Annotated in this window: 49 protein-coding genes; 25 read left to right on the forward strand and 24 right to left on the reverse strand. The window is 68.1% G+C overall.

The window, feature by feature from the left end:
• Positions 1-143: 143 nt before the first annotated feature.
• Entirely contained in the window at positions 144-908 is a 765-nt protein-coding gene (locus ACFWUR_RS07325) for an SDR family oxidoreductase (RefSeq protein ID WP_378903309.1), read from the reverse strand.
• A 122-nt stretch (positions 909-1,030) separates the two neighbouring features.
• On the opposite strand from ACFWUR_RS07325, the gene ACFWUR_RS07330 reads away from it, so the two are divergent.
• Together ACFWUR_RS07330 and ACFWUR_RS07335 are read left to right on the forward strand one after the other, a co-directional pair.
• Positions 1,031-2,662, forward strand: a complete 1,632-nt coding sequence (locus tag ACFWUR_RS07330; RefSeq protein WP_378903312.1) for an ABC-F family ATP-binding cassette domain-containing protein — start codon at positions 1,031-1,033, stop codon at positions 2,660-2,662.
• Positions 2,663-2,851: 189 nt separating this feature from the next.
• Positions 2,852-3,124: a helix-turn-helix domain-containing protein gene (locus tag ACFWUR_RS07335; protein ID WP_378903315.1), complete on the forward strand. Its 273-nt coding sequence runs from the start codon at positions 2,852-2,854 to the stop codon at positions 3,122-3,124.
• A gap of 18 nt (positions 3,125-3,142) precedes the next feature.
• On the opposite strand, the gene ACFWUR_RS07340 is transcribed toward ACFWUR_RS07335, so the two are convergent.
• The 4 genes from ACFWUR_RS07340 to ACFWUR_RS07355 all read right to left on the reverse strand — a co-directional run bounded on the left by ACFWUR_RS07340 (position 3,143) and on the right by ACFWUR_RS07355 (position 5,854).
• Positions 3,143-4,102, reverse strand: coding sequence for a hypothetical protein (locus ACFWUR_RS07340; protein ID WP_378903318.1), 960 nt, complete (start codon positions 4,100-4,102; stop codon positions 3,143-3,145).
• Between the two features lie 15 nt (positions 4,103-4,117).
• The gene (locus ACFWUR_RS07345; RefSeq protein WP_378903320.1) at positions 4,118-4,537 is read right to left on the reverse strand and encodes a hypothetical protein; all 420 of its coding nucleotides are present in this window, start codon (positions 4,535-4,537) and stop codon (positions 4,118-4,120) included.
• Positions 4,538-4,823: 286 nt separating this feature from the next.
• Positions 4,824-5,243, reverse strand: a complete 420-nt coding sequence (locus tag ACFWUR_RS07350; RefSeq protein ID WP_378903323.1) for an acyl-CoA thioesterase — start codon at positions 5,241-5,243, stop codon at positions 4,824-4,826.
• Positions 5,244-5,329: 86 nt separating this feature from the next.
• The gene (locus tag ACFWUR_RS07355) at positions 5,330-5,854 is read right to left on the reverse strand and encodes a cupin domain-containing protein (protein WP_378903326.1); all 525 of its coding nucleotides are present in this window, start codon (positions 5,852-5,854) and stop codon (positions 5,330-5,332) included.
• A 32-nt stretch (positions 5,855-5,886) separates the two neighbouring features.
• On the opposite strand from ACFWUR_RS07355, the gene ACFWUR_RS07360 reads away from it, so the two are divergent.
• A complete protein-coding gene (locus tag ACFWUR_RS07360; RefSeq protein ID WP_378903329.1) occupies positions 5,887-6,387 on the forward strand; it encodes a MarR family winged helix-turn-helix transcriptional regulator in 501 nt (166 codons plus the stop codon).
• 163 nt (positions 6,388-6,550) lie between these two features.
• On the opposite strand, the gene ACFWUR_RS07365 is transcribed toward ACFWUR_RS07360, so the two are convergent.
• Entirely contained in the window at positions 6,551-7,120 is a 570-nt protein-coding gene (locus ACFWUR_RS07365) for a TetR/AcrR family transcriptional regulator (RefSeq protein WP_266290299.1), read from the reverse strand.
• A gap of 131 nt (positions 7,121-7,251) precedes the next feature.
• Positions 7,252-10,050 carry an aconitate hydratase AcnA gene (gene acnA / locus ACFWUR_RS07370; protein ID WP_378903333.1) on the reverse strand — a complete coding sequence of 933 codons (2,799 nt, stop codon included), beginning with the start codon at positions 10,048-10,050 and terminating at the stop codon, positions 7,252-7,254.
• A gap of 298 nt (positions 10,051-10,348) precedes the next feature.
• Between acnA and ACFWUR_RS07375 the strand changes: the two genes are divergently transcribed.
• Positions 10,349-10,900, forward strand: a complete 552-nt coding sequence (locus ACFWUR_RS07375) for a DUF6676 family protein (RefSeq protein ID WP_378903336.1) — start codon at positions 10,349-10,351, stop codon at positions 10,898-10,900.
• A gap of 322 nt (positions 10,901-11,222) precedes the next feature.
• On the forward strand, positions 11,223-12,590 hold the full coding sequence (locus tag ACFWUR_RS07380; protein ID WP_378903472.1) for an NlpC/P60 family protein: 1,368 nt from the start codon (positions 11,223-11,225) through the stop codon (positions 12,588-12,590).
• A 63-nt stretch (positions 12,591-12,653) separates the two neighbouring features.
• Here the strand turns inward: ACFWUR_RS07380 and ACFWUR_RS07385 are convergent, their stop codons facing one another.
• Both ACFWUR_RS07385 and ACFWUR_RS07390 read right to left on the reverse strand, forming a co-directional pair.
• A complete protein-coding gene (locus ACFWUR_RS07385) occupies positions 12,654-13,322 on the reverse strand; it encodes a class F sortase (protein WP_378903339.1) in 669 nt (222 codons plus the stop codon).
• Positions 13,319-14,632, reverse strand: coding sequence for a hypothetical protein (locus ACFWUR_RS07390; protein WP_378903341.1), 1,314 nt, complete (start codon positions 14,630-14,632; stop codon positions 13,319-13,321). Before ACFWUR_RS07390 ends, ACFWUR_RS07385 begins: the two co-directional genes overlap by 4 nt.
• Positions 14,633-15,111: 479 nt before the next feature.
• Here ACFWUR_RS07390 and ACFWUR_RS07395 point away from each other — a divergent pair, with 479 nt between their 5' ends.
• From ACFWUR_RS07395 to ACFWUR_RS07425, 7 genes are all read left to right on the forward strand, one after another.
• Positions 15,112-16,278, forward strand: coding sequence for an AAA family ATPase (locus tag ACFWUR_RS07395; RefSeq protein WP_378903344.1), 1,167 nt, complete (start codon positions 15,112-15,114; stop codon positions 16,276-16,278).
• A gap of 23 nt (positions 16,279-16,301) precedes the next feature.
• Positions 16,302-17,261 carry a DUF58 domain-containing protein gene (locus ACFWUR_RS07400; RefSeq protein WP_378903347.1) on the forward strand — a complete coding sequence of 320 codons (960 nt, stop codon included), beginning with the start codon at positions 16,302-16,304 and terminating at the stop codon, positions 17,259-17,261.
• Positions 17,258-18,262 carry a VWA domain-containing protein gene (locus ACFWUR_RS07405; RefSeq protein WP_378903350.1) on the forward strand — a complete coding sequence of 335 codons (1,005 nt, stop codon included), beginning with the start codon at positions 17,258-17,260 and terminating at the stop codon, positions 18,260-18,262. Before ACFWUR_RS07400 ends, ACFWUR_RS07405 begins: the two co-directional genes overlap by 4 nt.
• Positions 18,263-18,347: 85 nt before the next feature.
• Positions 18,348-19,064 carry a 3-oxoacyl-ACP reductase FabG1 gene (gene fabG1 / locus ACFWUR_RS07410; RefSeq protein ID WP_378903353.1) on the forward strand — a complete coding sequence of 239 codons (717 nt, stop codon included), beginning with the start codon at positions 18,348-18,350 and terminating at the stop codon, positions 19,062-19,064.
• A 129-nt stretch (positions 19,065-19,193) separates the two neighbouring features.
• Positions 19,194-20,030 (forward strand): NADH-dependent enoyl-ACP reductase InhA, encoded by an 837-nt coding sequence (gene inhA / locus ACFWUR_RS07415; RefSeq protein WP_063006367.1) that lies wholly within the window; start codon positions 19,194-19,196, stop codon positions 20,028-20,030.
• On the forward strand, positions 20,030-21,079 hold the full coding sequence (locus ACFWUR_RS07420) for a ferrochelatase (protein WP_378903355.1): 1,050 nt from the start codon (positions 20,030-20,032) through the stop codon (positions 21,077-21,079). Before inhA ends, ACFWUR_RS07420 begins: the two co-directional genes overlap by 1 nt.
• 86 nt (positions 21,080-21,165) lie before the next feature.
• Positions 21,166-21,561 carry a hypothetical protein gene (locus ACFWUR_RS07425; protein WP_378903357.1) on the forward strand — a complete coding sequence of 132 codons (396 nt, stop codon included), beginning with the start codon at positions 21,166-21,168 and terminating at the stop codon, positions 21,559-21,561.
• 112 nt (positions 21,562-21,673) lie between these two features.
• On the opposite strand, the gene ACFWUR_RS07430 is transcribed toward ACFWUR_RS07425, so the two are convergent.
• Positions 21,674-22,486: a hypothetical protein gene (locus ACFWUR_RS07430; RefSeq protein ID WP_378903359.1), complete on the reverse strand. Its 813-nt coding sequence runs from the start codon at positions 22,484-22,486 to the stop codon at positions 21,674-21,676.
• A gap of 81 nt (positions 22,487-22,567) precedes the next feature.
• Complete coding sequence (locus tag ACFWUR_RS07435) at positions 22,568-23,392, reverse strand: DUF3097 domain-containing protein (RefSeq protein ID WP_378903362.1); 825 nt, start codon at positions 23,390-23,392, stop codon at positions 22,568-22,570.
• Between the two features lie 96 nt (positions 23,393-23,488).
• Between ACFWUR_RS07435 and ACFWUR_RS07440 the strand changes: the two genes are divergently transcribed.
• Both ACFWUR_RS07440 and ACFWUR_RS07445 read left to right on the forward strand, forming a co-directional pair.
• Positions 23,489-23,920 carry an NfeD family protein gene (locus ACFWUR_RS07440; protein WP_378903365.1) on the forward strand — a complete coding sequence of 144 codons (432 nt, stop codon included), beginning with the start codon at positions 23,489-23,491 and terminating at the stop codon, positions 23,918-23,920.
• A gap of 3 nt (positions 23,921-23,923) precedes the next feature.
• Entirely contained in the window at positions 23,924-25,162 is a 1,239-nt protein-coding gene (locus tag ACFWUR_RS07445) for an SPFH domain-containing protein (protein WP_378903368.1), read from the forward strand.
• 69 nt (positions 25,163-25,231) lie between these two features.
• On the opposite strand, the gene ACFWUR_RS07450 is transcribed toward ACFWUR_RS07445, so the two are convergent.
• The 3 genes from ACFWUR_RS07450 to ACFWUR_RS07460 all read right to left on the reverse strand — a co-directional run bounded on the left by ACFWUR_RS07450 (position 25,232) and on the right by ACFWUR_RS07460 (position 29,284).
• Positions 25,232-26,440 (reverse strand): molybdopterin-binding protein, encoded by a 1,209-nt coding sequence (locus tag ACFWUR_RS07450; protein ID WP_378903371.1) that lies wholly within the window; start codon positions 26,438-26,440, stop codon positions 25,232-25,234.
• 267 nt (positions 26,441-26,707) lie between these two features.
• Positions 26,708-27,781 (reverse strand): tartrate dehydrogenase, encoded by a 1,074-nt coding sequence (locus tag ACFWUR_RS07455; protein WP_378903374.1) that lies wholly within the window; start codon positions 27,779-27,781, stop codon positions 26,708-26,710.
• A 9-nt stretch (positions 27,782-27,790) separates the two neighbouring features.
• Positions 27,791-29,284, reverse strand: a complete 1,494-nt coding sequence (locus ACFWUR_RS07460) for an NAD-dependent succinate-semialdehyde dehydrogenase (RefSeq protein ID WP_378903377.1) — start codon at positions 29,282-29,284, stop codon at positions 27,791-27,793.
• Positions 29,285-29,390: 106 nt separating this feature from the next.
• On the opposite strand from ACFWUR_RS07460, the gene ACFWUR_RS07465 reads away from it, so the two are divergent.
• Together ACFWUR_RS07465 and ACFWUR_RS07470 are read left to right on the forward strand one after the other, a co-directional pair.
• Entirely contained in the window at positions 29,391-30,632 is a 1,242-nt protein-coding gene (locus ACFWUR_RS07465; protein ID WP_378903380.1) for an aspartate aminotransferase family protein, read from the forward strand.
• Between the two features lie 152 nt (positions 30,633-30,784).
• Positions 30,785-31,279 (forward strand): DUF3830 family protein, encoded by a 495-nt coding sequence (locus ACFWUR_RS07470; protein WP_378903383.1) that lies wholly within the window; start codon positions 30,785-30,787, stop codon positions 31,277-31,279.
• A gap of 94 nt (positions 31,280-31,373) precedes the next feature.
• Here ACFWUR_RS07470 and ACFWUR_RS07475 read toward each other — a convergent pair whose 3' ends face one another.
• Both ACFWUR_RS07475 and ACFWUR_RS07480 read right to left on the reverse strand, forming a co-directional pair.
• Positions 31,374-32,768, reverse strand: coding sequence for an amidase (locus ACFWUR_RS07475; RefSeq protein ID WP_378903386.1), 1,395 nt, complete (start codon positions 32,766-32,768; stop codon positions 31,374-31,376).
• Positions 32,769-32,780: 12 nt separating this feature from the next.
• Entirely contained in the window at positions 32,781-33,746 is a 966-nt protein-coding gene (locus ACFWUR_RS07480) for a D-2-hydroxyacid dehydrogenase (protein ID WP_378903389.1), read from the reverse strand.
• An 85-nt stretch (positions 33,747-33,831) separates the two neighbouring features.
• On the opposite strand from ACFWUR_RS07480, the gene ACFWUR_RS07485 reads away from it, so the two are divergent.
• The 4 genes from ACFWUR_RS07485 to ACFWUR_RS07500 all read left to right on the forward strand — a co-directional run bounded on the left by ACFWUR_RS07485 (position 33,832) and on the right by ACFWUR_RS07500 (position 36,995).
• Entirely contained in the window at positions 33,832-34,572 is a 741-nt protein-coding gene (locus ACFWUR_RS07485; protein ID WP_378903392.1) for an Asp/Glu/hydantoin racemase, read from the forward strand.
• Positions 34,573-34,582: 10 nt separating this feature from the next.
• Entirely contained in the window at positions 34,583-35,314 is a 732-nt protein-coding gene (locus tag ACFWUR_RS07490) for a maleate cis-trans isomerase (RefSeq protein ID WP_378903475.1), read from the forward strand.
• Positions 35,301-35,957 carry a GntR family transcriptional regulator gene (locus ACFWUR_RS07495; RefSeq protein ID WP_378903395.1) on the forward strand — a complete coding sequence of 219 codons (657 nt, stop codon included), beginning with the start codon at positions 35,301-35,303 and terminating at the stop codon, positions 35,955-35,957. The genes ACFWUR_RS07490 and ACFWUR_RS07495 overlap by 14 nt, the downstream gene beginning before the upstream one ends.
• Before the next feature lie 168 nt (positions 35,958-36,125).
• Positions 36,126-36,995 carry an isocitrate lyase/phosphoenolpyruvate mutase family protein gene (locus ACFWUR_RS07500; RefSeq protein WP_378903398.1) on the forward strand — a complete coding sequence of 290 codons (870 nt, stop codon included), beginning with the start codon at positions 36,126-36,128 and terminating at the stop codon, positions 36,993-36,995.
• A gap of 11 nt (positions 36,996-37,006) precedes the next feature.
• On the opposite strand, the gene ACFWUR_RS07505 is transcribed toward ACFWUR_RS07500, so the two are convergent.
• Positions 37,007-37,642 carry a DUF305 domain-containing protein gene (locus ACFWUR_RS07505; protein WP_378903401.1) on the reverse strand — a complete coding sequence of 212 codons (636 nt, stop codon included), beginning with the start codon at positions 37,640-37,642 and terminating at the stop codon, positions 37,007-37,009.
• A complete protein-coding gene (locus ACFWUR_RS07510; RefSeq protein WP_378903404.1) occupies positions 37,639-39,222 on the reverse strand; it encodes an LVIVD repeat-containing protein in 1,584 nt (527 codons plus the stop codon). Before ACFWUR_RS07510 ends, ACFWUR_RS07505 begins: the two co-directional genes overlap by 4 nt.
• Positions 39,223-39,451: 229 nt before the next feature.
• Between ACFWUR_RS07510 and ACFWUR_RS07515 the strand changes: the two genes are divergently transcribed.
• Complete coding sequence (locus ACFWUR_RS07515; RefSeq protein WP_378903407.1) at positions 39,452-41,197, forward strand: BCCT family transporter; 1,746 nt, start codon at positions 39,452-39,454, stop codon at positions 41,195-41,197.
• On the opposite strand, the gene ACFWUR_RS07520 is transcribed toward ACFWUR_RS07515, so the two are convergent.
• On the reverse strand, positions 41,194-42,102 hold the full coding sequence (locus ACFWUR_RS07520; protein ID WP_378903410.1) for a 3-methyladenine DNA glycosylase: 909 nt from the start codon (positions 42,100-42,102) through the stop codon (positions 41,194-41,196). The two genes, ACFWUR_RS07515 and ACFWUR_RS07520, sit on opposite strands and share 4 nt — an antisense overlap.
• Positions 42,103-42,198: 96 nt before the next feature.
• Here ACFWUR_RS07520 and ACFWUR_RS07525 point away from each other — a divergent pair, with 96 nt between their 5' ends.
• Positions 42,199-43,824 (forward strand): FAD-binding protein, encoded by a 1,626-nt coding sequence (locus ACFWUR_RS07525; protein WP_378903413.1) that lies wholly within the window; start codon positions 42,199-42,201, stop codon positions 43,822-43,824.
• Positions 43,825-43,870: 46 nt separating this feature from the next.
• Here ACFWUR_RS07525 and ACFWUR_RS07530 read toward each other — a convergent pair whose 3' ends face one another.
• A complete protein-coding gene (locus tag ACFWUR_RS07530) occupies positions 43,871-44,845 on the reverse strand; it encodes an alpha/beta hydrolase (protein WP_378903416.1) in 975 nt (324 codons plus the stop codon).
• Between the two features lie 122 nt (positions 44,846-44,967).
• Here ACFWUR_RS07530 and ACFWUR_RS07535 point away from each other — a divergent pair, with 122 nt between their 5' ends.
• The 3 genes from ACFWUR_RS07535 (at position 44,968) to ACFWUR_RS07545 (ending at position 47,672) form a co-directional block, all read left to right on the forward strand.
• Positions 44,968-45,828, forward strand: coding sequence for an SDR family oxidoreductase (locus ACFWUR_RS07535; protein WP_378903419.1), 861 nt, complete (start codon positions 44,968-44,970; stop codon positions 45,826-45,828).
• Positions 45,825-46,934, forward strand: coding sequence for a hypothetical protein (locus tag ACFWUR_RS07540; RefSeq protein ID WP_378903422.1), 1,110 nt, complete (start codon positions 45,825-45,827; stop codon positions 46,932-46,934). Before ACFWUR_RS07535 ends, ACFWUR_RS07540 begins: the two co-directional genes overlap by 4 nt.
• A gap of 87 nt (positions 46,935-47,021) precedes the next feature.
• Positions 47,022-47,672, forward strand: a complete 651-nt coding sequence (locus ACFWUR_RS07545) for a TetR/AcrR family transcriptional regulator (protein ID WP_378903425.1) — start codon at positions 47,022-47,024, stop codon at positions 47,670-47,672.
• Positions 47,673-47,731: 59 nt separating this feature from the next.
• On the opposite strand, the gene ACFWUR_RS07550 is transcribed toward ACFWUR_RS07545, so the two are convergent.
• The 4 genes from ACFWUR_RS07550 to ACFWUR_RS07565 all read right to left on the reverse strand — a co-directional run bounded on the left by ACFWUR_RS07550 (position 47,732) and on the right by ACFWUR_RS07565 (position 51,181).
• Positions 47,732-48,256 carry an SRPBCC family protein gene (locus tag ACFWUR_RS07550; protein WP_378903428.1) on the reverse strand — a complete coding sequence of 175 codons (525 nt, stop codon included), beginning with the start codon at positions 48,254-48,256 and terminating at the stop codon, positions 47,732-47,734.
• The gene (locus ACFWUR_RS07555) at positions 48,253-48,618 is read right to left on the reverse strand and encodes an ArsR/SmtB family transcription factor (RefSeq protein ID WP_378903431.1); all 366 of its coding nucleotides are present in this window, start codon (positions 48,616-48,618) and stop codon (positions 48,253-48,255) included. The genes ACFWUR_RS07550 and ACFWUR_RS07555 overlap by 4 nt, the downstream gene beginning before the upstream one ends.
• Positions 48,619-48,768: 150 nt before the next feature.
• A complete protein-coding gene (locus ACFWUR_RS07560) occupies positions 48,769-49,833 on the reverse strand; it encodes a hemolysin family protein (RefSeq protein WP_378903434.1) in 1,065 nt (354 codons plus the stop codon).
• A complete protein-coding gene (locus ACFWUR_RS07565; RefSeq protein WP_378903437.1) occupies positions 49,826-51,181 on the reverse strand; it encodes a hemolysin family protein in 1,356 nt (451 codons plus the stop codon). Before ACFWUR_RS07565 ends, ACFWUR_RS07560 begins: the two co-directional genes overlap by 8 nt.
• Positions 51,182-51,445: the final 264 nt, after the last annotated feature.

Below are 51,445 nucleotides of genomic sequence, written 5' to 3' on the forward strand. Positions count from 1 at the left end.
TGTCGGGCTGCCCGGCCGGTACGCCGCGTCCCCTGGCACAGAGGGGTCGTAGCGGGGGGGGTTACCCGGGTTTGTGTACTTAAAATCCCTGGGGCGAATTGGTTTCGGGAGCCGTTGTCCCCCTTCGTCGTCGGTGTAGGACCTCAGATGCCGCCGGTGGAGAGCAGCCCGCCGTCGACCCGCACGCAGTCACCGGTGATCCACGCGGCCTCGTCGGAGACCAGGAACGCGATCAACCGGGCCACGTCCTCGGGCACGCCGAGCCGCTTCATCGGGTAGACGCTCGCGGCGCGCTCCTCGTCGTCGGAGTACAGCGCGTCGGCGAACTTCGTCTTCACCACGCCCGGCGCCACCGCGTTGACGCGGATCTTGGGCCCCAGCTGCCATGCCAGCTCCTCGGTGAGCCGGATCAGGGCCGCTTTCGACGCGCCATAGGCCGAGATCACTCCGGAGGACCGAATGCCCGCGACGCTGGCCACGTTCACCACCGCACCGCCGTGCTCGGCCATCCACGCGCGGTAGGCCTGCTGCACGTAGCCCAGCGACGCCACCACGTTCACATCGAAGATCTTGCTCACCCCGCCCAGATCGGCATCCATGAGCGGGCCGTAGACCGGGTTGATGCCGGTGTTGTTGATCAGAATATCCAGCGAGCCGTACTCGGTGACGGCCCTGGCGACGGCCTCGGCGCGCGCGTCGGCATCGCCGGCATTGCCGGCGAAAGTGCTCACCTGGCCCTTGTGACCGAGGGCGCGCAGCTCGCCGGCGGCTTCTTCCAGTGGTTCGGGTTTACGGGCGGTGATCAGCACGTTCGCGCCCCGGCTCATCAGTTCGGCCGCGGTGGCCAGACCGATGCCGCGACTGGCTCCGGTGACGAGGGCGGTACGGCCAAGTAGATCGGTAGTCATGGCAAGAGAGTAACCACGCTCACATCGGCGGCGCCGGGTTCGGCTTCCGAAGCGGTCGACGGTAAAATAAGTGGTTCTTGCCGATATACCTTTCCCGTTTGTCTTACTCTGAGGAGAACTCTGTGATCACGGCGACCGACCTGGAGGTCCGGGCCGGAGTCCGCACCCTGCTCTCGGCCCCCGGGCCGGCGCTGCGGGTGCAGTCCGGCGACCGGATCGGACTGGTCGGTCGCAACGGTGCGGGCAAGACCACCACCCTGCGCATCCTCGCGGGCGAGGGTGAGCCGTACGCGGGAAAGATCACGCGCTCCACCGACATCGGCTATCTGCCGCAGGACCCGAAGGAAGGCGATCTCGATGTGATCGCCAAGGACCGGGTGCTGTCGGCGCGCGGGCTCGACGTGCTGCTGCGCGACATGGAGAAGGCCCAGGTCGAGATGGCCGAGGTCGCCGACGATGCCGCCCGCGACAAGGCGATTCGCCGATACGGGCGTCTCGAAGACCAATTCTCCTCGCTCGGCGGATACGTCGCCGAGAGTGAGGCGGCGCGCATCTGCAACAGCCTCGGCCTGCCCGATCGCGTCCTCGACCAGCAGTTGCGCACCCTCTCCGGCGGTCAGCGTCGCCGAATCGAGCTCGCCCGCATCCTGTTCTCCGCCTCCGACGGCTCGGGTGGGCGCTCCGACCGCATCCTGCTGCTCGACGAGCCGACCAACCACCTCGACGCCGACTCCATCACCTGGCTGCGCGGCTTCCTGCAGAGCCACGACGGCGGTCTGATCGTGATCAGCCACGATGTGGAACTGCTCGGCGACGTGGTCAACAAGGTGTGGTTCCTCGACGCCGTGCGCGGTGAGCCCGACGTCTACAACATGGGCTGGAAGAAGTACCTCGACGCCCGCGCCACCGACGAGCAGCGCCGCGTCCGCGAGCGCGCCAACGCCGAGAAGAAGGCGGGCGCACTGCGCCAGCAGGCCGCCAAGCTCGGCGCGAAGGCCACCAAAGCCGCCGCGGCACACCAGATGGTGCGCCGCGCCGAGCGGTTGATCAACGAACTCGACGACGTGCGCGTGAACGACAAGGTCGCCCGCATCCGGTTCCCGGAGCCCGCCGCCTGCAGCAAGACCCCGCTGATGGTGAAAGACCTGACCAAGCTCTACGGCTCCCTGGAAATCTTCACCGGCGTGAACTTCGCTGTCGACAAGGGCAGCCGTGTGGTGGTGCTCGGCCTCAACGGTGCCGGTAAGACGACCATGCTGAAACTGCTCGCCGGTGTTGAGACGCCCACCGCGGGCGGGGTCGAGCAGGGGCGCGGGCTCAAGGTCGGATACTTCGCCCAGGAGCACGACACCCTCGACGATCAGGCCTCGGTGTGGGAGAACATCCGCCATGCCTCGCCGGACGCGGGGGAGCAGGAGCTGCGCAGCCTGCTCGGGGCGTTCATGTTCACCGGCCCGCAGCTCGAGCAGCCCGCGGGCACGCTGTCGGGCGGTGAGAAGACACGTCTGGCGCTGGCCGGGCTGGTGTCCTCGGCGGCGAACGTGCTGCTGCTCGACGAACCGACCAACAACCTCGACCCGGTCTCGCGCGAGCAGGTTCTCGAGGCGCTGCGTACCTACGCCGGTGCGGTGGTCCTGGTGACGCACGATCCGGGCGCGGCCGAGGCGCTCAACCCCGAGCGGGTCATCCTGCTTCCCGACGGCACCGAGGACCACTGGTCCGCGGAGTACGCGGAGTTGATCGACCTCGCCTGATCCCTCGGGTACGCGGCGGGCCGCGGAATCGGGCGCTGGTCGAACACCGCCCGGACCGTGGTCGCGGGGGTGAAACGCGGTGTCGGGACGGGACTCGCCGGGATCGCGTGACTTCGATCACTGTTTTCGTTGATCACCGAGTGCGGAGTGTCTAGCCTGGAAGCAGTGCTCGGCGACTCGGAGGAAGCCATGAGCGACAGTGCCAGACAGGCCGCTAGGTCGGCCAAGAGTAAATCGACGATCGGCAAGGCCGCGCTGGGCAAGGGCACCCGGGTCACCGGCAAGTCCCGCGACCGGTTGCAGTCCCAGCTGAAGAAGCAGTACGAGGCGGGAGCGTCGATCCGCTCCCTGGCCAGGTCTACGGGCCGCTCGTACGGGTTCATCCACAATGTGCTCGTCGAGTCACATGTCGAACTGCGTGGGCGCGGCGGCGCCAATCGGCGCAAGAATCCGGCCGACTGAGCCGGGCGATCGCAGCCGCTACCAGCCTGCCACGGCTCCATCGCCGCGGACCAAGAGATTCGCCAGGCTGGCGAACAGCGGCAGTCCTGTCTTGATCTCGAGATACGCGAACTGCCCCTGCGGGTTCACCTCGAGGAAGTAGTACTCGCCGTCGACGCCGAGGCGCAGATCCACCACGCCGAAGCTGAGCCCTAGCGCGCCCATCAGCGTAGCGAGGGACTTGCTGACCGAGGCCGGGAGCCGATCCGGCGCGAAAGTGACCGAAGTGTCTAGGCGGGAGTCGATCCGGCCGACTCCTGCCTGGGAGTCGATGCGCACACTCCACTCGACACCGTCGACCCAGACCACTCGCAGATCGCAGTCGGCCTCCACATAGTCCTGGAACGTGGTGGGCGTGGAGCGAATCGACTCGAGTCTGCCCAGTTCGGGCCTGGTGATGATCCTGGTCTCCGAGAACTCGCCACGCCCGGTGCCGGTGCGCTTGTAGACCACGGGGCCGCACCGGGATTCGACGAAGCTGCGCGCTTCGTCGGGGTCGTTGGTGATCAGCGTTTCGGGGATCGTGAAACCCGCCCGCTGCGCGGTCTCGAGTTGCACGATCTTGCGCGTCGCGGTGCGTTCGGCCGCCGGGTCGTTGATCCAGTACGCCGGGATCGACCACAGCATGCCCTGCAGGAATCCGTCGCACTCGGCCTGCCGGAATTCGTCGTCGGCGGCGCGCACGCCGTGGGGCACCTTGCACGGATGCGGCCTGCGCCACCACACCGCGCGCACGCCGTCGAGACCGTGGACATGGGAGAGCGCGCGGTTGGTGCCCGCCTTGTCGAGCCGGAAACTCCCTGTCTCGGAAGGGAAATCACGCAGGTCGAGCCGAATCGGGTCGAGTCCGTGGTGTTCTCGCAAGGTCGATGCCAGCGCATCGGCGTGCAGGTCGTCGGTTTCGGAGACGATGAGCACGGCGTCGGTAGCGCCTTCCATGACCGCTGTGCCGCTTCAGTCGAGGCTGTCGCAGTTGATGCCGTCGCGGAAGGTGAACGTCGAGCCGGTGACACCACCTCGTTCGGCGATGCGCAACTTCGTCGCCCAGCTGCGGGTGGCGCGGGCCAGCTGCTCGTCGCCGAGCGCCTCCGACGGTTCCGGCGCGAGGGTGATCGGCCGGTCGACGAGCTCCACGCGCATGCGCCGGGTGAAATCGGCGGTGGCGCCGGGACGGATGTCGACCCGCACCGGACGTTCCCCCGTGCCCGCGCGGTCTTCGGTGAGTCGCACCACGTCGTTGCGATCGAAAGTCCAGGTACCACCGTCGACGCGCACCGAGATGTCGTGATCGGTCTCGGCCACCAGCACTCCGCGCAAGGCGGGGCCCCGATCCCGGGACGACGCGGTCGCGGGGAGGTGGATGGCGTCGGTCATGGGCACTCACTCCGATCTTCTCGTCTGCTCGCGATTTGCCAGAACCCCAAAAGGTGCTTCGGATCATAGCGCGACCGGGTGGTCCGCCGAGCGGGTTCGCGAGATTTGCGGAGTGCCGGGCAATCCGCCGAGCGGCGCGTGATCGCCTTGCGGGGAAAGAATTTCGGACAACTCGGATACCGGAACTGTGTTCACGCGGGCAATCCGGCAGCAAACGGAGACGACAACGGCGCAGCGGGCATCTCCGGGCCTGTGTCCGCAGATGCGCGCCGCGCCGTGTGCGTCTCTAGAGGCCGAGCAGTTCGGGATTCTCGGCGAGACCGCGGAAGTGTTCGGCGGGGTTGGGCACCAGTCGGCGGGTGGTCAGGTCCATCGCGCCCGCCACGACGGTGATCTCCGCGGAGACGGTGCCGTCGAGCTTGATGATCTGCTGATGGAAGCGAAAGATCTTCTCGCCTTCCTTCCAGTCGAAGGCGCAGGTGACCGTGACCTCGTCGCCGCCGCGCAGTTCACGCTTGTATTTGATGGTCGACTCGAGTACTACCGCGCCGATGCCACTGGCGATGAACTTGTCCTGCGAGATCCCCGCGGCGCGCATCAGCTCCCATCGCGCGTGCTCGCCGTACTGGTGGTAGACGGCGTGATTGAGATGGCCCTGGGTGTCGAGCTCGTAGCCGCGGACGAGGACCGGTACGGAGAACGTCATACGGCGTATAACCGGCGGCTTCGGTCCTGTTGTTCCCGAACGGCGTGCAATCTCGGCCACAGTGTGTCGGTGGCGCGTATGACCGATCAGCCGCGCTGGGCGTTGCGCTCGGCCCACCAGGCGGGCGCGTCGATGAAGTAGTTGTCGAATTCCTCTTGGGCGGCGATGAATTCGTCATGGGTGGCATCGCCGTGGATGAGGCGGTCGAGCAGGCGAAAGTACTCGAAGCGCTGCACGCCGGGCATCAGGGCGATGAGGATGCGCGCGCCGCTGTCCGGGGTGGCGCCGAAGGCGTGCGGCATCCGGCGCGGCACGACCAGCGAACCGCCCGCGCCGACGGTGAGTATGCGATCACCGGCCATGACCTGCAGTTCGCCGTCGGCGACGTAGAACAGCTCGTCGGAGCGGGTGTGGAAATGCGGTGCGGCACCGTCGGCGCCCTGCGTCATGGTGACCTCGAGCGTGCTCACCGCGCCGTCGCTGGCGTTCGCGTCGGTGAGCAGGCGGATCCGCACGTTCTCGGTGCCCAGGGTCTCGGCGTCGGCGGGCAGGCAGAGGGCGATGTCGGTGGCGGTCACGGCAGGTCCGTTCGTCAGTTGATAATTCGTCACCGAACTATATCTCAGTGAATAGAATCGTGTCCATGGATGAACGCGAACCCGACGTGGTCGACGCGATCACGGCGCAGTGGCGGCGGGAGCGGCCCGATCTGGAGCTCGAGGCGATGGCGGTCTTCGGCAGGCTCGCCAGGGTGCTCGCCCTCGGGACCGCGCGCATCGAATCCGTCTTCGCCGCACACGGATTGCAGCGTGGCGAGTTCGATGTGCTTGCGGCACTGCGGCGTTCGGGTGCGCCCTTCGAGCTCAACCCGTCGGTGCTCGCCGACACCTTGATGCTGTCGCGGGCGGGGATGACCGGCCGCATCGACCGACTCGAAGGGGCGGGTCTGGTCCGGCGCATCGCCGATCGCGAGGATCGACGCGCGGTGCGGGTGGCGCTCACCGAGGAGGGGCGAGCGCTGGTCGATACCGTGGTCGTGGCGCACGCCGAGAACGAGACGGCGATGCTGTCGGTGCTGGAGCCCGCGGACCGTCTCGCCCTGGACCGTATTACGCGAACCCTGCTCGGCGGTTGGGCGAGCTGACCTGCCGATCCCTACCGGGGAAATGACGTCGGAGCACGATCCCGCCGAGCGCAATCGAAGAGAGTAGGGCGGCTGCGGAGTCGGGAATCGCACCTGCGACCACCCTCTTCGGCAAGGCGGTGTTCTACCTACCGAACTACTTTGTGGCCGCGCCGATCCTGACTCAGGATTCCTTGCGTCGTACCGAGGCCTCGACGAGATCCAGTACGGCGGAGAGGTTTTCGTTGGTATGACCCGAGGCGATGCGGGCGATGAGGCCGTCGAGGACCAGGTCGAGGTAGCCGAGCAGGACGTCGGTGGGAACGTCGTCGCGCAAGGCGCCCGCGGCCTTGCGGCGCTCGAGCCGGGCGAGCGTCGCGGCGGTGAGTTCGGCCGAGCGTTGGGTCCAGCCCGCGCGGAATTCGGGGTCGGTGCGTACTCGGCGAGCGATCTCGAGGCGGGTGCCCAGCCAGTTGAATTCTTCGGGGCGGGCGAGCATGTCGCGCATGACCTGGACGAGGCCCTGGTTGGCCGCGACGTCGGCCATGCGTTCGGCGTCGTCTTTGGCCAGGGCGAAGAACAGGGCGTCCTTGTCGCGGAAGTGATGGAAGATCGCACCTCGGGACAGGCCGATTGCCTCTTCCAGGCGACGCACGGTGGCACCGTCGTAGCCGTATTCGGCGAAGCAGCGTCGTGCACCGTCGAGGATCTGGCTGCGGCGGGCGGCGAGGTGGTCGTCGCTGACCTTGGGCATGATTCCTCCAACTAGCGGATACACGGACCCCCGCCCCGGCGAACCGAGACGGGGGCTGTCGCATTATGCACAGGCAAACGAATGCCCTTGTGGCGCAACACCTTACGGTGTCACGCCACCGGGTCGAACAATCAGCCGCGGATCATGTTGCGCAGCACGTACTGCAGGATGCCGCCGTTGCGGTAGTAGTCGGCCTCACCGGGGGTGTCGATGCGCACGACCGCGTCGAACTCGGTGACCTTGCCGTCTTCGGCGGTGGCGGTGACCTTGACGGTCTTCGGGGTGACACCCTCGTTGAGGGCGGTGATCCCCGCGATGTCGAAGGTCTCGGTGCCGGTCAGGCCCAGCGACGCGGCGGACTCGCCGGCCGGGAACTGCAGCGGCACAACGCCCATACCGATCAGGTTGGAGCGGTGGATACGCTCGAACGACTCGGTGATGACGGCCTTCACGCCCAGCAGGCTGGTGCCCTTGGCGGCCCAGTCACGCGAGGAGCCCGAACCGTATTCCTTGCCGCCGAGCACGACCAGCGGGATGCCCGCGGCCTGGTAGTTCTGCGAGGCGTCGTAGATGAACGCCTGCGGGCCGCCGTCCTGGGTGAAGTCGCGGGTGTAACCACCCGAGACGTCGTCCAGGAGCTGGTTGCGCAGCCGGATGTTGGCGAAAGTGCCACGGATCATGACCTCGTGGTTACCGCGACGCGAGCCCAGCGAGTTGTAGTCCTTGCGGGCCACACCGTTGGCGTCGAGGTACTGCGCGGCCGGGGTGCCGGGCTTGATCGGGCCCGCCGGGGAGATGTGGTCGGTGGTGACCGAGTCGCCCAGCAGCGCCAGCACGCGAGCGCCGGAGATGTCGGTGACGGGGGAGGGGTCCATCGACATGCCGTCGAAGTACGGCGCCTTGCGCACGTAGGTGGACTTCTCGTCCCACGCGAAGGTGTCGCCCTCGGGGGTGGCCAGACCCTGCCAACGCTTGTCACCGTCGAAGATGGTGGCGTAGGACTTGCGGAACATGTCCTGGCTGATCGACGACTTGATGGTGTCGTCGATCTCCTGAGCCGACGGCCAGATGTCCTTCAGGAACACGTCGTTGCCGTCGGAGTCCTGGCCCAGCGCGTCGGCCTCGAAGTCGAAGTCCATCGTGCCCGCGAGCGCGTATGCGATGACCAGCGGCGGGGAGGCCAGGTAGTTCATCTTCACGTCGGGGGAGATGCGACCCTCGAAGTTGCGGTTACCGGAGAGCACGGCGGTGACCGAGAGGTCGTTGTCGTTGATCGCGGCCGAGATCGCCTCGGGCAGCGGACCGGTGTTACCGATGCAGGTGGTGCAGCCGTAGCCACCGACGTAGAAGCCCAGCTTCTCCAGGTAGGGCCACAGGCCGGCCTTCTCGTAGTAGTCGGTGACGACCTGCGAACCCGGCGCCATGTTGGTCTTCACCCACGGCTTGGTCGACAGACCCTTCTCCACCGCGTTGCGGGCGAGCAGGGCGGCGCCCAGCATGACCGACGGGTTGGAGGTGTTGGTGCAGGAGGTGATACCCGCGACGACGACGGCACCGTGGTCCAGCACGAAGGTGTTGCCGTCTTCGCCCGTGACCTCGACCGGCTTGGACGGACGGCCGTTGGCGCCCTTGGCCGCCGAGTGGGCCGGGGCGTAGTCGTCGTTGGCACCGTTGGCCGACACGGCGACGGGGTCCGATGCCGGGAAGGTCTCGTCGACGCCCTCGTCGAGCATGGTGAAGTCACCTTCGCCGACGTAGGTCAGGATGTCGGAGCGGAAGGCGGGCTTGGACTCCGACAGCAGGATGCGGTCCTGCGGGCGCTTCGGGCCTGCGATCGAGGGCACCACGGTGCTCAGGTCGAGCTCGAGGTACTCCGAGTAGACCGGCTCGCGCTCGGGGTCGTGCCACATGCCCTGTTCCTTGGCGTACGCCTCGACGAGCGCGAGCTGCTCGTCGCTGCGGCCGGTCAGGCGCAGGTAGTTGATGGTCTCGCCGTCGATCGGGAAGATCGCCGCGGTGGAACCGAACTCCGGGCTCATGTTGCCCAGGGTGGCGCGGTTCGCCAGCGGAACCTCGGACACGCCCTTGCCGTAGAACTCGACGAACTTGCCCACGACGCCGTGCTTGCGCAGCTGCTCGGTGACGGTGAGCACCACGTCGGTGGCGGTGACGCCCGGCTTGATCTCACCGGTCAGCTTGAAGCCGACCACGCGCGGGATCAGCATGGAGACCGGCTGGCCCAGCATCGCGGCCTCGGCCTCGATGCCGCCCACGCCCCAGCCCAGCACACCGAGGCCGTTGACCATGGTGGTGTGCGAGTCGGTGCCGACACAGGTGTCGGGGTAGGCCTGGCCGTTGCGGACCATGACGGTGGGGGCCAGGTATTCGATGTTGACCTGGTGGACGATGCCCATGCCGGGGGGGACGACCTTGAAGTCGTCGAAGGCGCCCTGGCCCCAGCGCAGGAACTGGTAACGCTCGCCGTTGCGCTCGTATTCGAGGTCGACGTTGCGCTCCAGCGCGTCGGCGCGGCCGAAGACGTCCAGGATCACCGAGTGGTCGATGACCATGTCGGCGGGCGAGAGCGGGTTGACCTTGCTCGGATCGCCACCGAGGACGGTGACGGCCTCACGCATGGTGGCGAGGTCGACGATGCAGGGCACGCCGGTGAAGTCCTGCATGATCACGCGCGCGGGCGTGAACTGGATCTCGACGCTCGGCTGTGCCGAGGGGTCCCAGTTCGCGATCTCGCGGATGTGATCGGCGGTGATGTTGGCGCCGTCCTCGGTGCGCAGCAGGTTCTCTGCCAGCACCTTCAGGGCGTAGGGCAGCTTCTCGGTGCCGGGAACAGCCGAGAGACGGAAGATCTCGTAGGAGTTGCTTCCGACCTCGAGCGTGCCCTTGGCGCCGAAGGTATCAATCTTCGTCACGTCAGCTCCACTCATGTGTGAGGGTGTGCCGCCGGCGGGGCTGTGCCGGCGACTCGCGTCTTCGGAGGGGGTATCCGGCGCCGTGAGATGCCGGTTTCCTCGCCGTACGAGCCTAACAGTACGCTTGTCCTATGAAATACGCGGGGGCCGTCGGGTGTGCCGTGCGGGCATAGCCGAGCGCGCGGTCGCGTACTGTGCGGAGTCGAGCGAAGTCGGGGAAGACGCAGTGACGCTCACTCTGCAGTGTTGGACGCCCGTCGCGACGCAGGCGATCGTGGCTCGACAGACCGGATGGAAGATGACCACTTTTGCGCCGATGGCGGCCGAACTGCCGCCCAACACCGTGCTGAGCAGCGTCGCGTCCGACCTCGCCGACAATCACGTCGCGGCCCCCAAAGGTCAGGATCAGGAGAAACTGGCGGCGATCGTCGCGCAGGCACGATCCGAGGGGATCCCGCTCAGCGTCGTCATCGTTCCCGGCAATCCCGGCCATGACTCGAGCCTACGTGACCTGGCCACCGAGGTCGGCGAGAGTACGCACGGCACCGTCGCGGTCTTCAGTGACGACTGGCTCGGCACCTACAGCGACAGCATCAGCCGGGTCCGGCTCGAGTGGGCCGAGGACGCGGCCAAGTACAAGGGCAACCACCCCGAAGAGGCCGTGCAGGCCTTCGTCGACCGGCTCGAGCAGCCGGAAGGGGTTTCTTGGGGCGTCATCACCACGGTCTTGCTGACCCTCATGGCCTTGATGATCGCCGGGCTGTATCTGGTGAAGGTCCGTCGCGGGTCCGAGGCGGACGCCCCTGCTGTCGCTGCGTCGCCGCGCGCAGATGTGGGTTCCACCAACTAACTGGTTTCACTCCAGTCACATTTGCAGACCAGCGGTCTGTTTTGCGGGGTAGAAAACTGTCGCCCGTCAGGCTAATTCTGAGCTATCGATGAATTGTTCCCGCGCGCCATTGTGACGGATGTTTCCTTTGTGAACTATGTGTCGTACGGTTGCGGTGATCGTGATCGTGAATGCAGTGGTACAGGGGGCATTGGTCGACTCTTGTGGTCGGTGTTTCGGCTGATGTGCCGGTGGCGTATGTCGAGTCGAGATACTCGGAGGTGCCGTGCGCGGTGCGGGCAGGCAAGACGAACCAGGTCTATTACGAATAGCGATCGGTTTGCTGGCGGTGCTGGTGGTACTCGGCGGCGCGGGACCGGTCGCGGCGGTACCACCACCGCCACCCAATCCTTCCGATGGTGAGATCGCCGGCGCGGGCGCCCAGGTCGACGCGCGGGTGAGCGAGATCGGCGTGCTGATCAATCGCGTCGCCGCGGCCGATCAACAGTTGCGCGAACTCGACGACGAACTCGCGGGCAAACGTGAAGCGGTCAACCAGGCGCTCGTCGACCTGCAGGTCGCGCGCGACGCCGCCGACGCGGCCGCGGCCGCCGTCGCCGACAGCCAGGCCCAACTGGCCGACGCGGGCGTGAAAGTCGATGCGGCACGCGCGGATTTCGATCAGGTCGCCACCCAGGCCTATGTGCGTCCCGCCACCAGCTCGGTCGTCACCTACCTGGCCTCCTCCACCCCCGATGCCGCGATGGACCGCGCACAGGTGCTCGGGATGGTGTCGAAGAACCAGCGACAGGTGCTCGACGGCTTGCGCCGCGCCCAGGTCGCCCAGGCCAATCAGAACTCCGCCGCGCGCCAGGCCAAGGCCGACGCCGACGCCGCCGCCGCGGGCGCGCAACGTCAGCGTGACGCCGCCCAGGCCGCGGTGAACATCGCCAAATCCGAGTTCGACACCCAGGCCGTGGCTCGCGACACCCTGCGTCGCGACCGCAGCGCCGCCCAGGCCGCCCTCGACGTGGCCCGCTCGACCGTCGCCGGGCTGCAGAGCCAGCGTGAGATCTTCCTGACCTGGGACGACCAACGCGAAGCCGAGGTGCTGGCGCTGCTGGCCGCCGCCAACGCCGCCGCCTCCCGTGCCGCCGCCGACAAGGCCGCCCGCGACCGCGCCGCCGAGCTCAACGAGGGCCAGCGCCCGCACACCGACCTCGAGTCGACCCCGGCGTCCCCGCGCCGAACTCCGCCGCGCTCCTCACAACCGCAGGTCACCGGCTCGGCCGCGATCGAAACGGTGGTCGACCGCGCGATGTCGCAGCTCGGCGTCACCTACGCCTGGGGTGGTGGCGACGAGGCCGGACCCACCCTGGGCATCCGCGACGGCGGCACCGGCGACGCCCACGGCGACTTCAACAAGGTCGGTTTCGACTGCTCGGGGCTGATGCTGTACGCCTTCGCCGGCATCGGCGTCTCGCTGCCGCACTACAGCGGCTACCAGTACAACGCGGGTACCCGCGTCGATGTCGCGGATCGGGAACGGGGCGACATGCTGTTCTGGGGCCCCGGTGGCAGCGTCCACGTGGCCTTGTACCTGGGCAACGGCAAGATGATCGAGGCCCCCGAATCCGGGGATGTCGTGAAGATCTCCCCGGTCCGTGAAGACGGCATCATGCCGTACGCGGTCCGCATCGTCACCGACTGAGCCGGTCCGGCCCGTTCGCCGAGGGTGGTGCTCGTCGGTGGATCGAGGTTCGCGCGGGTGGCGTCAGGGGTGGGTCGTCATCGGGTTCGTGGTGGGCCCGGTGCTGTCGATCAGCACCGCGTAGACGATGACGTTCGACAGATAGCGTCCCGCGGTTCGGTCGAACGGGCCGCCGCAGGTGATGAGCCGCAAGCGGGCGGTGCCGTCGGCGGTGAACACGCGGTCGGCGGGGAACTCGTTCTTGTCCACCGCCTCCGTTCGATCGACGACGAAGCGGGCGATGCTGCCGTCCTGGCGAGTCACCCGTACGCCGTCGCCCGCCGTGAGTTCGCCGAGCCGGAAGAACACCGCGGGCCCGGCGGTCGAGTCGACGTGCCCGAGAATCACCGCCGACCCCGCCTCGCCGGGACTGGCACCCGCCTCGAACCAGGATGTCTGCTCGTACTCGGCCGGTGCGGCCAGTGCCCCGGTCTCCGTGACACCGCTGCGCCGCGGGATCGTGTCCAGGCCGATCGCGGGAATCTCGAGCCGGATCGGCGCCGATCGGTCAAGGGGTGCGGCGGTGGGTGCTTCGCCGGGCAGCACGGTGTCGACGGGTGGCGGCGGCACGTTCGCCTGGCGGCGGACCTGGGTGGCGGGGGCGGTGAACAACACCGCCGCCGCCGCGAGCAACACGACCACCATCGAGACCCGGAGCCCGAACCGCAGACGCGACCCCGGCTGTGCGGTCACGCCCGGTTCTTCCCCGCGAACCGCTGAGTCCGCACCGCCGCGAAGGCGGCGCCGAGCAATGCCAGCACACCGAAACCGGCCAGCATCAGCCGATTGTCGGTGAATCGCCCGCCCGCACCGGTTTCCGGGGCGCCTGATGCTGCGCCGTAGGTGTGGCTTGCGGCCGAGGAAGTGCCGCCCGTGGAGGTGGCAGGCTGGGCTCCGCCGCCGCTGGGGCCACCGCTCGGGGTCGCCGAGTTACCGGGAGTCGCTGAGCCGTGCGGCGCGCTGGGCCCACTCGGAGTGGCCGTCTGCGGGGAACCGGCACCAAGCGCTGAGCCGGCTCCGGCGCCACCCAGCAATGCGCTACCGACAGCCGCGCTACCGACAGCCGCGCTACCGACAGCCGCGCTGCCGAGCGCCGCGCTACCGACGGCCGCGCTACCGACGGCCGCGCTACCGACGGCCGCGCTACCGACGGCCGCGCTACCGACGGCCGCGCTACCGACGGCCGCGCTGCCAACGGCCGCGCTGCCAACCGCTGCGCTACCGACTCCGGCGCTGCCGACGGCTGCGCTACCTGTCCCGAGCAGTAGACCCAAAGTGCTCAGGCTGGTGCCGAGCCCGAGTGTTCCGATCGCTGCGCTTCCGGTGCCGAGTAGGGCGCCGAGTCCGAGTGCGGCGCTACCGGTGGTTACTGCGCTTCCGGTGCCGAGTAGGGCGCTGAGTCCCAGTTCGGCGCTACCAGCGGCCGCTGCGCTTCCGGTCCCCAGCAGAGCGCCCAATCCGAGTACAGCTCCGCCCGCGGTTGCTGCGCTTCCCGAGCCGAGTAGTCCTGCTGCGCTTCCGGTACCGAGCGCGCTACCTGCACCGAGTGCGCTTCCGGTGCCGAGTGCTTCAGCGCTGCCGGTGGCAAGTGCGCCGCTTGCGCCGAGTGCGCTTCCGGTGGCGAGGGCGCTGCCCGTGCCGAGTGCGTCGGTGCTGCCGGTGGCGAGGGCGCTGCCCGTGCCGAGTGCGTCGGTGCTGCCGGTGGCGAGGGCGCTGCCCGTGCCGAGTGCGTCGGAACTTCCCGCGCCCAGCCCACTGCCGGTCCCCGCCGCACCGGCCGAGCCGAGAGCTTCGGAGCTCCCGGTGCCCAGCCCGAGCTCGCTACCTGCCGCGCCACCGGCGCTGCCGAGGTCGAGTGCGCCGCCGGCCGAGCCGAGTCCGGCCGAACCGGTGTCGATGCCGATCACGCCGATGCCGGGCAGTGTCAACGGCTCTGCACAGGCCATCGGGGCGGCGGCGAGGCCGACGGCGGCGACCGTGGTGATGACAGCGGAAGGCAGCAAACCGCGAGATAACCATGATGTCGGGTGGAGACGCATGAGACACCTACTTTTGAGTGGAAGCAATCCGGCAGGACGGTATGGAACCGAATTCCGGATCGACGTGTGGATACACGTCATAGAACCGCAGCGAAGTTGGTAAACGTGCAGCTGAGCCGTGTGTGCAACGACACCTGCCCGCGCGGGGAGGGTCCGAGCTGGGCCTTTGTCCCTGCTCGAATCCGGATCGTTATGCTAAGTAACTATTGCGATGGAAATCATGTTGCTGAGAAATTGCCGAAGTGGCACGCCGGTCCGGCGGCGGTGCCTGTTTCGCCCGCGTCGGGACAATGGCCGGATCGCGACATGCGTAGGGTGGCGGGCGTACCGGGCCCGGCAGGGCAATACGACGAATTCGCGTCCACTCGTGGCCGGTTGCGGCACGCCGGGCGATTACCTGGAATAGTTGTGTCGGCACGCACAGGACCAAAGCGAAAGCGGGGATGTTGGTGACTTCGACGGAAGGTGTGAGCGGGCCGAAGCTGGCGAAGGACGCCGGTACGGCTACGCCGAGCACCCTGGAGCGTGACGTTCAAACGCTCGAGAAGGCGATTTTCGAGGTCAAGCGGGTCATCGTCGGTCAGGATCAGCTGGTCGAGCGGCTGCTCGTCGGTGTTCTGGCACGGGGCCACGTGCTGCTCGAGGGTGTGCCCGGTGTGGCGAAAACCCTTGCCGTGGAGACCTTCGCGAAGGTCGTCGGCGGCTCGTTCTCGCGGGTGCAGTTCACCCCCGACCTGGTGCCCACCGACCTCATCGGTACCCGCATCTACCGCCAGGGCCGCGAAGAGTTCGATACCGAGCTCGGGCCGGTCGTCGCCAACTTCGTCCTCGCGGACGAGATCAACCGCGCGCCCGCCAAAGTGCAGTCCGCACTGCTCGAGGTGATGGCCGAGCGCAAGCTGTCGATCGGTGGCAAGACCTACCCGATGCCCGATCCGTTCCTGGTGATGGCGACCATGAACCCGATCGAGAGCGAGGGCGTCTACCCGCTGCCCGAAGCGCAGCGCGACCGCTTCCTGTTCAAGGTCGTCGTCGACTACCCGTCGGTCGAGGAAGAGCGAGAGATCATCTACCGGATGGGTGTGTCCGCGCCGGAGCCCAAGCAGATCCTGTCGCCGGAGGACATCATCCGGCTGCAGAAGCTGGCCGCGAACACCTTCGTCCATCACGCCCTCGTCGACTATGTCGTTCGCGTCATCGCGGCGACCCGCACCCCGGCCGAGTTCGGCATGCCCGATGTGGCGAGCTGGATCTCCTACGGCGCTTCGCCGCGTGCCAGCCTCGGCATCATCGCCGCCGCTCGCTCGGTCGCGCTGATCCGTGGCCGCGACTATGTGGTGCCGCAGGACGTCGTCGAGGTGATCCCGGATGTGCTGCGCCACCGTCTGGTGCTGTCCTACGACGCGCTCGCCGACGAGGTCACCCCCGAAGAAGTGATCAAGCGGGTCCTGCAGACCGTCGGTCTGCCGCAGGTCGCCCCGCAGGCCGTCGCGGGTCAGCAGACCCCGCAGCAGCCGCCGATGCCCCAGCCGCCCGCCCAGCAACAGCCTGTGCCGCAGCCGGTGAACGGGCAGCAGTCCCAGCCCGCCGGCCACGTCGCGCCCCAGTGAGTGCACCGCAACCCGTTGTCCGCGTGCCTGTGTCGTCGTCCCACGCGCCGCCGTCGTTCCGTGCCGGTGAGCTGACCGATCCGAAGCTGTCCGCAGCGTTGAAGACGCTGGAACTCACCGTGCGGCGCCGTCTCGACGGCGTCCTGCACGGTGACCACCAGGGCCTGATCCCCGGCCCCGGTTCGGAGCCGGGCGAGGCTCGGCTGTACCAGCCGGGCGACGATGTGCGACAGATGGATTGGTCGGTCACCGCGCGGACCACCCATCCGCACGTGCGGCAGATGATCGCCGACCGCGAGCTCGAGACCTGGCTCGTGGTCGACCTCTCGTCGAGTCTGGACTTCGGCACCGGCCGGGTGCAGAAGCGTGATCTCGCGATCGCGGCCGCCGCGGCGATCACCCACCTCACCTCCGGCGGCGGCAACCGCATCGGCGCCGTTGTGGCGACCGGCCAGGACCTGGTCCGCATCCCGGCCCGCAGCGGCCGCCTGCACGCCCAGACGCTGCTGCGCGCCATCGCCACCACCCCGCACGCCCGCGACGGTGTCCGCGGTGACCTGAAGGCGGGCATCGAATCGTTGCGCCGCCCGCAGCGCAAACGTGGACTGGCCGTGGTGATCAGCGACTTCCTCGGTGACGTGGAATGGCAGCGTTCGCTGCGCGCGATCTCGGCCCGCCACGACCTGCTCGCGGTGGAGGTGCTCGACCCGCTCGACGTCGCCCTGCCCGACGGCGGTGACGTGGTGCTGCACGATCCCGAATCCGGGCACACCCGCGAATTCAGCGTCACCCCTACGCTGCGCGCCGATTTCGCGGCCGCGGCGGCGGCCCAGCGTGGGCAGGTGCACCAGGGCCTGCGCAGTTGCGGCGCGCCGGTGCTCACCTTGCAGACTGATCGGGACTGGATCGCCGATGTGGTCCGGTTCGTGTCCACCCGGCGCCACAGCCTCGGCGCCCCGAGCGGGCGGGTGCCTCGCCAGTGAGTATTTCGCATTTCACGGCCGTTGTCTGGCTCGGTTTCCTCGCCGTCGTCGCCCTGCTGGTGCTCGGTTACGTGCTGGTGCAGCGCGCCCGTCACAAGCGAATGCTGCAGTTCGGCAACATGGCCGTGCTGGAGCGGGTAGCCCCGTCGCGGCCGAGTCCGATGCGCCATGCGCCGATCGCGCTCATCCTGGTCGGGCTGATCCTGCTGACCATCGCCGCCGCGGGCCCGACCGCCGTGCAGAAGGTGCCGCGCAACCGCGCGACTGTTGTTCTGGTGATGGATGTTTCGCTGTCGATGGAAGCCACCGACGTGGAGCCGGGCCGATTGCAGGTCGCGCAGGAAGCGGGCAAGGACTTCGTCGAAGGTCTGACCCCTGGCATCAACCTCGGGTTCGTCACCTTCGCGGGCACGGCCTCGGTGATGGTGTCACCGACGACCAACCGCGAAGCGGTCAAGCACTCCATCGACAACATCAAGCTGGCCGAGCGCACGGCCACCGGCGAGGGCATCCTCACCGCCCTACAGTCGATCGACACCCTGGCCGCCGTGCTCGGCGGCGCGGAGACACCCCCGCCCGCGCGCGTGGTGCTGATGTCGGACGGCAAGCAGACCGTGCCCGACGACAAGGACATCGACAACCCCCGGCACGGCTTCACCGCCGCCCGCCTGGCCAAGAACAAGGGCATCCCGGTCTCCACGATCTCCTTCGGCACCGAATGGGGCACCGTCGAGATCCCGGATTCCGACGGCAAGGGTTCACAGCGGGTGAAGGTTCCGGTCGACAACGACTCGTTGCGCGAGATCGCCGAGCTGTCCGGCGGTGACTTCTACACCGCCTCGTCGCTGGCCGAACTCACCGCGGTCTACGACACCCTCGAGGAACAGATCGGCTACGAGACCACGCGTGGCGATGCGAGCAGGCCGTGGCTGTTGCTCGGCATGCTGGCCGTCGCGGCCGGAGTCGTGGTCAGTTTGCTCTATCGTCAACGCCTGCCCTAGCTCCCACCGTCTCCGCGTTGTGAGCTGTCGCAATGGCGCGACCCTGACGCGGGGCGCATGAATCCGAACAGATAGGTTGGACCCTATGTCGAACGTCACATCCCGGTCGGTCCTGGTCACCGGTGGTAACCGCGGTATCGGTCTCGCCGTCGCGCAGCGTCTGCAGGCCGACGGCCACAAGGTCGCCGTCACCCATCGTGGATCGGGGGTGCCCGAGGGTCTGTTCGGTGTGAAGTGCGATGTCACCGACAGTGATTCGGTCGATCGGGCGTTCACCGAGGTCGAGGAGCACCAGGGTCCGGTCGAGGTGCTGGTCGCCAATGCGGGCATCACCGACGACACCCTGCTGATGCGCATGACCGAGGAGCAGTTCGAGAAGGTCATCGACGCCAACCTGACCGGTGCGTTCCGCTGTGCCAAGCGCGCCAACCGCAATATGCTGCGGGGTCGCTGGGGTCGGATGATCTTCCTCGGTTCCGTGGTCGGCCTGAGTGGTCAGGCCGGGCAGATCAACTACGCGTCCTCGAAGGCCGGCGTCATCGGTATGGCTCGCTCGATCAGTCGTGAACTGGGTTCGCGCTCGATCACCGCCAACGTGGTCGCGCCCGGTTTCATCGAGACCGATATGACCAAAGATCTGCCCGATGACCTGAAGGACATGGCGAAGAAGTTCATTCCGCTGCAGCGCCTCGGCCAGCCGGAAGACATCGCGGCCGTCGTCAGCTTCCTGGCCTCGGAGGACTCCCGCTACGTCACCGGTGCGGTTATTCCGGTCGACGGCGGCATGGGCATGGGTCACTGATCCGCATTCCGCACCGACGTTCCTGTCGACGGCCTCCCTCGTACGGGTCGCCGACCCGCTGACCGAGGCGCACCGCGCCACCGACGAGGTGGCCACAACCCACACTGATTGCAGGAGAACCGAAAACTCATGGGCGGACTGCTCGAAGGCAAGACCATCCTGGTCACCGGCATCATCACCGACTCGTCGATCGCGTTCCACGCGGCCGCGATCGCGCAGGAGCAGGGCGCGAGGGTGATCATCACCGGGATCCCCGACCGCCTGCGGCTCATCGACCGCATCGCCAAGCGGCTGCCGCAGGAGGTGCCGCCTGCCATCGGCCTCGACGTGACCAACGAAGAGGACCTGGCCGCCCTCACCGAGAAGCTGCGCGAGATCGCGCCCGAGGGCGTCGACGGCGTGCTGCACTCCATCGCGTTCGCGCCGCGTTCGATCATGGGCCCGGGTGCGCTGCCGTTCCTCGAGGGCCCCGGTCCCGATGTGGCCAAGTCGTTCGAGATCTCGGCGTGGAGCTACGCCTCGCTCGCTCGCGCCGTGCTCCCCGTCATGAACGAGGGCGGTTCGATCGTCGGTATGGACTTCGATCCGCGCGTGGCCATGCCGTATTACAACTGGATGGGCGTGTCCAAGGCGGCACTGGAGTCGGTGAACCGGTACGTGGCGCGTGAAGTGGGCGCGGCCAAGAAGATTCGCTCCAACCTGATCGCCGCAGGCCCGATCAAGACCCTCGCGGCCAAGGCCATCGCGGGGACCGCCACCGATGATGCCAAGCAGCTCGTCCAGCTCGACGAGTACTGGGACGGTGCCTCACCGATCGGCTGGGACGGCAACGACCCGCGCGCGGTCGGCAAGTCGATCGTGGCGCTGCTCTCGGATTGGCTGCCCGCCACCACCGGCTCGATCATCTATGTCGACGGCGGGGCCAGCCACAACATGTGGTTCCCGGAGAACATGTCGCTGAGCTGATGCCGGACGCCCTGCTGCTGCTGTCCTTCGGCGGCCCCGAAGGTCCCGAGGACGTGATCCCCTTCCTGGAGAACGTCACTCGGGGCCGTGGCGTGCCCCCGGAACGGCTCGCCGAGGTCGCGCAGCACTACCTGCATTTCGGTGGTGTGTCGCCGATCAACGCGTTGAACCTGCAGATCATCGCCGCACTCGAGGCCGACCTGGCCGATGCCGGGATGGATCTGCCGGTCTATTTCGGCAACCGCAACTGGCACCCCATGGTCGAGGACACCGTCGCGCGGATGACCGCCGACGGCGTGCGCTCGGCGCTGGTCTTCCCCACCTCGGCCTGGGGCGGGTACTCCGGTTGCCGCCAGTACGACGAGGACATCAGCCGCGCTCGTGCGGCCGTGGGTGCGGGTGCCCCCGAATTGGTGAAACTGCGCCAGTACTTCGATCATCCGCTGATGATCGAGTCCTTCGCCGACGCGATCACCGCCGCGGTGCACCAGCTTCCGGCGGAGCGCCGCGCGGGCGCGCGCCTGGTGTTCACCGCGCATTCCATCCCCGTCGCCGCCGACATGGCCGCGGGTCCGCCCGCCGACGGTGGCCGCCTCTACAGCCGGCAGGTCGCCGAAGCGGCCCGATTGTGCGCTGCCGCAACAGGGTTCGCCGAATACGACGTGGTGTGGCAGTCGCGCTCGGGTCCACCGCAGGTGCCGTGGCTCGAACCCGACATCGTCGACCACCTGGATGTGCTGCACGGCAAGGGCACCGACGCCGTGGTGGTGTGCCCGGTCGGTTTCGTCTCCGATCATCTCGAGGTGATCTGGGACCTCGACAACGAAGCGTCGGCCCGGGCCGACGAACTCGGTATGGCCTTCGCTCGCGCGGGAACTCCCGGCGCCGATCCCCGGTTCTCCCGGATGATCGTCGAACTCGTCGCCGAACGCGTGAGTGCTGGTCCGGTGCGCGAACTCGGCGCGGTACCCGGTTACGGCTGCACTGTCGACGGTGCCCTGTGTGCCCCCGGTTGCTGCGAGCCGCCCGCGCGCCCGGTCCGTCGCTGAACACAACCGGATAACCATTGCCCGGTGATACCCGGCTCGAGGGGTAGCCTTTGCAGAGTTGCGCTCGACTGATCGGAGGTTTTCCGATGATTTCGACACTGCCGCGCCGCAGCGCCGGTCTCGTCCTGGTGCTCGCCGCCGCCTCGTTGGGCCTGACCGGGTGTGGCAACGACTCCGGCTACCAAACCGAGCCCCCGTTTCCCACCGAGCCGACGATTTCGCAAGGGTCGGTGGAGCAACTGTGCGGCATCCTCGACGGGCAGAAGGGGACGTGGAAGGCGCTGGGCCCGCGGGTCGCGCGGGTGGCGTTCACCGGGGCGGTGCGGCTGTGGACTGTCAACGACACCGTCGCCAATGCCGCCATCTCCTACGATCGCCACATCGTCGACACCGTCACCATCCGCACCTGCCCGCGCGTGCGCGACGCCACGGTCGAGTCGCTCGATGTCCCCGACCTGAAGACCGCTCTCGGCGGATTCTGAACTCGCACTTCCCAGTTCGCTACATCCGCTGTCCCGGAACAATCTTGTGGCTGAATCATGGCCGTGGTGATCGTGATGATCCGCGCATCGAGCGTTTCATCACGCCGACGACTCAGATCTCGCGGCGGGCCGCGGCGTGGATCGCGACGAGGCGGGCTTCGCGGATGGTGTTCCACAGCGGGCGCAGCAGGGATTCGTGCGCGCCGATCGCGGTGGCCGAGGTGGGCGAGGACGCCGGTTCGTGCTGAGCCACGGTGAGGATCGCGGCCACATGATCGGCGGTATCGAGAATTCTCTTGGCGCGCAACGGGATCGAGTCGGGGTAGGCGTGACGAGAATAGGCCGCGAGCTGTGCCTCGATCTGTTCGCGCGGATCGTCGTCGCCGTTACCGACCGAGGTGGTGTGCAGTTGCATCAGGGCGTCGGCGGCGTCGCGGACCGATTCGCGCATCGTGTACTCGGCCTCACCGAGCGACATGTCGTGACCGGCGATGCGGGGGAGGTCCACGCCGTAGACCGTCCACTGCAGGGTCTCGTCGTCGTCCCACTGTGGGATCAAGCCGGTGCCGGGCTCGCCGGGCACACCGAGCAGCAGACCTTCCTCGGCGTCGATCGCGTCGGCCGCGAACGCGGTGCCGACGGGCAGGCCACGCACGTCGCCCGGCGCGGGCAGCACAAGGCGCACTCGCGCACCGGACGGGGCCATCGCTTCGCGGATCACCTTCAGCAGGGGCATGGCGCCCGAGCCCGACGCGCCGCGCGAGGTCCACGGCAGATCCGTGCGTCCGCCGGTGACCGGATCACCCGCCGCGATGGTGTGGCGCGGGGCCCAGGCGTGTAGTGCCTCCAGCACGTCGTCGGGCGCGCTGGTACCGGCCAGCCAGGAGCCGGCCCACAGCGTCAGCGTGGCACTGGGAGAGCACATAATCATCGAGCATAAAGGTTCGCCCGCAATCGCGTGCGCGCACTGAGGCGCTCGATCAGGGCCCACCTGACCTGCTGTGGTTCACTCCGGCTCGGTGACGAAGTCGATGAGCCGTTCGACGGCGCCGATGAGCGGGGCTTCCAGATCTCGGAACGAGTCGACCGCATCGTAGACACGGCGCCAGCCCTGCTGGGGTGTTCCCCAGCCGAGGCGCGCGCAGATTCCGGTCTTCCAATCCTCGCCGCGCGGGACCGTCGGCCAGGCGTCGATGCCGACCGCGGCGGGGCGCACCGCCTGCCACACATCGATGTAGGGATGGCCGGTCACCAGCACGTGCGGTCCGAGGCCGGCGGTCAGATGTGTCTCTTTCGACCCGGTCACCAGGTGGTCGACGAGTACCCCCACGCGCGCACCCGGGCCCGGTTCGAACTCGGTGAGCCGGGCGCCGAGATTGTCCAGGCCCTCCAGGTGCTCGACCACCACGCCCTCCACCCGCAGATCGTGGCCCCACACCCGTTCGACGAGCGCCGCGTCGTGCACGCCCTCCACCCAGATCCGGCTGGTGCGGGCGACTCGTGCGCGCAAGCCCTCGACGCGGGTGGAACCCGACGCCGTACGGGTCGGCTGTTTCGGTGCGGTGGCGGTGGGCTTGGTCAGCGTGACCGGTTTCCCGTCGATCAGGAACGCGGCTTCGCGCATCGCGAACAACCGCACCGCACCGCGCGCGTCCTCGAGTTTCACGAACTCGCCGTCGTAGCTGCGGTCGAATCCGACTACGGCACCGCAGAATCCGCTCGCCGCGTCCTCCACCACCAGGTCGCGCTCGGCGCTCACCACCGGTACCGGCTTCTTCTTGGTCCGATCATGTCCGGAATAGATGTCGCCGTAGCTGTCTCGTCCGCTCACCCTCCGAAACTACCGCCCTGGCCACCGCGCATCGCATCGGGACCGCCGATCCCGCGAGCCCGCCCGCAAACGGGTCATCGGGGCTAGGCTGGCAGTGTGGCCGCAATAATCTGGCTGATCGCGGGCATCGTTCTCGCGGCGGCGGAAATGCTCACCGGAGACCTGATGCTGCTCACGCTCGGCGTGGCCGCACTCGGTACGGCGGGTATCAGCGCCGCCACCGACCTGCCGCTGTGGGGCGACGCGTTGGTGTTCGCCGCGATGGCAGGTGTGCTGTTTCTCGGGGTGCGCCCGGTGCTGCGCCGCAAGTTCGGTACCCCGCCCCCGACTCCGACGAATGCCGATGCGCTGCCGGGCAAGTCGGCACTGGTGATCGAACCGGTGGCGGAGTATTCAGGTCAGGTCAAGCTCGGTGGCGAAGTCTGGACGGCGCGTCCGCTGGACCCGAGCGAAGTGTACGAAGCCGGTGTGACCGTCTATGTGATGAAGATCGATGGCGCGACCGCCGTCGTCTGGAAGGGTCCCTAGAACATGGTTGCCTTGATTGTGGCCGCCGTCCTCGTCCTGTTGGTCGTGGTGGTGGTTTTCAAATCGATCGCGCTCGTCCCGCAGGCCGAGGCGGCGGTGATCGAACGGCTCGGGCGTTATTCGCGCACCGTGTCCGGTCAGCTGACGTTCCTCGTCCCGTTCGCCGATCGCATCCGCGCGAAGGTGGATCTGCGTGAGCGCGTCGTGTCGTTCCCGCCGCAGCCGGTGATCACCCAGGACAACCTCACCCTGCAGATCGACTCGGTGGTGTATTTCCAGGTCACCAGCCCGCAGGCGGCTGTCTACGAGATCAGCAACTACATCGCCGCGGTCGAGCAGCTCACCGTCACCACCCTGCGCAACGTGGTCGGTGGCATGACCCTGGAAGAGACGCTGACCTCGCGCGATCAGATCAACAACCAACTGCGCGGTGTGCTCGACGAAGCCACCGGTCGTTGGGGCCTTCGAGTGGCCCGAGTGGAGCTCAAGTCCATCGATCCGCCGCCGTCGATCCAGGAATCGATGGAGAAGCAGATGAAGGCCGATCGGGAGAAGCGCGCGACGATCCTCACCGCCGAAGGCAACCGCGAAGCGCAGATCAAGACCGCCGAGGGCGCCAAGCAGGCGGCGATCCTGACCGCCGAAGGCGGCAAGCAGTCCTCGATCCTGTCGGCCGAGGGCGAACGCCAGAGCCGCATCCTGCGCGCACAGGGTGAACGCGCCGCCTCCTACCTGCAGGCGCAGGGTCAGGCGAAGGCGATCGAGAAGGTCTTCGCCGCGATCAAGAACGGCAAGCCGACGCCGGAACTGCTTGCCTACCAATACATGCAGACCCTGCCGATGGTGGCCAAGGGCGACGCGAACAAGGTCTGGCTGGTACCCAGCGATTTCGGCAAGGCCCTGGAAGGCTTCGCCCAGAACTTCGCCACCAAGGGCGAGGACAATGTCTTCCGCTACGAGCCGTCCACCGACGAAGCCCCGGTGAAGATCGAGGACGACTCCGACGTAGCCGACTGGTTCGAAACCGCGTCCGACCCGAAGATCGCGGAGGCTGTGCGCGCCGCGGAAGCCACCGCTCGCACCCCGGTCGAAGGTTTCGAAGCGCCGCCGCGCCCGAAAACCTCGGTCGCAAAGGGCAACCCGGAGTTGCCGCCCCCGGCCCCGAACCTGCCCTCCGAGCAGCCCTCGGCCCGCCCGGACGATCCGTACGGTCGCCCGTGGCAGCCACCACAACACGGCTGATCCCGCCGAACAGCGAACGGCCCCGATGCGAATCGCGCATCGGGGCCGTTTCCGTTGACTGACCCTGACTCAATGGGGGAGCGGGAGGAGTTCGACGAGGGAGCCTCGGCCTGTGCCGGGCGGGAGGATGGCGAGGGCCTGGCAGGCGATGAGGCCGGCCAGGTGGGGGGTGTGGGCGGGGCCGGTGCTGCGCCAGACGCCGCCGGGATGTTGTTGGACGCCGACGATGCGGGTGGCCTCGCCTTCCATGACGCCAGCGTCGGAGAGGCGGCCCCACATGGTGGGGCCGGGGGTACGCAGGGTGAGGGCGTCGACGATGGCCTGACCGACGGCCAAGAGGGCGGCGACGGCGGCGAAGGGGTTGCCCGGTAGGCCGAGGAGGACTCGGCCGTCGGGGAGTTGGGCGACGAGGGTGGAGCCGCCGGGGCGGATCGCGATGCGTTCGACGATGATGCGGGCGCCGAGGTCGGCGAGCAGGGTGCGCAGGTGGTCGGCGGCGCCGCGGCCGGTGGCGCCGACCATCACGACCAGGTCGGCGTGGGATTTCAGGGTGAGCCAGGAGCGCAGCAGGTCACGGCTGTCGGCGAGGTGCCACAGGCCGGTGCTCTCGATATCGCAGCAGCGCAGGAACTCCGGCAGCACGGGGCCGAGCGAGTCGCGGGTTTCGCCGGGGCCGAGCGGGCCGACGGCACGGATCTCGTCGCCGGTCATCACCACATCGGCGCGCAAAGGTCCACGCACGGTGACGGTTTCGGCCTCGGCGCTGAGCGCTGCCGAAGCCAGCGCCGCCGAGACGCGGGCGCCCGCACTAGCCAATTCGGTTCCGCTGCTCCAGTGTTCGCCCTGGCGGCGGGTGTCGTCGCGCACCGGTGCGCCGGGCGCTCGCATCACCACCGACTTACCCGACACCGTCGTGGTCACGATGTGTTCGTCGCGCAGGGTCGCCGTGGTGCCGAGCGGGGTCGCGGCGCCGGTCGCGATCCGCACCGCCTCGCCGGGCGCCAGCACCACCGAGCAGCCACGTCCGGCGTAGCCGACCTGCTGGTGCAGCCGCCACCACGGACCCGGTCCCGCGACCGCGTAGCCGTCCATGGCGGCGCTGTCCACGCGAGGCAGGGGAGTGCCCGCGGCCAAGGCCATGGCCAGGGTCGCCCCGACCGCCTCGGCCACTGGTCGCTCTCGCACCGCGATCGGTTCGAGGTCCGCGGCTATCTGCGCGCGCACCCGACCCAGCCCACACTGCACTGCCGGAACTACGCCCACCCGTGCGCTCGTCACCACGTCTCGCCTTCCGAGGACCCAACACCGACACTGCGAACTCATGGTGCGCACCACCGGTTGCCTGCGATTTTCTGGGCAGTTGCCTCGCGATGACGTTGTGCTCACGCACGCGGATGCCGCTCGGTGCGTAGTTCGGCGTCACGTACGTGCCCGCCGGTGTCGTGTCGCGTGCGGGACGGGTTCCGGGCGCTCAGCCGCGGGGGTGGCGAAGCGACCTGCGTGTTCGGGCGCCGGACAGCTGCCTCGCCGCCGGTGCTGGCCGGGTCACGCCTCGGTGAGGGTGTTCGCGAGTTCGGCGGCACGGTCGGCGATGGCGGTGCCCAGTTCGGCGGTGGTCGCGGTGCCGCCCAGGTCCGGCGTGCGGACCGTGCCCGCGGCGAGCACATCGCACACCGCCCGGTCGACGGCGGCAGCCGCGGCGTGCTCGCCGAGGTGCGACAGCAGCATGGCGCCGGCGAGGATCTGGGCGACCGGGTCGGCGATGCCCAGGCCCGCGATGTCGGGCGCGCTGCCGTGCACGGCCTCGAACATCGACGGTGTGTCCGCGGCGGGGTTGATATTGCCCGAGGGAGCGAGCCCGAGTCCGCCGGTGACGGCCGCGGCGAGGTCGGAGAGGATGTCGCCGAACAGGTTCGAGCCGACGATCACATCGAGGCGGTCGGGGTGGAGCACGATTTCGGCGGCGAGCGCGTCGACGTGCATCTGTCGCGTCCGCACCGTCGGATACTCGGCCGCGATGCGCTCGAAAACGCTGTCCCAGTAGGGCATCGAGTGGATCAGGCCGTTCGACTTCGTCGCCGAGCAGAGCTTTCCCGAGCGTTCGGCGGCACGATCGAAGGCGTAGCGGATGATCCGCTCGCAGCCGGTCCGGGTGAACACCGATTCCTGCAGCACGAATTCGTCCGGCCTGCCCGGGTTGTGGATGCCGCCGATCTCGGAGTACTCACCCTCGGAGTTCTCGCGCACGATGAGAATGTCGAGGTCGTCAGCAGAACGGTCGCGCAGCGCCGATTCCGTGCCTGGCAGCAGCCGCACCGGCCGCAGGTTGACATACTGAGCGAAGGCGCGCCGCAGCGGAATCAGCAAGCCCCACAGCGAGATATGGTCGGGCACCCCGGGGAATCCGACGGCGCCCAACAGGATCGCGTCGAACTGCGCGAGCTGTTCGGGCCCATCGGGCGGCATCATCGCACCGGTCCGCAGATAGTTCTCGCACGACCAGTCGAACTCGGTCCAGCTGATTCCCGGCAGGACCCGATCGAGCACCTTCACCGCCTCGACGGTCACGTCGACGCCGATTCCGTCGCCCGGAATGGTCGCGATCCGGTATGTGCGCACGCTGTCTCCCTAAACCTTGACGCCGATGTATTTGGTCTCGAGGAATTCGTCGATGCCGGTGAACCCGCCCTCGCGCCCGAGTCCCGATTCCTTCACCCCGCCGAACGGTGCGGCCGGGTTGGAGACGACGCCCTGGTTCAGGCCGACCATCCCTGTGTCGAGGGCTTCGCAGACGCGCAGTCCGCGTCGCAGGTTCTCGGTGAACACGTACGCGACCAGCCCGTAGGGGGTGTCGTTGGCGCGGGTGATCGCCTCGTCCTCGGTGTCGAAGGTGGCGATCGCGGCGACCGGGCCGAAGATCTCGGTGTGGCACAGTTCGGCGTCGTCGGGGACGCCGGTGAGCACGGTCGCCGGGTAGAACGTGCCGGGACCGTCGATCGCGGTGCCCCCGAGCAGCACCTCGGCACCGCGCTCGCGCGCGTCGGCCACGAGGCGCTCGACCTTGGCGACGGCGTCGGCGTCGATGAGCGGCCCGACCACCACACCCGGTTCGGTGCCTCGACCCATCGGTAGCGCCGCCATCCGCGCGGCCAGTCGTTCGGCGAACTCGTCAGCGATGGCGCGCTGCACCAGAATACGGTTCGCGGCAGTACAGGCCTGGCCGATGTTGCGCATCTTGGCCGCCAGCGCGCCCTCGACCGCTTCGTCGAGGTCGGCGTCGTCGAACACCACCAGTGGCGCGTTGCCGCCGAGTTCCATCGAGGTGCGCATGACGGTGCGGGCGCACTGTTCCAGCAGCAGCTTCCCGATGGCGGTCGACCCGGTGAAGGAGAGCTTGCGCGAACGCGGATCGGCGATGAGCGGTGTCATCAGCGCTGCGGGGTCGGCGGTGGTGACCACATTGACCACCCCGGCGGGCACGCCCGCCGCCGCCAGAATCGCCGCGAGCGCCAGCATCGACAGCGGTGTCTGCTCCGCGGGTTTCACCACGCAGGTGCAGCCGGCGGCCAGGGCGGGAGCGATCTTGCGGGCGCCCATCGCCATGGGGAAGTTCCACGGTGTGATGAGCAGGCTCGGCCCCACCGGCTGCTTCGTCACCAGGAACCGCGAACCGCCCGTCGGGGCGGGCATGTATCCGCCGTCGAGACGAACAGCCTCCTCGGCGAACCAGCGGAAGAACTCGGCGGCATAGGCGATTTCGCCACGCGCCTCCGTCAGCGGCTTGCCCATCTCGAGGGTCATGATCAGCGCGAGGCGTTCGGTGTCGGCGAGCAGCGCGTGGTGCGCGCGCATCAGGATGTCGCTGCGGGTGCGTGCCGGGGTGTTCGACCAGGCCGACTGAGCGCCGTCGGCGGCGGTGAGCGCATCGAGTCCGTCGGCCGCGGTGGCGTCGGCCACCGCGCACAGCGGCGCACCGGTCGCGGGATCGAGGACGGGCAGCGTGGCGGGGGAGTCGCGCCATCGGCCGTCGATGAACAGCCCCTTGGGCACACTGTCGATCGCGACGCGCTCGGCGGCGCTCAGGTTGTCGAGCAGTTGCGCGCTGCTCCCGGACTCATCCATCAGTGCCCTGCCTCCCGACGCGGTGGATCACCCATTGCTGTGACCCCTGCCGCCATGTTATGCATATTGTCAACAATCCGACAATAGACAATCTGGGGAGTCCTTGATGACCGAGCTGTCTCCCGTCCTGAAGCAGGCCACGCCGGTGCACGTCGACCACGGCGCGGGCTGCTACCTCTACGACACCGACGGTCGCCGCTACCTGGATTTCACCGCCGGGATCGGCGTCACCAGCACCGGGCACTGCCATCCCACCGTGGTCGCGGCTGCGCAAGCCCAGGTCGCCAGCCTCATCCACGGCCAGTACACGACGGTGCTGCACCGGCCGCTGCTGGAACTCACCGAGCGCCTGGGCGCTGTGCTGCCCGAGGGTTTGGACGCGCTGTTCTTCGCCAATTCCGGCAGCGAGGCGGTCGAGGCGGCGCTGCGCCTGGTCCGGCAAGCCACCGGTCGACCGAATGTGGTCGTCTTCCACGGCGGTTTTCACGGCCGTACGGTCGCCGCCGCGACCATGACCACGTCGGGAACTCGATTCTCGGCGGGTTTCAGCCCGCTGATGTCGGGGGTGCACGTGGCCCCGTTTCCGACTGCTTTCCGCTACGGCTGGAGCGAGGAGGAAGCCACCGACTTCGCGCTGCGTGAGCTCGACTATCTGTTGGCCACCCTCACCTCGCCCGCGGAAACCGCCGCGTTCATCGTCGAACCGGTTCTCGGCGAAGGCGGCTACATTCCCGGCAACACCCGGTTCTTCCAGGGCTTGCGCGAGCGCGCCGACCGGCACGGCATCCTGCTGGTCTTCGACGAGATCCAAACCGGCTTCGGGCGGACCGGAAAGTTCTTCGGCCACCAGCACTTCGACGTTCGCCCCGACGTGATCACCATCGCCAAGGGTCTGGCCAGTGGCTTCCCGCTGTCGGGCATCGCGGCCTCGCGGGAGTTGATGGCCAAGGCTTGGCCGGGTTCGCAGGGTGGAACATACGGCGGCAACGCCGTGGCCTGTGCCGCCGCCGTCGCGACTCTCGACGTCATCGCGGCAGAGGGTCTGGTCGACAACGCCGCTGTGCGCGGTAGGCAATTGCTCGCCGGTGTCCGGGAGCTCGCCACCAAGGCGATCGGCGATGTCCGTGGCCTCGGGCTGCTGGTCGGGGCCGAGTTCGCCACGGCAACAGGTGAACCCGATCCCGAGACCGCGTCGGCCGCGCAGAAGTCGGCCGTCGACAAGGGGTTGCTGCTGCTCACCTGCGGTGCGCACATGAACGTCGTGCGCATGATCCCGCCGCTGATCGTCACCGAGACCCAAGTCGAGGACGCCCTGGCCATCTGGTCCGAGGTCCTCGCCGAGCTGTAGTCCCGCGTCGTGGTCCCGCTCCGATCTCGAGCGGGACCACGACGCGGAATCCGGGTGGGGCGGCCTCGACGGTGATCCGCGTGTTCACGCCGACCGCCCCGGTCCACTCGCACGACCCAGCTCCGCTCGCACCGCACAGGAAGCAGGAACCGATGGCCCGCTACATGAGCATCACCCTCACCACAGCAGGCGTCACCTGCCGCGCTCGCCTGCTCGACGACGAGGCCCCACTCACCTGTGCCGCTGTCTGGGATGCGCTTCCCCAGGAGGGCGACGCCTTCCACGCCAAGTACGCCCGCAACGAGGTCTACACCCTGGTGCCTCGCATCAGCGCGGCACCGCATCGCGAAAACCCTACTGTCACGCCCATTCCCGGCGACGTGTGCCTGTTCGACTTCGAGCCGTGGGAGATCGGCAACCCCGCCTACGGCTACGAACCGGGCTCGGCCGCCCACCACGCCCAGGGCGCCACCGACCTGGCCCTGTTCTACGGCCGCAACAACCTGCTGATCAACGGCGACCTCGGCTGGGTTCCCGGCAGCGTCTTCGCCACCATCGAGGAAGGTCTCGCGGACTTGGCGGCTGCCTGCAACGGGCTGTGGTTGCGCGGTGTCGAGGGCGAGACCTTGGTTTTCGCCCGCGCGTGAACGGGCGCCGGCGCGAGCCCTTGGCTCGTCGCCGGCTCCCTGGTCGACCGAACGCTCGGCACATGTGCCGAAGTAGGCCCGCGCCCTTGCTGTTTCAGGAGTTCAGCACGGACTCCGCGTGCCTGGCGACCGCGAGAATCAAGTCGTCGGAGTGCCGTGGTCCGACGATCTGCATGCCCACCGGCATCCCGGCGCGAGTCCTGCCGACGGGAATGCTGATCGCGGGTTGCTGAGTCATGTTGAACGGGTAGGTGAACGGAGTCCAGTCGGGCCAGCCGTGCAGTCCGCTGCCCGGCGGTACATCGAGCCCGGCTTCGAACGCGGTGATCGGCATGGTCGGGGTGATCAATACGTCGTAGGCGGTGTGGAAGTTGCCCATCGTGATGCCGACCTCGGCGGCGACGTGGCGGGCATCGAGATAGTCGATGGCGCTGACGGATTCACCGCGAGCCCACGCCGCACCCAAACCGGGATCCACCTTCTCGCGTGACCCGGCGGGGAATTTCGACAGCATCGTCGCCGCGCCCGCCGCCCACAGGGTCTCGAAAGCCGCTCGCGGATCGGCGAATCCGGGATCGACGGCGTCGATGGTCAGATCGGCCTCGGCCAACGCCCGGACGGCGCCCTCGACGATCTCGGCCACCTCGGGGTCGACCTGCGCGTAGCCGAGTGTGGCGGAGTAGCCGACCGACAGTCCCCGCACGTCTCGCTGCACCTGACTGCGGAACGTCGTGAGGGTGGGTGCCAGCGCGGTCGGGTCTCGTGGATCGGGCAGCGAGAGGATGTCCATCAGCAGTGCCGCGTCCTCGACGGTGCGCGTCATCGGCCCGGCGTGGGCGAGGGGCCCGAACGGGCTGGCCGGGAAGAGCGGAATCCGCCCGTGCGTCGGCTTGAAACCGACGATCCCGCAGAACGAGGCCGGAATCCGGATGCTGCCGCCGCCGTCGGTGCCGACCGACACCGGCGTCATGCCACCGGCCACCGCCGCCGCGCTGCCCCCGGACGACCCGCCCGCCGTCGTCGTGGGATCGGCGGGATTGCGGGTGATCCCGGTGAGCGGACTGTCGGTGACGCCCTTCCAGGCGATCTCCGGGGTGGTCGTCTTGCCGACGAAGACCATCCCGTCCTCGCGCAGCCGGGCGGCGACCGGGCTGTCCACCAGCCACGGGCCGCCCGCGTCGACACAGGTGGAACCGCGCAGGGTCGGCCACCCCTCGGTCAGGAAGATGTCCTTGATGGAGATCGGCACGCCGTCGAGCAGTCCACGCGGATTGCCCGACTGCCAGCGCGCCTCGGAGTCCTTGGCCTGCACCAGCGCCCGATCCGGATCCACCAGGCAGAAGGCGTTGAGCGCGCCGTCGCGAGCGGCGATGGCGTCGAGGCAGGCTTGCGCGGCCTCGACGGGGGAGAGCTGCCCGGCCGCGTAGGCCGAAGCCAACTGAACCGCCGTCATCACGGTGGGATCGGTAGGGAGATCGGGCTGCGTCATGGCGGAGCTCCTTCAGCCGGGCACGTACCCGAGCGTCTTGTCGACAACGTTGTCCAGCGGCAGACCGGCTGCCCACCTGCCGAAGTTGTCGGTGAATGCGCGGACGATCTCGGCCCGCCAGCCGTGGAAATCACCCGAATTATGTGGCGTGAGCACCACATTCGGCAGATCCCACAGCGGATGGCCGGTGGGAAGCGGTTCCGGGTCGACCACGTCCAGCGCCGCCGCGGCGATCGAACCGTTGCCGAGGGCGGCTACGAGATCGTCGGTAACCACGAGTTCCCCGCGCCCGACATTGACAAACCTGGCGTGTGGTTTCATCGCCGCGAACGCGGCGGCATCGAACATGTGCCTGGTCTGGGCGGTGAGCGGCGCGATCGCGATCACATAGTCGGCGCCGGGCAATTCGGCATGCAGATCATCGCTGATCGTGCCGAAATCCGGGTCGTCGCCGCGCGCGCGGCGCCCCACCCCGCGCACCGTCATCCCGGTGGCGCGCAACAACCGCGCGATGCTGCGCCCGATCGAACCGGTGCCGACGATCAGCGCCGTCGTCCCGGCCACGCGTTCGGATTCTCGATGTCGCCACTGATGTCGCTGCTGCAACCGGATCGACCCGGGCAGGTCCTTGGCGAACGAAATGATCTGTCCGAGAACATATTCGGCGATCGCCGAGTCGAAGACATTGCGGGTGTTGGTGACCACCACGTCGGAGGCCCGCAATTGCGGGAACATCACCGCGTCGACCCCGACCCCGCCCATGTGCAGCCAGCGCAAACGATCGGCGCCGTGCCAGGCGCCGGGCACCGCCCGGGTCTGGAAGTCGTAGACGAACAGCACATCGGCGCCGCGTAGCGCATCGGCGAGCCCGTCGGCCTCGGTATAACGCACGACGGCACGTTCGGCCACGGGGGCCATGAGGTCCGATTCGGGCACACTGTCACGATGTAGGACGGTGACAATCGGCCCGTTTTCCACATTGACACCGTACGATCAGATCGTATGATTGTCAACAATCCGATCGTGTTCGGAGGTCTGCCCGCTGAGCGCGAGAGGGGCCGCAGTGGAGTTCAGCTTCCCGGACATCGACGGGCCGGTAGCCCAACGAGGCATCGGTGTGATCGCACCGTTCGACCTCGCCCTCGAACGGGAACTGTGGCGGTGGGCGCCCCTGGAGGTGAGTCTGCACCTTGCCCGCACACCGTATGAACCGGTGCCGGTGTCGCTCGCCATGGCCGAACTGGTGTCCAACCCGGCGCACCTCACCGCGGCCACCCACGACGTATTGCACGTGGAGCCGGAAGTCGTTGCCTACCTGTGCACTTCGGGCAGTTTCATCAACGGCCTCGCCTACGAACGATCCCTGCGGGAAACGATCTGCCTGGCGGGCGCACCCGACGCGGTGACCACCTCCGGCGCGCTCGTGGAAGCGATCAAGCACCTCAACATCACCCGCATGTCGGTGATCACGCCCTACGACGAGATCCTCACCGGCAAACTGCACGAGTTCCTCGACGAAGCGGGCTGCGCCACGATGAAGTCCGACCACCTCGGGCTCGGCGGCGGCATCTGGAAGGTCAACTACCGCACCATCGCCGAGCGAATACTCGGCGCCGACGACCCCCGCTCGGAAGCGATCTTCGTCAGCTGCACCAACCTGCCGACCTACGACGTGATCGAGCCACTCGAACAGGCACTGGGCAAACCTGTCCTCACCGCCAACCAGCTGACCATGTGGGCCTGCCTCGGCCGGATGAAGCTGCCCATGATGGGTCCGGGGAAGTGGTTGGTCGATGTCTTCTGAACGGAGCGAGATGCGCACGCCGACCATCGGATTCATCTACCCCGACCACGCCGCCGAGGACGACTACCCGCGTGCGGCGGCACTGCTCGACGTCGCGTTGCCAGTGGCCCACATCTACGGCACCGACCTGCACGCCATCCCCGAACTGCTCGACCTCGGCAGCCCGGAGAAGCTGAGTCACGGTGCTTCCTTGCTCGCCGCCGAGGATCCCGCGGTCGTCGTCTGGGCGTGTACCTCGGGCAGCTTCGTCTACGGGCCCGAGGGCGCCCGCGGTCAGGTCGACAGCCTCGCCGCCGCGGCCGGGGTGCCCGCCTCGAGTACGAGTTTCGCGTTCGTCGAAGCCGCGCGAGCGCTCGGTGTTCGGCGCGTGGCCGTCGTCGCGAGTTACCCCGAGCAGGTGGCGCGGCTGTTCGTCGACTTCCTCGCCGACGCCGACATCGAGGTGGTGTCGATGTCGAGCGCCGGAATCGACACCGCCGCCGAGGTCGGCACCCTCACCCCCGAGCAGGTGTTGCAACTGGCCGTCGCCAACGACCACGCCGACGCCCAAGCGCTGCTCATCCCGGACACGGCCATGCATACTCTCGAGGTGCTCCCCGAACTCGAGGCCGCGCTGGGCAAACCGGTGCTCACAGCGAACCAGGTGACCATCTGGGAAGGTTTGCGGCTGGCCGGGGTCACCGCGTGCGTCCCCGAACTCGGCGCCTTGTTCGCGGAAGGGAGTCGGCATGTCGATCATTGATTTCGAGCCGGTCAACCAGCAGTCCACCGCGGAGATGATCGCCGACCGGCTGCGCGAGGCGATCATGCGCGGTGCGCTGGCGCCCGGCGCCCAGCTCGGTGAATCCGATCTGGCCACCAGCTTCGGTGTCTCCCGCGGACCCGTGCGCGAGGCCATGCAGCGCCTCGTGCAGGAAGGGCTGCTGTTCAGCATCCGCAACCGCGGCATCTTCGTCATCGACCTCACCGCCGACGACGTCAACGACATCTACCGCGCCCGCACCGCCTTGGAAGGCGGCGCACTCGACCTCGTCCTCGACGGCCGCCGCGACATCGCCTACGCCGCATTACAGCCCAGCGTCACCGCGATGCGGCTCGCCGCCGAAGCGGGCGACGCTCCCGGAGTCTCCGACGCCGACCAGGCGTTCCACGAAGCCCTCGTCACCGCGACCGACAGCCCACGCCTCGTCCGTGCCGCCCGTACCCTGCTCATCGAAACCCGCATGTGCCTGGGCGCCCTCCAAACCACCTACCCCGACCTGCGCGAACAAGCCCGCGAACACGTCGAACTCCACGAGGCGATCGGCGCCGGCTCGCCCGAGCACGCACGCGCACTGCTCATGGAACACATGGACGACGCGGTCCGTCGGCTGCGCGACCGTTAGCGAACCGGCGCCGCGGCCTGGCACGCAACAGCAACGCCGCTGCCCGCGCCGGGCACGACCTCGGCCGGACGCGGACGGCGCCGCGCGGCGATCCGAACGGTGCCTTCGTCGCCTCGAGCGCGCAGAATGGACGTGGTACCGACACCCCGACTCCCACCAGGAGCTCTCGTGGACAGTGAACAGCGAATGCGCGCACAGTCTTTCGTCGACCTGCACCGGGAAGGGTGTTTTCTGCTCCCGAACGCCTGGGACGCCGGCAGCGCACGCATCCTGGAGTCGGTGGGATTCGCCGCGATCGCCACCACCAGCGCGGGCGTCGCGTTCTCCTTCGGGCGTCCTGATCACGACTTCTTCACCGAGCACGGTGAGCACGGGCGCCTCGATCGCCCCACGATGATGCGTCGCGTCCACGAGATCACCAGTGCGGTGCGGGTCCCGGTCAGCGCCGACCTCGAGGAGGGATACGGGCCGGACGCGCAAGCGGTGGCGACCACCATTTCGCTGGCGATCGACGCCGGTGCGGCGGGCGGCAATATCGAGGACTTCACCGGCGATCGCACCACCCCGTTGTTCGACGAGGTGCACGCGGTGGACCGGGTCCGCGCGGCTCGTGCGGCAGTGGCTGCCAGCGGCGAACCGTTCGTGCTCGTCGGTCGCACCGACGCACTGCTCGTGGATGCGGGTATCGACGAAGCGATCCGACGCGGCAACTCCTACCTCGCCGCCGGTGCGGACTGCGTCTTCGTCCCCGGCGCTGCCGACGCCACCACCATCGCCACCCTCGTCGAAGCCATCGACGGCCCCCTCAACGTCGTGATGGGCCTGACCGGCGGCGCCCTGTCGATGACCGAACTGGCCGAACTGGGCGTGCGCAGGGTGACCGTCGGCGGCAGCATCGCCCGCCTGCTCTACCGCCATCTCCTCGACGCGGCCCACGAACTCGCCGACCGGGGCACCTTCACCTACGGCAACACCCAACTCAGCCAGACCGCGCTCAACGACCACTTCACCGACCGCACCGCATCGCTCGACGATTGATCACCACCCGCTCACGGGGTCGGGTGGACTCCGCGCAGGTCGAGAAGCATCCCGATGTAGCCCATCTCCTGACTCTGGGACTGCGCCATGGCCCGGGCGGTCTGCTTCACCGGCCCCGAGGCGATCAGGGTGTCGGCGGCGCGGGCCATGATGATCCCGCCGGAGTGATGGCGATACATCAGTTGCAGGAACAGGGTTTCCGCGTCACGGCCGCGGGCTGCCGTGAGGGCGTCGAGCTCGGCCATCGTGGCCATGCCGGGCATCGTGGCCGGGGCGGACACCGAAGAGTGTTGGTGGGCGGTCGTTTCCACCATCCAGGCCATCGGCTGATGCGAGGTCGGCGCGGCACCCGCGAGCTGGGTCCAGCCGAGCAGGGTACCCAGCTCCACCCGCTGGGCGTCGGCGATCTGTTCGGTGAGCACGCGCACGGTGGAGTCGACGCCGGGATCGAGCCGCGCCGCCAGGTTCAGCGCCTGCTCGTGGTGGGTCGTCATGTCCTGGACGAAGCCCAGCTCGGTCGAGGTGAGTACCGGGGTGGGCGTGGCGGTTTCGGCGACGAACATCGGTCGCAGCGCAGCGCCGAGTACCAGCAGGAACACGGCGGCGGCGGCCGCGAACGCCGGGCGGATCATGCGGTTCACCGTCACGAACCCACCGTGGACTGCTGGTTCGCGGGCGGTGTGTACACGTCGTTGTCGAGCTGCAACACCATGAAGCCGTTGTCCGAACAGGTGACGTAGAGTTTCTCGCCCCGCCACTCCGGCGGCGACATGCACCAGTCGGCGGACAGATCACCGAACGCGATCCGGCCCGCCCGCGCGGACAACACCTGCGCCGGGTCGAACAGCCCATCGGCCATCGACCGCAGGGCCGCGGGCGCGCTCATTCCGGGGATCCCGATGATCGAGGCCAGCGCGTGCGGCGAATTCCAGAGCTCGAGATTGCGCCCCGTACGGGCAGGCGGGTTGAAGTAGGCGATCTCGCGGATCGAGCCGGGATCGCTCACGTCGAACACCCGGATGCCGGAGGAGACCCAGCCGCACGCCAGCGCGGTCGGGTTCTCGGGTCGGTCGGCCGTGCAGTAGTGCGGATCGTAGGAGAACAGTGAATTGCCCATGGCGGAGCCGACAGCGGAGTCGATGTGCTCGGGCAGATTGATCTCGAGTTTGATCCGCGCCACGATCTCGGGGTCGGTGTCGTCGGAGACGTCGAGGAGTTTCACTCCGCCCGAACCGCCTTCGTCGACGGTGAAGATGTGCGGCACGCCGTCGTAGGTCACCGGGACGCTGTGCTGGGTGGCCCAGCCATCGGTCCAGAACGTCCGGCCGACATGTGGCACCTGCGGATTCGGATCGCGGCGCTGCACGGAACTCACATCGAGCACGGTGAAACCACCCAACGCCGAGATGTAGAGCCGGTTGCCGTCCGCGCTCACCCCGAACCCGTGTGCCTCGATTCCGGTGAGTCCCTGCCAGATCACCCGCGGATTCGCCGGATCGGTGAGGTCGATCGCGCTGAGGAACCCGGGCACCAGCCCCGAGGCCCAGTACGTGCGGCCGTCGGGGGAGAAGCCGCCTTCGTGTGTCGTGATCGGCAGCGGCATCGCCGGATTCGTGCCGACACCCGGATTGAGCAGGCGGGGGTGCGCGCAATCGGAGATGTCGTACACCGACAGGTATCCCGCGCCCAAGGCCAACGGGACCCCGGTTCCGACGAGCAGCTTGCGAGCGGTGTTGACCTTCAGCGTCTCCCACGTACCCGCCAGCATCGCGGGCTCGGTCAGCGTCGCGGTCAGGCGGGGATTGCCGGGATCGGACGCGTCGACGACCTGCACACCCGGGTGCTCGCTGAGCAGGGTGCCGGGGAAGAACGAGCCGATGTAGGCGCAGTGCTCGAAACTCGTGGACGTGATGCCCGCACCACGCCCGGCATAGCCACCGACCATCGACATATTGCACCGATAGCCCTGGGTGCTGCGGCCGCTGTCCCGGTCACCCGCGGGCACATCGCCCTGCATGCCGGATTCGGGTAGCGAACCCGGTCCGCAGTCCGCGCGCGGCACCGCGCTTCGGCCGATCTCGAAGAACTCGTGCACCGTTCGGCCGAGATCATCGGCCGATGCCGCCGACGGCAGCCCGACTGCCACCAACGCGGCCACCGCGACCAGTGCCGCGCCGCGCACGAACGTGCGCCGCGGTCGCCGACGAGTGTGTGGACCTGGTGGCATCATTGCCCTCCCGAATCGGTGATGCAGACAACCCAACTGGCTCAGACAGTTGTGCCGTGTCACGAATGGTAAGCCGGACGAATGGTTGCCGAGGGGGATTTCGGGGAACAGGGTGTGGGGCGGACTCGTGCTTACCTCGGGTCCCCGCTCATACGCTGTACGGTTGCTCTGCACGACAAGCGCGTCTGTAAAGGCGGGGAGTTTCCGCGATCGGAGAGGACTCGGATCCATGTCGAACGATGTCGTAGGAAGTTCCGGCGCCGCACCGCCGCCAGGCGGAGTGGTAGCCGGTGGATCGCCGGGCAGGCCCCGGCTGGATCTGCTGATCTTCTGCGCCACCGCGATCGGTGCTGTCGCCTTTGTCGCCTGGGGTGTCTTCGACGACGAGGGCCTCGCCGCCGCGGCGAGCAGCGCCCAGAAATGGGTCATCACCAATACCGGCTGGTTGTTCGTGCTCACCGCGACCGCGTTCGTCGTCTTCGTGATCTGGCTGGCGATCAGTCGCTACGGTCGGATTCCGCTCGGCGCCGACGACGAGAAACCCGAATTCCGCACCGTGTCGTGGATCGCGATGATGTTCAGCGCGGGCATGGGTATCGGCCTGATGTTCTGGGGTGTGGCAGAACCGCTGTCGCACTTCGTGAATCCGCCCCCGCACACCGCCGAATCCGGCTCACCGGCCGCTGCCGAGGTCGCGATGGCCACGACGTTGTTCCACTGGACGTTGCACCCGTGGGCGATCTACGCCGTCGCCGGTCTCGCCATCGCCTACGGCACGTTCCGAAAAGGCCGCTCGCAGTTGATCTCCTCGGTGTTCCGGCCGCTGCTCGGACATCACGCCGACGGCATCGGCGGCCGTGTCATCGACATGATGGCGATTTTCGCGACCCTGTTCGGCTCGGCCGCCTCCCTCGGTCTCGGTGCCCTGCAGATCGGCGCGGGCATGGAGTTCAACGGCTGGATCGACAGCATCGGCAAGGTCGGCCTGGTCGCGATCATCGCGGGCCTGACCGTCGCCTTCGTGTTGTCGGCGGTCTCCGGTGTCGCGCGCGGCATCCAGTGGCTGTCCAACATCAATATGGTGCTGGCCCTTGCCATCGCGGCGTTCGTCTTCATCGCGGGCCCGACGCTGTTCATCCTCAATATGCTGCCGACCTCGCTCGGCGACTACATCGAGAGCCTGCCGACCATGGCGTCGCGCACCGGTGCGGGCGACGAGGCGATGAAGGCGTGGCTGTCGAGTTGGACGATCTTCTACTGGGCCTGGTGGATCTCGTGGACGCCGTTCGTCGGCATGTTCATCGCGCGGATCAGCCGTGGCCGCACCATCCGCCAGTTCGTCACCGGCGTGCTGCTGGTGCCGAGCGTGGTGAGCCTGCTGTGGTTCGCGATCTTCGGCGGTGCGGGCATCTTCGAACAGAACAAAGACGGTGCGCTCACCGAGGCCGATGGCTCGGTCGACTCCAACTTCGCCCTGTTCCACCTGCTCGACCAGTACCCGATCACCTCGGTGACCACGATCGTCGTGATGATCCTGGTCGCGATCTTCTTCGTCTCCGGCGCCGACGCGGCCTCCATCGTGATGGGCACGCTGTCCGAACGGGGCAGCATCGAACCGTCGAAGTGGGTTGTCATCTTCTGGGGTGCGGCCACCGGTGCCGTCGCCGCGATCATGCTGGCCATCGCCGATTCCGACAATCTCGGCGGCGGGCTCACCGGCCTGCAGGCCTTGACCACCGTGGTGTCACTGCCGTTCCTGGTGGTGATGGTGGCGATGTGTGTGTCGTTGTACAAGGACCTGAGCGATGACCCGCTGATCCTGCGAATGGACCGTGGCGTCGAACTGGTCGAGATCGCAGTCGACCAGGGCACCGAACTGCACGACGGGGACTTCGCGCTCGTCACCGAACCGTCGCCGGACAAGATCGAGATCATCGACGATCTCCCCCGCACCGGGACCGAAGAACGCGGCTAGCCCGCGGCGTCGAATTCGGCCTGTGCCGAGGACAACTCGGCACAGGCCAGGCGCAGGCGATCGCGCAGTGCGTCGGCGGATTCGGCGATCGCCGACTGGGCGCGCACGTAATCGGCTCGACCGGTGGGTATTTCGATACGCACCGGCTCGTAGCCGAATTCCGACAGGTCGTAGGGGCTGGCACGCATATCGAGTTCGCGTGCGGTACAGGCGAGTTCGAAGCAGTCGAGCAGCAGATCCGAGGAGATCAGCGGCGCCAACTTGAAGCCCCACTTGTACAGATCCATGTTGGCGTGCAGGCATCCGGGCTGTTCGCGGCCGACTTGACCCGCGCGAGTGAGCGGTTCGGCATTGCGTTCCACCGCCTCCGGTGTGAAGAACCGGAACGCGTCGAAATGCGTGCATCGCAACGACATCGATTCCACCACCGCGTCGGTGCCCGCGTGCCCCAGCCGCAACGGAACCTGCTGGTGGCGTACGTCGTCGGTGCGATAGACCATCGCCCATTCGTGCAGGCCGAAACACGACAACTGCGCCGGACGCCGCGCGGTCGCGGTGAGCAGGCCGGAAACGAACGCGATCGTGTCGCGCCGCTTGGCCAGATAGGCCGGGTCGGCGGTGAACACGCCCGGCTCGTCGACGCGCTCGTGATATCCCCGCGCACCCCGATAGGCACCCGCATCGCGCAATCCGATGCCGAACCCCGGATGCCACCGGCGCAGCTGCGAAGGTTTGTTGCCGTAGTAGGTGAAGAGAAAATCCACGACCGGATGCGTGGTACCCGCCGCGCGGCGCTCGAGATACGGACCGACCAGGCGATCGAGCCGGTCGCGGTGTGCCCGCGCGGCGGCCTGCCACTCGACCGCCGGTAGTACCCGCAGGTCGAGGTCGTGGTGCGTACTCACCCGGTCATTGTCCCGCACCGATGCGCCGTGACCCGTTCTAGAACACGTTATAGTCCAACTAGAACACGTTACAGTTGGGCGGCGATGAGGTCGGCCATGCTCGGAAGGGTGGTACAAGTGCGGGCCTGGGATGACGCAGCCGATGTCGTGGTCGTCGGATACGGCGGTGCGGGGGCGGCCACGGCGCTGGCCGCGCGCGAATCCGGCGCCGAAGTCCTGGCCATCGACCGGTATCTGGGTGGCGGCGCCACGACGCTGTCCGGGGGCATCGTGTACGCGGGTGGCGGCACGTGGGTGCAACGTGAGGCCGGCGTCGACGACGACGTCGACAATATGCTCGCGTATCTGCAAGCCGAGGTCGGCGACGCCGTGAGCGCCTCGACACTGCGCCGGTTCTGCGAGCAATCCCCGGCGATGATCGACTGGTTGACCGGGCACGGCGTGCCCTTCCAGGCGTCGCTGTGCCCGTACAAGACGTCCTACCCGACCGACGACTACTACCTGTACTACTCGGGCAGCGAGAACTCCGGTCGCTATCGGGACCTCGCGAAGCCGCGCCAGCGCGGTCACCGCGTGCACGGCCCCGGTGTCTCGGGCAAGGCGCTGTTCGGGCCGCTGGCCGAGTCGGCGGCCGGGCACGGCGTGCGCGTCCGGACCGGCACCAGGGCCACTCGGCTCGTCGTCGAGGACGGGCGCGTGAGCGGCATCGAGGCGATCACGATCGACCACGCGCCCGCGGCGGTGCGACGTCGGTTCGCCGCGCTCGCTCGCATCTCCGCCAAACCCGGTGTGTATCACCCGGGTTTGCGTCGGGCGATGGAAGCGCTGCTGGCCAGGCTCGAGCGCACCCACGGACTGCCGGTCAGGATCCAGGCGAGAACCGGCGTCGTACTCACCACGGGCGGGTTCATCGCGAACGGGGAGATGGTCGCCCGGCACGCCCCCGCGTATCCGTGGTCGCAGGGGCTGCCGCTGGGCAGCGCCGGTGACGACGGCAGCGGCATCACCATGGCCCTCGACATCGGTGCGGCGAGCGGCAAGATGGACGCGCTCTCGACGTGGCGCTTCATCGCGCCGCCCAGCGCGTTCTTCGGTGCTGTCGCGGTGAATGCCCGGGGCCACCGCATGATCGACGAGTCCCGCTACGGCGCTGCTCTGGGCGCGGCCATCGCCGCGAGTCCGGGTCATCGCGCCTGGCTGCTCGTGGACGCGGCACTCGAGGCCGAAGCCCGCAAGCAGATCAGCACCCAGTCGGTGTGGTTCCAGCGAATGCAGACCGAGCGCTTGCTGCGGATCGGGCGCACCTGCGGCCGCACCGTCGAAGAGGTCGCCACTCGTGCGGGGATCGACGGGTCCGCGTTGCGGGCAACCCTGGACGCGCACAACCGGGCGATCGAGCAGAATCGCCCCGATCCGATGGGCAAACCCGACGACATCCGGCGCCCACTCCGTACCGGACCTTTTACCCTGCTCGACATCTCGTTCAAGGCGCGGTTGAGCTACCCCATGCCGATGCTCACCCTCGGCGGCCTGCTCGTGGACGAGGAGACCGGCGCCGTGCGCGACGAGAACGGGGGAGTCTTTCCCGGACTCTTCGCCGCGGGCCGCGCGGCCGTCGGAATCTGTTCGAACTCCTACATCAGTGGACTGTCGCTGGCCGACTGCGTCTTCTCCGGGCGGCGGGCAGGCATGCACAGCGCCCAGCCGCTTCTGCACAGGTGAGTGTTTCCGGGTAGGGGTCAGCCCTCGGACGCGTCCGCCCCGAGGGTCATGCGTGCATTCGCTCCGGGGGGCCGCCGGTCCGCTCGATGGCAGTGATGAAGGCGGCGACCTCGGACAGCGCGGCGACGGCTTCGGGGACGGCCAGGTACCCGGCCTGGAAGACGTGGACCTGGCCGGGCCATACCTGCAGTTCACAGTGCACGCCGACCCTGCGGGCGGCCGCCGCGAGGTGCTCGGCGTCGGCGGTCAGGATCTCGAGCCCGCCGACTTGGATGAGAACCGGCGGACAGCCGGCGACGATTCCTGTCGCGACGTCCAAGCGGGGATCGGTGAGGTCGGCGCCCGCCAGGTACATGCCGATCAGCCGATTGGCGGTGGTGGCCGAGGCGTACGGATCCCGCAGGGCCGGCTCCTTGGCGGCGGCCAGCCGCATGGTGGGGTCGGCCAGCGGCGAGAAAAGCACCAGTCCCGACGGCTGCGGAAGTCCCCGCCGGGCGAGCTCGCCGACGAGTGCCAGCGCCAGGTGTCCGCCCGCGGAGTCTCCCGCCACGATGATGTCCGCGGCTCGATGTCCGCCGGCGAGTAGCCAGAGGTAGCCCCGCAGCGCGTCCTGATGAGCTGCGGGAAACGGGTGTTCGGGCGCGAGCCGGTACCGCAGGGCGAAAACGGGGCGCCCGCACACGCGGCCCACCCGCGCGATCAGGCCTCGGTGGGTGCCGGGCGAACACGAGAAATACGCGCTGCCGTGCAGGTAGTAGACGATCGGCTCCTGCGGTGCGGGTAGCGCGTTCACCCACTCGCCGCGCACCGCGAGCCCCGCCCCCCTCCGGTCGTGTACAGGAAAACGCGCGACCGTCCAGGACGGCATGGCCAGGCGCAACCCGTGCATCCCCAGGCGTCCGAGGCGCGCTCCGCTCCGGGTGGCGGGCAGCAGTGAGCCCAGCTGACGCACCGTCAGCAGCATGATCGCGGCCACGGTCCGGCTGACGCGCGACGGTACCGCGTCGAGATTTCGATCCATGCCGGACATCTTGCACGCAATTCCGATCAACTGACAAGACTTCATGTCAAAAGGTTCGGCGATCCTGTACATTGCTGACATGAGGTCATGTCAGAAGAAGTGCGGCGGGAGGTATCGCTGAGATGCGACAGTCGGTGACAGGGCGAGTCGTCGCGGTGACCGGCGGTGCCCGTGGGATCGGTAGACAGATCGCGGCTCAGCTCGCCGAGGCGGGTGCGCGCGTCGCGATCGGCGACATCGACGGCTCGGCTGCTCGCGGCACCGCCGCCGAACTGGGCGACAAGGTGTGTGGCTTCGATCTCGATGTCGCCGAACAGGACTCGTTCGCGGCGTTCCTGGCCGCGATCGAGCGACGATGGGGCCCGATCGACGTGCTCGTCAACAATGCCGGGGTCATGTGGGTGGGCCCGTTCGACCGCGAACCCGAGTCGGTGCGGCGGCGACAGTTCGACGTGAACGTGCACGGCGTCATCAACGGGGTGACCCTCGCCGCGCCGGCCATGCGCGCCCGCGGCGCGGGACACATCGTCACCGTGGCTTCCGCCGCGTCGAAGCTCGCCCCGGCCGGGGAGTCGTCCTACGCCGCGACCAAGCACGCGATACTCGGCTATCTGACCGGGGTGCGCGCCGAACTGCGTGACAGTGGCGTCGAGCTCTCGGTGATCATGCCGACGGTGGTGGACACCGAACTGGCGGCGGGCACCGACACCGGCGGAGTGGCGCTGCTTCAGCCCGCCGACGTCGCCCGCGCCGTCGTCCGGGCGATCGAACGCCCTCGATTCGAGGTGATGGTGCCCGGCTACCTCGGACCGCTGCTGCGCGCGGTGAACGTGCTCCCCACCGCCGTGCGAACGCGCGTTCTGCTCGCGGCGGTGCCGGATCAGGTAGCCGCCGTTCATGATTCGTCGCGCCGGACCGAGTACGAACGCAAGGTCTGTGGCCCCACCGAACCTTCCCCTCCGACGTCAGGAAACCGACGATGACGACAACCGACGCTCGTGGCGATATCCGGCCGATTCCGGAATTCGCCGGTGTCCATGACGTGTGGCCGCGCGGCGACCGTCTCGAGGCGGTGCGCGAGGCCGCCCGTCGCTATCGCGAACGGTTTCTCCGACAAGGGCAGGTGCGCGCGGTCAAGAGCTTCGACATCGCCGCCGCGCCGTATCCGCAGCGGTTCGCTTTTCAGGGCTATTCGATCGGCCCCAACCCGATGATCTCGATCATCAACCGGATGTTCGTGGTCCAGTTCGACGGATTCGACGGCACCCCGAGGACCCTGGTCTGGGAGCCGACCGTCGCGGCCGGGTCGGGGAAAGCCCCGTTCTACGCGAAGCTGCAGAAACTCTCACGCACGCTGCGCGCGGAATCGCTGTTCGTCAAGTACTACAACGATCCCGAGGCGGTGCTGCCTCGGCTGGGCCTGCGCAACGACGACGTCGACTACGTCAGTTTCGACCATCTGCACGTGCAGGATGTCCGCATGATCATGGGTAGCGACCGGCCGATCGACGGCGAATCGGGTCCGCGCGAGTCCCTGTTCCCGAACGCGCGGATGCTGGTGCAGCGCAAGGAACTCGGCACCCTGGAATCCGTGCACCCGATGCAGTGGGCGTGGTACGTCGACGGCGGCATGGACGGCGTGCCCGCCGAGCGGCTCCAGGTCCTCGACGGTGACGTCGAGTTGGGTGTCGGGGTGAGCCTGCTGTGGACGCCCGGGCACACCGACGGCAACCACTCGCTGTGTGTGAACACTCCCGACGGCGTGTGGGTGTCGTCGGAGAACGGGATGGCGGCCGACAGTTGGCAGCCGGAACTGTCCAAGATCCCCGGTGTTCGACAGCAGGCCGAGTTCTACGGCCGCGAAGTCGTTCTCAACGCGAACACCCTCGAGGACTCGCTGGATCAGTACGATTCCATGGTCAAGGAGAAGACCATGGCGTCGCGGTCTCCGCGCGATCCGCGCTGGCTGCAAGTTGTTCCGTCGTCGGAATGCGCGAACTGGAAGCGGCAGTGGCCCGTCGTACCCACCTTCACCCACGGCGGACTCGACTACGGGACGATCACGATACCGCCGCGCGAGGCCGACTGACGACCCGTCGCCTGCTCGTTCTTTCCTCCTCGGGGTGATGGATAGGATGGAGGCTTCGGCGGGCGGGTAGACGGCGGCGGGAGGATTGTGACCGAGACCGACACTGCGTCGCGCCGGTACGGCGGGCGCGACAAGGCGAGTCGCAGCGCCGAACGTCGAGCCGCGCTGCTGGCGGCGGGCTTGGAACTTTTCGGCACCATCGGCTATCCGGCGTCCTCGGTGAAGAAGATCTGCGATCGCGCGGGTTTGACCGAGCGGTACTTCTACGAGTCCTTCACCCATCGTGAGGCACTGCTGAGCGCGGTCTACGACAGCCAGATCGAACAGGTCCGCACCGCGACCCTGACGGCGCTGGCCGATGCCGAACCCGAGCTGGCCCCCCAGGCGCACGCCGCCGTCGAGGCCTTCGTTCGGACCGTGGCCGCGGACCCTCGCCGCGCCCGTGTCATCTTCGTCGAGGTCGTCGGTGTCAGCTCGGCGCTCGAGGTGCACCGCCGTGCGGTGATGCGCGAATTCGCCCAGTTGATAGTCGGTTTCGCCGGGGCCTACTTTCACATCCCCGCCACCGGGCGCCTGGATGTCTCGGCGATGTTGTTCGCCGGCGGCATGACGGAGCTGATGGTGGACTGGACGCTGGCCGACGCGCCGCAGCCGCTCGACGAACTGATCGACGTCGCGGCCGCCATCCTGATCAACGGCTTCGGGACCCTTGACCGCTTGCCCGGCGAACAGCGGTAATCGAGCCCGACCACGCGGTAGCGCATCACCATCTGCGTTGCCGCGCAAGCGGTTCCAGCTCAGTCGACGCGACCGAATTCCTCGCGGTAGTGCTCGGACAGGGCAGGGTAGTAGTCGTCGAAGTTCACGGTGGCCGGGTCGCGGTCGCCTTCGGCGGCGACCAGACGGTCGAGGTAGTAGTCCCAGCCGGGTCCGACGTTCTCCGCCATGGTGGGATCGGGCAGATTCTGGGCGAAGGTCAGGGTGGTGACGCCACCCTCCTCGGTGAGATCCAGGCGCAGCTGCCACTGTTCGGGGTCTTCCTCGCCGTAGGACATGGAAGTGGTGATCCGCAGCCGGTGTGGGGCGTCGCATTCGTCGATCCGGAAGTGCTCGGCGGGCGTTTCACCCTCGAAGAGCATCTGGAACTTCACCTCGCCGGAGGACGGGTCACCGGTCCAGCTGCCGAGCCAGCGCGCGAGTCGCTGCGGCTCGGTGACGGCGGCCCAGACGTCCTCGATCGGTGCGCGAAAGGTCCTGGTCCATTCGCAGTAGGTGCCGTCGGCGCGGTCGCGGCGGCGTCCGGTCGCTGTGGGAGTGGTCATGCGGTCTGCTCCTTGTCGCTGTCAGTGCTGGTCGTGGCTCGGCGTTCCCGGGTGGTGCGGCGGACTTCGAGGTCGAGACCGTCGAGCGCATGCTCCGGAATCGGCGGCCGGGTCGGCTGCAGCTGTTCCAGATAGTCGCGCAGCGGTGCGAGGCCCGCGGGGGACAGGCGATAGTGGCGTTCTCGACCGTGCGGTTCGGCGCTGACGAGGCCCGCATCGGCGAGTATTCGCAGATGCTTGCTGATCGCCGGCCTGCTGATGGGATATTCCGCGGCGAGATCGACAACCCTGGCCGGTGCGTCGGCGAGCCGCTCGAGCAGATCGCGGCGCACGGAGTCGGCCAATGCCTCGAAGACGTCCACCTCTTAATTGGTAATCGATTGGTTACCAATAGTCAAGGGTGAACGGCCGACGCCGCGCACGGGTGACAGCCCGACCGGCTGGTCGAGCTGTCACCCGTGCGCCGACCGTCACCGCGTGACGTCGAGCGCGAGATCGGTTACCGGAGGGGCCTATTCGGCGAGCCGGTGGGTGCCGTCGCGCACGGTGCCGACGAACTCCTCGATCAGGTCCTCCAGCGCGACGACGCCGACGGTGTTGCCGCGACTGTCGACCACCCGTCCCAGATGGCTGCTGGTGCGGCGCAACCGGGCCAGTGCCTCGTACAGTGGGGTCCCGATGCTGACCGTGGGCAGCGGGCGGATGTCGGTGCGAGGGATGACGGTGTCGGGGCCCGCGTTGTCGTCGGCTACCTCGTCGAGGACGTCCTTGATGTGCAGGTAACCGACCAGGGAGCCGTCCGACGCGGCTACCGGGTAGCGGGAGAAGCCGGTCTCCGAGACTGCTGTCTCCACCTCGCCGAGGGTGGTTCCGTTGCCGATCAACGGCACCGACCTCGCCTGCGCCAACGGCACCATCACGTCGCCGACAACCTGCTCGGAGGTGCCAAGGGCCTGGGTGAGCCTGCGGTGTTCCTCCTCGTCGAGCAGTCCCTCGGAACGGGATTCGCCGATCATCTCGGCCAACTCCACTGTCGACACCGTGGCGTCGAGTTCGTCCTTCGGCTCGATCCGAAACATCCGCAGCGTCATGTTCGCGGCGAGGTTGTACACCGCGATCAACGGTCGGGCGATCCGCAACCACATCAGGTGGATCGGCACCAGCAGCAGCGCCGACCGTTCCGGGCCCGCGAGGGCGATGTTCTTGGGCACCATCTCGCCGAGCAGGATGTGCAGGATCACCACCACCGTGAGCGCGAGGGTGAAGCCCACCGGGTGCAGCAATTGATCGGGCAGGCCGAGCAGTTCGAACGGGCGCTCGATCAGGTGCGCGATCGCGGGCTCGCCGACGCGGCCGAGCAGGATCGAGCAGATGGTGATGCCGAGCTGGGCCGCGGCCAGCATCATCGACAGGTTCTCACCGGCCTCGATCACCGTTTGAGCCTTCTTCTTCCCCTGGGCGACAAGGGCTTCCAGGCGATCACGGCGGGCGGAGATGAGCGCGAACTCGGCACCGACGAAGAACGCGTTGCCTGCCAGCAGCAGGACGGTCAGCACGATTCCGAACAGGTCACCCATGAGTGTTCTCCCGCGCCGAGAGGTTGGCCGCATCGACCGGGATCAACCGCACCCGGTCGATGCGCCGTCCGTCCATCCGTTCCACCCGCGCGACCCAGCCGCCGCTGGAACCGCGGGATTCGGGCAGCACCACTTCGTCACCGGTCACCGGGATCCGGCCGAGGTGGGCGAGCACCAGGCCGCCGAGGGTTTCGTATTCGCCCTCCGGCGCGTCGTAGCCGGTCGCGCGCGACACCTCGTCGATGCGCATCAGTCCCGAGCAGTCCCAGCCGTCGGAGACCCGCCGCACGTCGCGTTCCTCCTCGTCGTGCTCGTCGCGCACATCGCCGAGGATCTCCTCGATCAGGTCCTCCATGGTCACCATGCCCGCGGTGCCGCCGTACTCGTCGACGACCAGCGCCACCTGCATGCCGTCGGCGCGCACCCGCTCGAGCACTTCGTCGCCGTCCAGGCTGGCGGGCACGATCGGCACCGCGACGGCCAGCTTGCTCAGCGGGATCTGCTTGCGCAGCTCGCCCGGGTGGGTGAACGCCTGCTTGACGTGCACGACGCCGAGGGTGTTGTCGAGATCGCCGTCGATCACGGGGAACCGGGAGTACCCGGTGCGGGCGGCGGCGGCGATCAGGTCGGCGATGGTGTCGTCGCGGTCGAGCGACTCGACCTTCACGCGCGGTGTCATCAGGTCCTCGGCACTGCGCTCACCGAACTCCAGCGAGCGGTCCATCACCTGCGCGGTGCGCTGGTCCATCGCGCCACGCATGGCCGAGGTGCGCACCAACGAGCCGAGTTCCTGCGGCGAACGGGCCGAACGCAGTTCCTCGGCGGGTTCGATGCCGAATCGGCGCACCACCCAGTTGGCGGAACCGTTGAGGAAGCGGATGAGCCACTTGAACAGCGCGGAGAACCCGATCATCGGGCCCGCGGTGAGCCGCGCGACCATCATCGGTTCGGCGATGGCGATGTTCTTGGGTACCAGTTCGCCGTAGATCATCGACAGCGAGGTGGCGATGATCAGGGCCAACGCCAGCGCGATGGCGTGGGAGGCGCTCTCGCTCAGGCCGATGGCGTCCAGCGACGGTTCGAGCAGCCGCGCCAGTACCGGTTCGGCGATGAAGCCGGTGATCAGGGTGGTGATGGTGATGCCGAGCTGGGCACCGGAGAGCTGGAACGACAGGGTGTGATGGGCCTGTTTCACCAGGCGCGATCGGGTGTCACCGGTGCGGGCGGCGCCCTCGACGGTGCTGCGCTCCAGCGCGGTGAGGGAGAACTCCGCGGCGACGAACAGTGCCGTGCCGAGGGTGAGGGCGACGAAGCCGAGCAGGCTGAGCGCGGTCAGCAGGATGGACATCCTCAGCACCGCCCGAGGGGTGCCGCAGGGAAACCGGAAGAGGGAACAGACGCTGCAGGAAGGAGGACGCCGGGTTTGTCACCCGGCTCCGTAGAGGAGCCCTCCTGTGTGGCGCCCTTGGACGCGGGTGACAACTGGATCCTTTCGAGGTGGGAAGTCGAGCGGGTGCCGTGATCGGCTACTCCATAGTAATCCGTCGCTACTCGTGACGTGTCAGCGGCGCGGGCCGGAAACGCCGACGGCGGCCGAGCGGAGGACTCCCTG

The organism is Nocardia sp. NPDC058633 (assembly GCF_042717045.1).
Classification (GTDB): Bacteria; Actinomycetota; Actinomycetes; order Mycobacteriales; family Mycobacteriaceae; genus Nocardia.

Bases quoted from the DNA above. Each gene is read 5' to 3' on its own strand.
- ACFWUR_RS07325 (WP_378903309.1), bottom strand. From the start codon at position 908: ATGACTACCGATCTACTTGGCCGTACCGCCCTCGTCACCGGAGCCAGT.
- ACFWUR_RS07335 (WP_378903315.1), top strand. From the start codon at position 2,852: ATGAGCGACAGTGCCAGACAGGCCGCTAGGTCGGCCAAGAGTAAATCG.
- ACFWUR_RS07340 (WP_378903318.1), bottom strand. From the start codon at position 4,102: ATGGAAGGCGCTACCGACGCCGTGCTCATCGTCTCCGAAACCGACGAC.
- ACFWUR_RS07345 (WP_378903320.1), bottom strand. From the start codon at position 4,537: ATGACCGACGCCATCCACCTCCCCGCGACCGCGTCGTCCCGGGATCGG.
- ACFWUR_RS07350 (WP_378903323.1), bottom strand. From the start codon at position 5,243: ATGACGTTCTCCGTACCGGTCCTCGTCCGCGGCTACGAGCTCGACACC.
- ACFWUR_RS07360 (WP_378903329.1), top strand. From the start codon at position 5,887: ATGGATGAACGCGAACCCGACGTGGTCGACGCGATCACGGCGCAGTGG.
- ACFWUR_RS07365 (WP_266290299.1), bottom strand. From the start codon at position 7,120: ATGCCCAAGGTCAGCGACGACCACCTCGCCGCCCGCCGCAGCCAGATC.
- ACFWUR_RS07375 (WP_378903336.1), top strand. From the start codon at position 10,349: ATGACCACTTTTGCGCCGATGGCGGCCGAACTGCCGCCCAACACCGTG.
- ACFWUR_RS07395 (WP_378903344.1), top strand. From the start codon at position 15,112: ATGTTGGTGACTTCGACGGAAGGTGTGAGCGGGCCGAAGCTGGCGAAG.
- fabG1 (WP_378903353.1), top strand. From the start codon at position 18,348: ATGTCGAACGTCACATCCCGGTCGGTCCTGGTCACCGGTGGTAACCGC.
- inhA (WP_063006367.1), top strand. From the start codon at position 19,194: ATGGGCGGACTGCTCGAAGGCAAGACCATCCTGGTCACCGGCATCATC.
- ACFWUR_RS07420 (WP_378903355.1), top strand. From the start codon at position 20,030: ATGCCGGACGCCCTGCTGCTGCTGTCCTTCGGCGGCCCCGAAGGTCCC.
- ACFWUR_RS07425 (WP_378903357.1), top strand. From the start codon at position 21,166: ATGATTTCGACACTGCCGCGCCGCAGCGCCGGTCTCGTCCTGGTGCTC.
- ACFWUR_RS07430 (WP_378903359.1), bottom strand. From the start codon at position 22,486: ATGTGCTCTCCCAGTGCCACGCTGACGCTGTGGGCCGGCTCCTGGCTG.
- ACFWUR_RS07445 (WP_378903368.1), top strand. From the start codon at position 23,924: ATGGTTGCCTTGATTGTGGCCGCCGTCCTCGTCCTGTTGGTCGTGGTG.
- ACFWUR_RS07460 (WP_378903377.1), bottom strand. From the start codon at position 29,284: ATGGATGAGTCCGGGAGCAGCGCGCAACTGCTCGACAACCTGAGCGCC.
- ACFWUR_RS07465 (WP_378903380.1), top strand. From the start codon at position 29,391: ATGACCGAGCTGTCTCCCGTCCTGAAGCAGGCCACGCCGGTGCACGTC.
- ACFWUR_RS07470 (WP_378903383.1), top strand. From the start codon at position 30,785: ATGGCCCGCTACATGAGCATCACCCTCACCACAGCAGGCGTCACCTGC.
- ACFWUR_RS07475 (WP_378903386.1), bottom strand. From the start codon at position 32,768: ATGACGCAGCCCGATCTCCCTACCGATCCCACCGTGATGACGGCGGTT.
- ACFWUR_RS07490 (WP_378903475.1), top strand. From the start codon at position 34,583: ATGCGCACGCCGACCATCGGATTCATCTACCCCGACCACGCCGCCGAG.
- ACFWUR_RS07495 (WP_378903395.1), top strand. From the start codon at position 35,301: ATGTCGATCATTGATTTCGAGCCGGTCAACCAGCAGTCCACCGCGGAG.
- ACFWUR_RS07510 (WP_378903404.1), bottom strand. From the start codon at position 39,222: ATGCCACCAGGTCCACACACTCGTCGGCGACCGCGGCGCACGTTCGTG.
- ACFWUR_RS07515 (WP_378903407.1), top strand. From the start codon at position 39,452: ATGTCGAACGATGTCGTAGGAAGTTCCGGCGCCGCACCGCCGCCAGGC.
- ACFWUR_RS07525 (WP_378903413.1), top strand. From the start codon at position 42,199: ATGCTCGGAAGGGTGGTACAAGTGCGGGCCTGGGATGACGCAGCCGAT.
- ACFWUR_RS07530 (WP_378903416.1), bottom strand. From the start codon at position 44,845: ATGGATCGAAATCTCGACGCGGTACCGTCGCGCGTCAGCCGGACCGTG.
- ACFWUR_RS07535 (WP_378903419.1), top strand. From the start codon at position 44,968: ATGCGACAGTCGGTGACAGGGCGAGTCGTCGCGGTGACCGGCGGTGCC.
- ACFWUR_RS07540 (WP_378903422.1), top strand. From the start codon at position 45,825: ATGACGACAACCGACGCTCGTGGCGATATCCGGCCGATTCCGGAATTC.
- ACFWUR_RS07550 (WP_378903428.1), bottom strand. From the start codon at position 48,256: ATGACCACTCCCACAGCGACCGGACGCCGCCGCGACCGCGCCGACGGC.
- ACFWUR_RS07560 (WP_378903434.1), bottom strand. From the start codon at position 49,833: ATGGGTGACCTGTTCGGAATCGTGCTGACCGTCCTGCTGCTGGCAGGC.
- ACFWUR_RS07565 (WP_378903437.1), bottom strand. From the start codon at position 51,181: ATGTCCATCCTGCTGACCGCGCTCAGCCTGCTCGGCTTCGTCGCCCTC.